The organism is Methylobacterium sp. AC690 (genome assembly GCF_979256535.1).
On record NZ_CEEDOX010000008.1, the window covers coordinates 143312 to 199850 of the forward strand.

Annotated in this window: 51 protein-coding genes, 2 tRNA genes and 2 pseudogenes (1 of these 55 only partly in view); 29 read left to right on the forward strand and 26 right to left on the reverse strand. The window is 63.3% G+C overall.

The features are described from left to right. Window positions 1-722, reverse strand: a 722-nt coding sequence (locus AC0IY1_RS11495; RefSeq protein WP_471769635.1) for a hypothetical protein, incomplete at its 3' end; no start/stop codon positions are given. 331 nt (window positions 723-1053) lie between these two features. Between AC0IY1_RS11495 and AC0IY1_RS11500 the strand changes: the two genes are divergently transcribed. Together AC0IY1_RS11500 and AC0IY1_RS11505 are read left to right on the forward strand one after the other, a co-directional pair. Beyond that, window positions 1054-2172: a hypothetical protein gene (locus AC0IY1_RS11500; RefSeq protein WP_471769637.1), complete on the forward strand. Its 1119-nt coding sequence runs from the start codon at window positions 1054-1056 to the stop codon at window positions 2170-2172. 483 nt (window positions 2173-2655) lie between these two features. After that, window positions 2656-2919: pseudogene (locus AC0IY1_RS11505) on the forward strand (response regulator); the annotation flags it as partial. 591 nt (window positions 2920-3510) lie between these two features. Here the strand turns inward: AC0IY1_RS11505 and AC0IY1_RS11510 are convergent. Continuing rightward, on the reverse strand, window positions 3511-3873 hold the full coding sequence (locus tag AC0IY1_RS11510; RefSeq protein WP_103712541.1) for a hypothetical protein: 363 nt from the start codon (window positions 3871-3873) through the stop codon (window positions 3511-3513). A 68-nt stretch (window positions 3874-3941) separates the two neighbouring features. Beyond that, window positions 3942-4016, reverse strand: a tRNA-Gly gene (locus AC0IY1_RS11515). Between the two features lie 259 nt (window positions 4017-4275). On the opposite strand from AC0IY1_RS11515, the gene AC0IY1_RS11520 reads away from it, so the two are divergent. The 3 genes from AC0IY1_RS11520 to AC0IY1_RS11530 all read left to right on the forward strand — a co-directional run bounded on the left by AC0IY1_RS11520 (window position 4276) and on the right by AC0IY1_RS11530 (window position 5337). Next, on the forward strand, window positions 4276-4920 hold the full coding sequence (locus AC0IY1_RS11520; protein WP_103712542.1) for a Maf-like protein: 645 nt from the start codon (window positions 4276-4278) through the stop codon (window positions 4918-4920). Continuing rightward, the gene (yacG, locus tag AC0IY1_RS11525; RefSeq protein WP_103712543.1) at window positions 4917-5141 is read left to right on the forward strand and encodes a DNA gyrase inhibitor YacG; all 225 of its coding nucleotides are present in this window, start codon (window positions 4917-4919) and stop codon (window positions 5139-5141) included. The genes AC0IY1_RS11520 and yacG overlap by 4 nt, the downstream gene beginning before the upstream one ends. A gap of 120 nt (window positions 5142-5261) precedes the next feature. After that, window positions 5262-5337, forward strand: a tRNA-Phe gene (locus AC0IY1_RS11530). A 22-nt stretch (window positions 5338-5359) separates the two neighbouring features. On the opposite strand, the gene AC0IY1_RS11535 is transcribed toward AC0IY1_RS11530, so the two are convergent. Beyond that, window positions 5360-6316: a tyrosine-type recombinase/integrase gene (locus AC0IY1_RS11535; protein WP_471769639.1), complete on the reverse strand. Its 957-nt coding sequence runs from the start codon at window positions 6314-6316 to the stop codon at window positions 5360-5362. A 242-nt stretch (window positions 6317-6558) separates the two neighbouring features. On the opposite strand from AC0IY1_RS11535, the gene AC0IY1_RS11540 reads away from it, so the two are divergent. Further along, window positions 6559-7401, forward strand: coding sequence for a DUF4145 domain-containing protein (locus AC0IY1_RS11540; RefSeq protein WP_471769640.1), 843 nt, complete (start codon window positions 6559-6561; stop codon window positions 7399-7401). A 44-nt stretch (window positions 7402-7445) separates the two neighbouring features. Continuing rightward, window positions 7446-7706 (forward strand): pyocin activator PrtN family protein, encoded by a 261-nt coding sequence (locus AC0IY1_RS11545; protein WP_471769642.1) that lies wholly within the window; start codon window positions 7446-7448, stop codon window positions 7704-7706. Between the two features lie 7 nt (window positions 7707-7713). Here the strand turns inward: AC0IY1_RS11545 and AC0IY1_RS11550 are convergent, their stop codons facing one another. The 4 genes from AC0IY1_RS11550 to AC0IY1_RS11565 all read right to left on the reverse strand — a co-directional run bounded on the left by AC0IY1_RS11550 (window position 7714) and on the right by AC0IY1_RS11565 (window position 10307). Further along, the gene (locus AC0IY1_RS11550) at window positions 7714-8148 is read right to left on the reverse strand and encodes a MerR family transcriptional regulator (RefSeq protein ID WP_471769644.1); all 435 of its coding nucleotides are present in this window, start codon (window positions 8146-8148) and stop codon (window positions 7714-7716) included. Window positions 8149-8152: 4 nt separating this feature from the next. Continuing rightward, window positions 8153-8545 (reverse strand): tail completion protein gp17, encoded by a 393-nt coding sequence (gp17, locus tag AC0IY1_RS11555; RefSeq protein ID WP_471769646.1) that lies wholly within the window; start codon window positions 8543-8545, stop codon window positions 8153-8155. 1 nt (window position 8546) lies between these two features. After that, window positions 8547-9164, reverse strand: a complete 618-nt coding sequence (locus AC0IY1_RS11560; protein WP_471769648.1) for a hypothetical protein — start codon at window positions 9162-9164, stop codon at window positions 8547-8549. A 114-nt stretch (window positions 9165-9278) separates the two neighbouring features. Beyond that, on the reverse strand, window positions 9279-10307 hold the full coding sequence (locus AC0IY1_RS11565) for a hypothetical protein (RefSeq protein WP_471769650.1): 1029 nt from the start codon (window positions 10305-10307) through the stop codon (window positions 9279-9281). 2209 nt (window positions 10308-12516) lie between these two features. Between AC0IY1_RS11565 and AC0IY1_RS11570 the strand changes: the two genes are divergently transcribed. The 5 genes from AC0IY1_RS11570 (at window position 12517) to AC0IY1_RS11590 (ending at window position 16955) form a co-directional block, all read left to right on the forward strand. Then, the gene (locus AC0IY1_RS11570; protein ID WP_471769652.1) at window positions 12517-12765 is read left to right on the forward strand and encodes a helix-turn-helix domain-containing protein; all 249 of its coding nucleotides are present in this window, start codon (window positions 12517-12519) and stop codon (window positions 12763-12765) included. Then, window positions 12766-13344, forward strand: a complete 579-nt coding sequence (locus tag AC0IY1_RS11575) for a hypothetical protein (RefSeq protein WP_471769654.1) — start codon at window positions 12766-12768, stop codon at window positions 13342-13344. A 645-nt stretch (window positions 13345-13989) separates the two neighbouring features. Continuing rightward, entirely contained in the window at window positions 13990-14358 is a 369-nt protein-coding gene (locus AC0IY1_RS11580; protein ID WP_471769655.1) for a DUF4440 domain-containing protein, read from the forward strand. Between the two features lie 578 nt (window positions 14359-14936). Continuing rightward, complete coding sequence (locus tag AC0IY1_RS11585; protein WP_471769657.1) at window positions 14937-15818, forward strand: transporter; 882 nt, start codon at window positions 14937-14939, stop codon at window positions 15816-15818. Between the two features lie 132 nt (window positions 15819-15950). Further along, complete coding sequence (locus AC0IY1_RS11590; protein ID WP_471769659.1) at window positions 15951-16955, forward strand: SDR family oxidoreductase; 1005 nt, start codon at window positions 15951-15953, stop codon at window positions 16953-16955. A gap of 21 nt (window positions 16956-16976) precedes the next feature. Here the strand turns inward: AC0IY1_RS11590 and AC0IY1_RS11595 are convergent, their stop codons facing one another. From AC0IY1_RS11595 to AC0IY1_RS11610, 4 genes are all read right to left on the reverse strand, one after another. After that, window positions 16977-17882 (reverse strand): 3'-5' exonuclease, encoded by a 906-nt coding sequence (locus tag AC0IY1_RS11595; RefSeq protein WP_471769660.1) that lies wholly within the window; start codon window positions 17880-17882, stop codon window positions 16977-16979. Between the two features lie 173 nt (window positions 17883-18055). After that, window positions 18056-18307, reverse strand: a complete 252-nt coding sequence (locus AC0IY1_RS11600) for a hypothetical protein (RefSeq protein ID WP_471769661.1) — start codon at window positions 18305-18307, stop codon at window positions 18056-18058. A 165-nt stretch (window positions 18308-18472) separates the two neighbouring features. Further along, window positions 18473-19732 (reverse strand): MFS transporter, encoded by a 1260-nt coding sequence (locus tag AC0IY1_RS11605; RefSeq protein ID WP_471769663.1) that lies wholly within the window; start codon window positions 19730-19732, stop codon window positions 18473-18475. A 138-nt stretch (window positions 19733-19870) separates the two neighbouring features. After that, the gene (locus AC0IY1_RS11610; RefSeq protein WP_471769665.1) at window positions 19871-21028 is read right to left on the reverse strand and encodes a Gfo/Idh/MocA family protein; all 1158 of its coding nucleotides are present in this window, start codon (window positions 21026-21028) and stop codon (window positions 19871-19873) included. 182 nt (window positions 21029-21210) lie between these two features. Here AC0IY1_RS11610 and AC0IY1_RS11615 point away from each other — a divergent pair, with 182 nt between their 5' ends. After that, window positions 21211-22203 (forward strand): LacI family DNA-binding transcriptional regulator, encoded by a 993-nt coding sequence (locus AC0IY1_RS11615; RefSeq protein WP_471769667.1) that lies wholly within the window; start codon window positions 21211-21213, stop codon window positions 22201-22203. 835 nt (window positions 22204-23038) lie between these two features. On the opposite strand, the pseudogene AC0IY1_RS11620 reads toward AC0IY1_RS11615, so the two are convergent. Next, window positions 23039-23851, reverse strand: a pseudogene (locus tag AC0IY1_RS11620) (IS5 family transposase). Between the two features lie 87 nt (window positions 23852-23938). Further along, on the reverse strand, window positions 23939-24391 hold the full coding sequence (locus AC0IY1_RS11625; RefSeq protein ID WP_103711741.1) for a cupredoxin domain-containing protein: 453 nt from the start codon (window positions 24389-24391) through the stop codon (window positions 23939-23941). A gap of 219 nt (window positions 24392-24610) precedes the next feature. Here AC0IY1_RS11625 and AC0IY1_RS11630 point away from each other — a divergent pair, with 219 nt between their 5' ends. Then, window positions 24611-25168: a metallophosphoesterase gene (locus AC0IY1_RS11630; RefSeq protein WP_471769747.1), complete on the forward strand. Its 558-nt coding sequence runs from the start codon at window positions 24611-24613 to the stop codon at window positions 25166-25168. A 372-nt stretch (window positions 25169-25540) separates the two neighbouring features. Here the strand turns inward: AC0IY1_RS11630 and AC0IY1_RS11635 are convergent, their stop codons facing one another. Further along, window positions 25541-26083: a hypothetical protein gene (locus tag AC0IY1_RS11635; RefSeq protein WP_146056456.1), complete on the reverse strand. Its 543-nt coding sequence runs from the start codon at window positions 26081-26083 to the stop codon at window positions 25541-25543. A 643-nt stretch (window positions 26084-26726) separates the two neighbouring features. On the opposite strand from AC0IY1_RS11635, the gene AC0IY1_RS11640 reads away from it, so the two are divergent. Next, window positions 26727-26969, forward strand: a complete 243-nt coding sequence (locus AC0IY1_RS11640) for a hypothetical protein (protein ID WP_103711742.1) — start codon at window positions 26727-26729, stop codon at window positions 26967-26969. Window positions 26970-27487: 518 nt separating this feature from the next. Then, window positions 27488-28443, forward strand: a protein-coding gene (locus tag AC0IY1_RS11645; RefSeq protein WP_471769668.1) for an IS630 family transposase whose coding sequence is annotated in 2 segments (ribosomal slippage) — window positions 27488-27827 and window positions 27827-28443 — 957 coding nt in all. Because the reading frame shifts where the segments join, the coding sequence is not laid out codon by codon here. Between the two features lie 218 nt (window positions 28444-28661). Here AC0IY1_RS11645 and AC0IY1_RS11650 read toward each other — a convergent pair. From AC0IY1_RS11650 to AC0IY1_RS11665, 4 genes are all read right to left on the reverse strand, one after another. Further along, a complete protein-coding gene (locus tag AC0IY1_RS11650) occupies window positions 28662-29030 on the reverse strand; it encodes a hypothetical protein (protein WP_103711744.1) in 369 nt (122 codons plus the stop codon). 398 nt (window positions 29031-29428) lie between these two features. Further along, window positions 29429-30112 (reverse strand): alpha/beta hydrolase, encoded by a 684-nt coding sequence (locus AC0IY1_RS11655; protein WP_471769670.1) that lies wholly within the window; start codon window positions 30110-30112, stop codon window positions 29429-29431. Between the two features lie 43 nt (window positions 30113-30155). Beyond that, the gene (locus AC0IY1_RS11660; RefSeq protein ID WP_471757208.1) at window positions 30156-30551 is read right to left on the reverse strand and encodes a YybH family protein; all 396 of its coding nucleotides are present in this window, start codon (window positions 30549-30551) and stop codon (window positions 30156-30158) included. A 31-nt stretch (window positions 30552-30582) separates the two neighbouring features. After that, complete coding sequence (locus tag AC0IY1_RS11665) at window positions 30583-31026, reverse strand: OsmC family protein (protein WP_471769748.1); 444 nt, start codon at window positions 31024-31026, stop codon at window positions 30583-30585. A gap of 334 nt (window positions 31027-31360) precedes the next feature. On the opposite strand from AC0IY1_RS11665, the gene AC0IY1_RS11670 reads away from it, so the two are divergent. Beyond that, window positions 31361-31789, forward strand: a complete 429-nt coding sequence (locus AC0IY1_RS11670; protein WP_471769672.1) for a PAS domain-containing protein — start codon at window positions 31361-31363, stop codon at window positions 31787-31789. Between the two features lie 122 nt (window positions 31790-31911). Next, the gene (frc, locus tag AC0IY1_RS11675; RefSeq protein ID WP_103711749.1) at window positions 31912-33162 is read left to right on the forward strand and encodes a formyl-CoA transferase; all 1251 of its coding nucleotides are present in this window, start codon (window positions 31912-31914) and stop codon (window positions 33160-33162) included. Window positions 33163-33416: 254 nt separating this feature from the next. Here frc (AC0IY1_RS11675) and AC0IY1_RS11680 read toward each other — a convergent pair whose 3' ends face one another. Both AC0IY1_RS11680 and oxlT read right to left on the reverse strand, forming a co-directional pair. Beyond that, window positions 33417-33587 (reverse strand): hypothetical protein, encoded by a 171-nt coding sequence (locus tag AC0IY1_RS11680; RefSeq protein WP_471769674.1) that lies wholly within the window; start codon window positions 33585-33587, stop codon window positions 33417-33419. Window positions 33588-34403: 816 nt separating this feature from the next. Beyond that, window positions 34404-35720, reverse strand: a complete 1317-nt coding sequence (oxlT, locus tag AC0IY1_RS11685; protein WP_471769676.1) for an oxalate/formate MFS antiporter — start codon at window positions 35718-35720, stop codon at window positions 34404-34406. Window positions 35721-36454: 734 nt separating this feature from the next. Here oxlT and AC0IY1_RS11690 point away from each other — a divergent pair. The 4 genes from AC0IY1_RS11690 (at window position 36455) to AC0IY1_RS11705 (ending at window position 39599) form a co-directional block, all read left to right on the forward strand. After that, a complete protein-coding gene (locus AC0IY1_RS11690; protein WP_103711751.1) occupies window positions 36455-36853 on the forward strand; it encodes a CBS domain-containing protein in 399 nt (132 codons plus the stop codon). Window positions 36854-37147: 294 nt separating this feature from the next. Next, entirely contained in the window at window positions 37148-37429 is a 282-nt protein-coding gene (locus AC0IY1_RS11695; RefSeq protein WP_471769678.1) for a hypothetical protein, read from the forward strand. A 74-nt stretch (window positions 37430-37503) separates the two neighbouring features. After that, window positions 37504-39330 (forward strand): DEAD/DEAH box helicase family protein, encoded by a 1827-nt coding sequence (locus AC0IY1_RS11700; RefSeq protein WP_471769680.1) that lies wholly within the window; start codon window positions 37504-37506, stop codon window positions 39328-39330. Between the two features lie 59 nt (window positions 39331-39389). After that, window positions 39390-39599 carry a hypothetical protein gene (locus AC0IY1_RS11705; protein ID WP_471769682.1) on the forward strand — a complete coding sequence of 70 codons (210 nt, stop codon included), beginning with the start codon at window positions 39390-39392 and terminating at the stop codon, window positions 39597-39599. Between the two features lie 103 nt (window positions 39600-39702). Here AC0IY1_RS11705 and frc (AC0IY1_RS11710) read toward each other — a convergent pair whose 3' ends face one another. Continuing rightward, the gene (frc, locus tag AC0IY1_RS11710) at window positions 39703-40977 is read right to left on the reverse strand and encodes a formyl-CoA transferase (RefSeq protein ID WP_471769684.1); all 1275 of its coding nucleotides are present in this window, start codon (window positions 40975-40977) and stop codon (window positions 39703-39705) included. A gap of 186 nt (window positions 40978-41163) precedes the next feature. Next, the gene (oxc, locus tag AC0IY1_RS11715; protein ID WP_471769686.1) at window positions 41164-42945 is read right to left on the reverse strand and encodes an oxalyl-CoA decarboxylase; all 1782 of its coding nucleotides are present in this window, start codon (window positions 42943-42945) and stop codon (window positions 41164-41166) included. Between the two features lie 619 nt (window positions 42946-43564). Between oxc and AC0IY1_RS11720 the strand changes: the two genes are divergently transcribed. Then, window positions 43565-44257: a GntR family transcriptional regulator gene (locus AC0IY1_RS11720; protein ID WP_055957088.1), complete on the forward strand. Its 693-nt coding sequence runs from the start codon at window positions 43565-43567 to the stop codon at window positions 44255-44257. 36 nt (window positions 44258-44293) lie between these two features. On the opposite strand, the gene AC0IY1_RS11725 is transcribed toward AC0IY1_RS11720, so the two are convergent. Continuing rightward, entirely contained in the window at window positions 44294-45334 is a 1041-nt protein-coding gene (locus AC0IY1_RS11725; RefSeq protein WP_471769688.1) for a sensor histidine kinase, read from the reverse strand. Further along, window positions 45321-46868 (reverse strand): ATPase domain-containing protein, encoded by a 1548-nt coding sequence (locus AC0IY1_RS11730; protein ID WP_471769690.1) that lies wholly within the window; start codon window positions 46866-46868, stop codon window positions 45321-45323. The genes AC0IY1_RS11725 and AC0IY1_RS11730 overlap by 14 nt, the downstream gene beginning before the upstream one ends. Window positions 46869-47139: 271 nt before the next feature. Here AC0IY1_RS11730 and AC0IY1_RS11735 point away from each other — a divergent pair, with 271 nt between their 5' ends. From AC0IY1_RS11735 to AC0IY1_RS11755, 5 genes are all read left to right on the forward strand, one after another. Further along, complete coding sequence (locus AC0IY1_RS11735) at window positions 47140-48234, forward strand: OpgC family protein (protein WP_471769692.1); 1095 nt, start codon at window positions 47140-47142, stop codon at window positions 48232-48234. Continuing rightward, window positions 48198-49157, forward strand: a complete 960-nt coding sequence (locus AC0IY1_RS11740) for an SGNH/GDSL hydrolase family protein (RefSeq protein WP_471769693.1) — start codon at window positions 48198-48200, stop codon at window positions 49155-49157. Before AC0IY1_RS11735 ends, AC0IY1_RS11740 begins: the two co-directional genes overlap by 37 nt. Window positions 49158-49238: 81 nt before the next feature. Next, the gene (locus tag AC0IY1_RS11745; protein ID WP_471769695.1) at window positions 49239-50597 is read left to right on the forward strand and encodes a lipopolysaccharide biosynthesis protein; all 1359 of its coding nucleotides are present in this window, start codon (window positions 49239-49241) and stop codon (window positions 50595-50597) included. After that, window positions 50594-51745 (forward strand): GNAT family N-acetyltransferase, encoded by a 1152-nt coding sequence (locus AC0IY1_RS11750; protein WP_471769697.1) that lies wholly within the window; start codon window positions 50594-50596, stop codon window positions 51743-51745. Before AC0IY1_RS11745 ends, AC0IY1_RS11750 begins: the two co-directional genes overlap by 4 nt. Before the next feature lie 80 nt (window positions 51746-51825). Continuing rightward, window positions 51826-52245 (forward strand): FKBP-type peptidyl-prolyl cis-trans isomerase, encoded by a 420-nt coding sequence (locus AC0IY1_RS11755; protein ID WP_055957076.1) that lies wholly within the window; start codon window positions 51826-51828, stop codon window positions 52243-52245. 50 nt (window positions 52246-52295) lie between these two features. Here the strand turns inward: AC0IY1_RS11755 and AC0IY1_RS11760 are convergent, their stop codons facing one another. Next, window positions 52296-53372, reverse strand: a complete 1077-nt coding sequence (locus AC0IY1_RS11760) for a PAS domain-containing protein (RefSeq protein WP_471769699.1) — start codon at window positions 53370-53372, stop codon at window positions 52296-52298. Window positions 53373-54546: 1174 nt separating this feature from the next. On the opposite strand from AC0IY1_RS11760, the gene AC0IY1_RS11765 reads away from it, so the two are divergent. Next, a protein-coding gene (locus AC0IY1_RS11765) for an NAD-glutamate dehydrogenase (RefSeq protein ID WP_471769701.1) crosses the window boundary here: on the forward strand, window positions 54547-56539 show its beginning. It continues 2873 nt past the right edge of the window; the window shows 1993 of its 4866 coding nt (coding positions 1-1993); its start codon is at window positions 54547-54549; its stop codon lies off the right edge, out of view.

Sequence of the window (56539 nt, forward strand, 5' to 3'; positions counted from 1 at the left end):
AGGACCGTCTCGCCCAGGACCGTCTCGCCCAGGACCGTCTCGCCCAGGACCGTCTCGCCCAGGACCGTCTCGCCCAGGACCGTCTCGCCCAGTGAGGGTTCGTTCGACGGGATCTCGGTCAGGGCGGCTTCGGCCGTCTGATCGGCGGCGGTGTCCACACCGGCGGTCTCGGGTGCCGGCGGCAGGGTGATCTCGATCACGGTCTCACTGCTGCTCCTGGCGGATGCCGTCGTCTCCTTGAGCGCGCGGGCCAGCGTGAAACGGCGGGGCGTGGAAGCCGCCTTCTCCCGGTGGTTCGGATGGAACGCGCGTAGAGCATGGAAACCGGAGTCCCGCGGCACCAGGATGGCTACAATCTGGGGGTGTTCTCCTGTGAGATGGAGGACGGCAGCCTCGACCTGCTCGGCGTACTTTGCAATCAGGGCATCCACGGTGACATCGGTCCAGGCCGACAGGGTCATCGGGCTCAACGGCTTCGTCGTTTCAGCAATCGTGCTGACGTTCTGGGTCACGGCAATCCGGCGGTGATCGCCTTTGCATGTGGTGAGCCGCGCCTGTTCGAGGCGTTGTAACAGGTTCTCCGTGAAGATTTCGGGATCGCCCAGGAGGATGCGCGAGGCCGTCGCATCCGTCCCACGCGGGGCCAGTACCTCGGGCACTGCGCTCCCCACCTGTCTGCGGGTCAGCATACGAAACGTAAATTTGAGATCCTCAGCACCCATGGCTCGCTCCCTCGTCGACGCTTCATTTCGCGACGCGATCGACGAAAAAGAGAAGAGCCTTGGGATGATCTGATCCCTCGGGAGGAAAGCCCGAGTCTCAGCCTCGTAGTGAGTCATGCAGGCTCGGGGTCAGACCCCGAAAAAAAGTTTTGCGCGCCCTTCGCAGCACCTCGGAAGCGCGCCTCAAATGCTCGAGAACCCACCAGAAATTTTCATCCGACGCACTCCGTTCGTGACCTCGACGGAGGAGCAGCACGAGAGCCGAACTGGGCACCCGTGCGATTTTCAAGCGATTTGGCCAGGCTCCATGGGTCGACCCCTGGAGCCCTCCATGAGCCTCTTTGCATTCGTCCGCGCTGAAAAAATTTCTGACCTCCCCGAACTCGGGCGCATCGCCTCGCACGGACGCAGGCTCGATCCGACCGGGAAACGCCGGTCCGACCCCGCCCGGACGCCCTTCACTCCAGCGGGCTCGCGATACCACCCCGAGGACCCATTGAACTTGGTCGCGGCCTTTCATGCGGCTCGGGCAGCAACGGGGGCGGTGCCGTATGGCAACGCCGCCATCGGATTGCATCTTCTGGTTGGAGTCAGTCCCGATATCATTCGCGAGGCTGGGGATCTGCACGACCCGGCCAATCCGATGAATAAGGCGCTGATCGAGCAGGCCATTGCCTGGACCGACGACGTTTTCGGCGCCAGCTCACTGCTCGCCTGGCGCCTGGATCTAGACGAGACCGGAGGAGGCGTCATTGATCTGATCCTGATGCCCACTCGCGTCGCTCGTATGAATGCGTCGACCGAAAAAACCATCATTTCCGTCCACCACGCTCTCGAGGCCGTGCGCATCACTCATGACACTCGGACGAGTTTTGCTGCTCTCCAAACTTCATGGGCTCAGCACGCAAAGATCCACCTTGATGCTCGGCTGCGCCGCGGTGAGCCCAAAACTGAGACGCGCCGCGAGCACATCCCGCCCGACATTTACCGGAAGATGTGCGAACTGACGGCGGCCCAGGTGGAGAGCGATATGTCGGCGCGTGAGGACGATCTCGCCGAGTTGGAAGCGCTCGCGGAGGAAGCCATCGTGGCGGCCGAGCGGGCCCGGGCGACTGCCGAGAACCGGTCCGCGGCGTTGCGAACCGCAATGCTCCAGCAGAGCGCCCGTGTGCAGGCGCAGGTCGCCGCGACGGTGCAGGCGCTGGCCCTGGGCGTCCGGGCGGTGCTCGACGGCGACATCGTCGATGTGCACTACAATCCGGTCGATCGCCGCCCGAGCCTGATCCCCCGTCACGACCTCGATGAGAACGCCTGGAACGAACTCCTGACTGCCCTCGCGCCGGGTTGGGATGCCGAGCTCCTCGCCGTCCTCGAAGATCTCCTCAATGGGCGCGCGCGGACGGAAACACACGACGAGGCATACAGGACGTCGGCCCCTTTCTATCGCTAGGCAAAAGGAAGGCGTCCGGGTTTGGACTTCCCATCGTCACGTCGTCGAACGCAAGTGGATCGCCTCGACGTGCGTGGCCAGAGCTGGATGCGCGTCACCGACGTCTCGGTCCCACATCAGCAAGCTCGGCAACGACCGGCTATAAGCCTTCGCGTAACCGAAGGCCTGCATCCTGACGGCGAGCCACGTTGCGTACCGGCTCGTCTGTGAGATGGACGAACCGCCCCGCCAGCCCGTGAGCAGATCGGGCGGCGGGACAGCTTCATAGAACGTTAACCATAGCGACCCCATCTCAGGGCCATACCGATCACGGCTCTACGGCCCGATCGGATGCGGCCACGATGTCGGGATAGGGTGACGCCGGATGTACGCGCACCCCGTCTCAGCGTCCGTGGCCGTTGCTATGTCCGGCATCAGCGCAACCTTAACGGTTTGTTGCCGATGCTCGTTCAGGATCCCTCAACTTCTCGAGGATCCTGACCCATGCGCGTGCTGCTGATTGAGGACGACGCCTCTGTCGCGCGGAGCATCGAGCTGATGCTCAAGTCCGAGAGCTTCAACACCTACACAACGGATCTCGGTGAGGAGGGGATCGATCTCGGCAAGCTGTACGACTACGACATCATCCTGCTCGACCTGACGCTGCCCGACATCTCAGGCTACGAGGTCCTGCGGTCCTTGCGGGCGTCAAAGATCAAGACGCCCATCCTGATCCTGTCCGGCATGGCCGGCATTGAGGACAAGGTGATCCGCGGCTGCCCCTGCAAGCTGCCATCGCGCTTAATGCTGAACAGGACCGTGACCTCAGAGCCCGCTGACTCTGCGGGCCCGCCAACCGATTGAGAACAGGAGCCGAGCAGATGCCACAGTTCATTGAGGGTCGACGCGGGCTCAGCATGGGTGTTTGGCGCAGCTGCAAACACGAGCAGCATTGCGAGCAGTAGAGGGCGCATAGGGATCTGCCGCCGATCAACGAGCCTGAGGCCTCGAGGGCTGAACCTCACGAAGAGCTTCGCCGAGATCGTCGTCCTCATCGTCACCGGGCTCCTCTGTCGAGTACCCGTCCCTGTCGGGAGCCGACAGCTCTCTTTGACCTCGCGGCTTACCATCCAGACCCAGATCACGCTCACGCTGCGTACGAGGAGCTTCTCTCATACTCGTATCGTCGGAAGGGGGCTGAAGGCCTTGCGCTCCAGCCTGGGCGGCCATGAGCAAGCTGAGGCCTGCCAGTGATAGGACGGCGAGTTTCATGAGTGTGCCTCGGGGCGATCGAATGACGCCTGTCGGACCGTTACTCTGGATGAGGCTCTCGCGTCCCTACTCATCCTGGCTCGGTCGCTACGCGAGCAGCTCGTCCAGAACGGCTGCGAGGATCGCCCAACCGAACTCATCCGCCCGATGGATAGCGTGTGATCGATCAGCGCCAGCACCATGGGCCAGGTTCGCAGTCCCAATCACAATCGAGAAGATGCCGCCATAGGCCATGACGGACAGACGGCCTTCCGGCAAGACTAAGCGTGCCAACAGGAGGGCTGCATCAATCCAAGCCTTCGCATCAAGGAGGATCGCGAAGCGGGCTTTCGTATCAGGCGATTGCTTGCCGGTGCAGGCAAACCACCCCTGGGCAAAGAGTGCGCGGTCTGGACCAGATGCATCCGCGACGCGCTCCCGTAAGCTACTGAGGAGGGCTGGGTCTCTCACGCTGAGCGCCGGTCTCGATCCGCTATGTGAGACGCCAGTCATCAAAGCAGCTAAGTGCATGAAATGATTGGAGCGGGCGATCGGGATCGAACCGACGACATTCAGCTTGGGAAGCTGACGTTCTACCACTGAACTACGCCCGCACGACGCGGAGTGGAGACCGCGGCGGTGGCCGCGACGACCACCAGCGGGACCATATCAGACCCGCGCTCGTTGTCCACGGGTCGACGGCCTCAAGGATGCCTCGGGACGCGTTCACAAAACTAGGGGTTTCCGCTAGGTTCCCGCCGCCTTCCCGGCCCCGCCAGCCCATTCGCCCGTCGAGGTGTAGCATCGGCCAGTCTTTCTCCATTCGCTCCCATACAGGATACCAACCCTGCGCATGACGGCCCGCACGTGACGATGATCGACGAAACTCCTGTCTCGAGCCGGAGCGCCCGCCTCATTCTGGCCTCGGCCTCACCCCGGCGCCTCGCGCTCTTGCAGCAGATCGGCATCGAGCCCGATGCCCTGCTGGCAGCCGATATTGATGAGACGCCACGGAAATCGGAGACTCCGCGCGAGCTCGCCCGCCGCCTTGCGCGTGAAAAGCTTGCCGCCGCCGGGGCAGCAGCGCGGCGGCGGGATGACATGCGCGAGGCCTTCCTCATCGCGGCGGATACAGTCGTAGCGGTAGGACGTCGGGTGCTTCCTAAGGCCGAGCTGCCGGATGAAGCGGCCGATTGCTTGCGGCTGCTCTCCGGGCGCCAGCATCGAGTCTACACGGCAGTCTGTCTCCTCACCCCCCAGGATGTCCGTCGTGAGCGGGTGGTCGAGACCCGGGTGCGCTTCAAGCGCCTGTCTTCGCGAGAGATCGACGCTTACCTCGCTTCCGACGAGTGGCGCGGCAAAGCCGGCGGCTACGCGATCCAGGGGCTCGCCGGAGCCTTCGTGGTCAAGCTCGTGGGATCTCACAGCGCCGTGGTCGGGTTGCCACTCTATGAGACTGTCAACCTCCTCGATGGGGAGGGCTTTCCGGTCCGCAGTGCCTGGGGAGGCCCCGCATGAGCGATCCGAACATCGGCCGCAGACGCGCTAGTCCCGTCAAGCCTGACCCGTGTCCGATCTGTAAGAAGCCGTCCGAGCCTGCCTTCGTGCCGTTCTGCTCAACCCGCTGTGCCGACATCGATCTCGGACGTTGGCTGACCGACCGCTACGCGATCCCCACCGCAGAGGATGAGGACGAGGACGCCGATGGCGTCGATCCGCGCTCGGACCGGACTGTCTGAAGGTCGTCGCTCCGGCGCGGAAAGCGACCAGCAAAATCTCTTCCGATCGAGGCTGGACAGGCCGCAATCCACCCCCTATACCCCCGCTCCAGCCGGTGCCGCTCACGCGAACCGGCCGAGGCCCAGGTAGCTCAGTTGGTAGAGCATGCGACTGAAAATCGCAGTGTCGGCGGTTCGATTCCGTCCCTGGGCACCATCTAATTTCTAAGCCAAGGCAATCACTTAGCTTTCCGGTATTCCTCCCGCACCTGGGTCGATGGTGCGGGATAAATCGGGGCTTGCCGGGCCAAGCGAGCGTTGTCTGCGGTCCGTGTGTAGACCGCGCTTTCCCGGCTCCCGGGTGTCCATCCGTAAAGCGCATTTAGCTGCGCCTCTGTGGCTCCTGCTTCCGCGTATCGGCGTGCACCAGCCTTGCGAAGGCCGTGGGCGGATCCTGGCACCCCGGCATCGCGACAGACTGTCCTGAACCAATTTCCGAACGATTCTTTTGTAAAGGCTCGTCCGTGCTCGCTGATGATGAAGGCGAGATCGCCCGTTGGTGTCACTGCGATCGAATCAGCGAGGGCCTGCCGAATCGGCAAGGTCACCACGGCGCCGGTCTTTTCCGTTCGGATCGAGATTTCGCCATTCCGCACGTGCTGCCGTCCGAGCCTCGCAGCGTCCCCCCGCCTTAGGCCAGTGTAGAGCAGGATGTCGAAGGCGAGCCGTTGCCGGGTGCCGAGCGGCCATCGAGCCTCGAACCGGGCGAGTTCGTCCTCTGTCCAGCTATGGAAGCCGATGTCGTCGTTCTCGCCCGTCAGGAGCTTCACGCCTTCGGTCGGATTTACCTTCACGTGATCTCGGTCGATCGCCCACCCAAAGATGCCGCGCATGGCCTTCAGGAAGGTATTGGCGGCGTGAGGCTTGTCCCGGCGGCGATCCCTGCCGGCCAGAATGGTTTGTCGATCGATCGCCTTCAGCGGCTTTGCGCCTGCGATCTCCTCCACAGCACGATACACCGCATGGCGCTGTTTGCGCGTGGCGGTGCTGAGGTCGGACCATTCCGCGCTCGCTACGTATTTTGCGATGATCCAGGAGAGGGAGCCTGTCTCAGGCCCCTTCGTCTCGACAGGCGCACCCTCTACTGCCAAGCGGTAATCGCGCCAAAAGCCCTCTGAGCCGTAGGGCTCATTCATCCGGACTCGTTTGCCTTGTCCCTTCCGGACGTACCAAACAACGCGATCATGGCGCGTGGTTTCACGGACGAGATGAGGTGGGCGAGGGCATGGCATGTCGGGGATCATAGGAACGGCACCCGATCCTCGTTGGCAACCTCTGAGATTTCCGCTGGCTGATTTGACTGCCCTTGTTGGGAAGTCGTCTCCACAACAACGCCATCCGAGCGGACGACGATTCGGGTGACCGGTAGTCCAGCGGCGTGCGCAGCCCGAATCGCTCGAGCGATGTCGGCCTGAGTCACCGTTGCAGCCCGACGCGGCATACGGGGTTCCTTGAGTTTAAAAATGGGGAAAAGGCAGCATCAGTTGGCTTGCCCAAAGGGCCGTATTTGCTGCACTTACAGCCGGTGTCGCGCTTTTGTATCCCTGTCGTGGTTTCGTCCAAGAAAGCACCTGAGCAAATGAAGTGTCTGCATTGCGGGATTGCCTTTCATAATAATTGGCAGGAAGGAGCTATATTCAGAAATGGAACTTCTATAGGATGGCAGTACAACAGCGCTGATTGCCCCGACTGCAAAGAAATTACCATCGCTTTGCGTAGAGCAGTAAAGGGGACCTGGGCGCCGTGGAAAATAGTCCATCCTGTTGGGACCAATAGGGGGCCTGTTCCTGGCAGTGTTCCCGCCGCAATTTCTTCTGATTACATTGAGGCATGCGCGGTTTTGCCAATAAGTCCAAAGGCTTCGGCAGCCTTATCGCGACGGTGCTTGCAAAATATTTTGCGCGCCAATGGATATAAAGCTAAGGATCTTTCCAAGGAGATTGACGCTCTGCTGGCCGAGACAGATGCATCGAAAGCTGTCCCACAAGGTCTTAGAGATACTGTTGATAGTATTAGAAATTTTGGTAACTTTTCAGCTCATCCGGTAAACGACGTTACCTCGCTTCAGGTCATTGATGTCGAACCGGAGGAAGCTGAGTGGTGTCTAGAAATTCTTGAGGAGATGTTCCAGCACTTCTATGAGCGCCCCGCTCAAGCGGCTGCTCGTAAAGCTGCTTTGAATGCAAAGCTTAGCGCCGCGGGAAAGCCAGCCGCTAAATAACCGTCGGGATAGATGTAGATAGAGCGCATATGAAAGGGGTGCGGATGAAGACGGCGTTTTTGCTTATGGCTCAGTATGACTGCGCTGCGGTGATACCAATTTCGTTCGTCTGCCGAGATTACTTCTCACACCTCAGCCCGGAAAACCTGACCCGGAAGATTTCGGCGGGCGATTTAGATCTTCCGTTGGTCAGGATGGACGATGGACACAAGACCGCTAAAGGTGTCGCCTTGATGGATCTCGCTGCGTATTTAGATCAACGCATCGAAGCAGCGCGGAAAGAGTGCAAGCAACTTTGTGGCTGAGGCGCCCTCAGACGGTGCTGTACCTCCGAAGAACGCCCTCCACGATCGGGCTCAGACCTAGGACAATGCACGTCCTGCCAAGGGCCTGATCGAGCCGCGGCTCTATCTTCCAATCGTCCTCGCCGCGTATGGGGATGAGTGCCAGCGTGCCGAGGGAGTCGAGACCACCACCCTCGCGGAAGTGCAATTCTACATATCCTACAATGGCGCCAGACAGCATTGCACCATTGCCAGTGATGGTCAGGCCGACGGTCGCCATCTCGGTAATCACGGCGACGTGCAGAGCGTCCGACAGGCCGTATGTCCGAACCTTGCCACGTCCGACCGCGCGAACCTTGAGTGCCTCTCGGTGCTGCCAGCGTTGAATGCTAGCTACGCTGGCCCCAGAGATTTTGGCCAGTTCCTGGAGGCCGAAACGCTTCCGACCGATAGGCCAATGCATCGTCTCACCCTGTGATGGTCGCTCTGTAGCCAATGATGCGGAGGAAGGCTTCGCTGTCCGGATCCCGGGTACCGGTGTCCGCACCATCCTGGAGGAGGGTAATTCGCTCATCGCCAGTGCCAGCATGTCGAACGCCCTTTAGTGCGGAGATGACGGTATCGGCGAGCCGGTCGGCCTCCAGGTACGAGGCGGCAGCGCACAGAATGTTGAGGGTGGCATACCGCGCCGGCAGAGGTCCGCCCGCGCCATAGTGCTGCCGACCGGTTGCCTGACGGACCACGATCCGGGGAAGCTCGCTGTCCGGCGTCAACTCAGGCTCGATGCGGTCGCCCACGATCGCGCCAACGGCTGGAGATGCCAGGAGCGCGCGGACAGTGAGGACAGTGGCAGAGCTCACGTCAGCGCCCCTGGTGCTGTTCGAGCACTCGGCTCATCGCGATTGTTTGCGAATCCATCCTGAACACGTGGTCCCCCACATGGGAAACGCGCACGTCGAAATGGCAATGGATCTCGATCCCGGCCTGCTGGAGGTTATTGCAGAACGTGTAATCCTCGCCGAGCACCATATCGGTTTTAGGGTCCACCGACATCGCGCAGAACTGGAAGTAGCTCATCCCAGCGAGGAGATTGACCGGCCGGCGCCCTGCGCGCTGAAAACTCTCCTCCAGCCGGGAAATGGCAGCGCGTTTCATCAGGAGGAAGCCGCCCGGGACGTAGCTGCATTTCGTCAGCCCTTGACCGTTCTCCGGGCGCGTCAATTGCCGGATGGGGAAACTCCGGGTCGGATAATTCGCCGAGACGACATCGACATCTGATTCGAGCAACCGCTCTACGTCGGCGAACTCGAACCCCATATCCGAGTCCAGGATCAGGATGTAATCGGCGTCCGTGTGCAGCATGAAATTGCCCAGGAGCACGGATTTCCCGAGATCCACATAGGGGCAATCGCTGTAGAGGAACGTCTCGAGTTCGATGCCTCTCTCCGCGCACCCCTTCATGAGCGAGAGCAAGCCCATGCAGGTGTCGGATCGCATCTCGTGCCGATAACAGCACATACCAACGTAGAGCGTTATTCCAGCAAGGTTCACGGGCATACCTCCTTGGGGGATTTGGTAGTTCAGGCGGTGAGATCAGGCGCCTCTCAGGCGACCACGCGCACTGACGCCTTCTGCGAGGGCTCCGCGATCTCTCGCGACACGGCCGCCCATTCGGCGTTCGATCATGTCGGCGATCACCTCCATGCTCCCGTCCGGTCGGCGCTCCTGGCGGACGTTGCCCACCTTGTCGCCGCCGGGGGCCTCGTTGATCGTAATCCCGAGGGGCGGCATCGAGGCTGCACTACCGGCGGCCGTGGCCTGCATGGAAGCCGTCGAGGCGGCCATCATCGCCGGCATCGAGACGTCCGAGCCCGCTGCCGCGATCCCGCCCCGCGCAAAGGCCGGCAAGCGATCGGCGTTCATGGCTTCGATCAAGGGGCGGTGCCGGGCGGTGGCGCTCGCCTTCACAATCGACTCGCCCTTTGAGACACGAGCCAAGATGCTGTCCGATGTTCCGGTGCCCGGCCCATCGATGATCCCGAGCGCCGAGACGCCGGATGCGAATGTCGGCAGGGTGGTGAGGCCGAACAGGCTTCCGACGTTCAGGCCCTTCATGGCCTCGCCGATTCCGCCACCGCCACCGAATAGGCTGGAGAGGGCGCCGGTCCCGCCGCTCTTTCCAAAGAGGCTGTCCACCAGGGCGTTGATGGAATTATCCGCCAGCCTGTCGAGCACGCGGCCCAGCGCGTTGTTCAGGATGTCTAGGGCCGAGGCTCCATTCTTGATGTCGTTGTAGAAACCGCCGAATACCTCCCGGGCGCCGGAGCGCAGGTTCTCCTGGCCCTCGCGGAGATCGTCAAGCTTCTCGCGCTGCTCTGCCAAGGCGGTTGACGCCTCCCTGATGCGCTTGGTCTGCTCATCGGTGAGTTTCGTGCCGTTCTGTTTGGCGATCTCCTCCGCCTTGGCGAGCTCGATGGAAATCCGGCGTTCGACAGCGCTCTTGCCGTAGGCGTCAGCCTCCGCCTTCAGCGCGGCCGCGGACTGTGGCTTTCGACAAGGCGCAACCGGATTTCGGAATTGCGGTCCCGTTGCAGGGAGGCGAGATCGGCCACGTGGGCCCATTCCGGCGTCATGGCGTGCTCCAGGCGTGCAGAGGCGCCGTGCGGCATGACCGAACGGTGCGAGAAGATCGGGCGAAGGGGGTGGTGTCAGTGGCGAGCAGGCGCCGCGGAATCACAGCGTCGTTTTGAGCGCCGTCCGCAGGTCAACCGCGTCCGCATCCTGAGCGAGGCAGGATTCAGCGTAGGCGCGCCACCTGGACGTATCCCACTTGTTCGGGAATGGCTTGGCTGGCGGTAGGAAACCCACGACCCTCGCACGAGCACCGCATCCACAGGCGCAGCGCTGATTCAGACCACGGGCAAGGAATGCGTGGATCGACCGATCGGCACGAGATCCACTCCTGCGTGAAGGTGCCGGCTTGGCAATCGCGATGGGCATTGGCGATCTCCAGACATGCAGAAGCACCACGCGGCGAGGCCGGGCGGTGCTGATGGTGCGATGATGTTAAGGAGCCGCGGTGCCTCAGGCGGAATTCGCGGTGTGCTTAAACCGTGCCTTGAATCGCCTGGAGGGTCAAAATCCAAAATGCGCTTTGTGATCATCCATTTGCAAAACGTTCAAGCGGAAGTCATTGCGGCGCCGATGTGAACGCCGCTACCTGTGGCGCAGGCGCACACCCCAATTATCTTACTGGAGGTACGAGGATGAGGTGAAACGCCTTAGAGGTACGGCCTTCCGGTAGCCCCTTCCTACGCCTCCAACGGAACTGCGCTTAGAGGAGCGCAATCTGCGCAGAGCAATCGTCGTGATGTCTGATCCTGATATTCTGCGATCTCTCCACACTCGCAGAACCTAAGTCTAAATTGCCTACGTGACGGATCCTCACCGGGGCCGTCTGCTACACCCTCGACCGTTCCAGGATTTTTCCAGGATTCTTCAAGGATACATGGGGCCTCATCCTCAGACCCCTCGGGGGTTAGAGTGACTGACCCCTTAGGGGTCTCATCCTCAGGCCACCATCCCTCGATATCGGACTGAGCTTCAGACCCCTTGCCGCCCCGACGCCTCCGCGGTGCCTGTTCAAGCACGAAGCTGTTCACACACGGCCGAATTACCCGCATCCGCTTGCCCAGCACAATTTCAGAGACCCTAATTATGTGGCCAGTACGCTCGAGGTTGATGAGCCCACTCTTGATGCTCGAGACGCTCATCCCGGTTCGCCGTGCGAGTTTCTCTTTCGTCTCCCAGGCGCGCGCATCTTTGCTGTGAAATGAGAAAACCAAGGTCCACGCAATGCGAAGAGCGGCTTTGGTGAGCCGCACATCCGCCATCACGTTTAGAGACCAAGCTTCCATGTGTTCGAGCTTCTCACCGGCCGGCCATCGAAGTAGCTCAGGCGATTGTATCGCATCCATCCTGGATGTCCCCGGCAGGGGCGACGCGAGCCCCCGGAGCGTCAGCAATCCCGTCGCGGCGGGTCAAGCCTTCGGCGGCCTCAAGAGCCGCTTGCAAGCTACGGATGAGTAGGCGAGTTTGGTTCGGGGTGAATTCTAGAAAGCGCTCTGGCAGACCGCGTGTGTGAATCCGGAATTCTACGCGGGGCTGTTCACCAACCGCTATGCCCGCGACGATCGCGGAATAGCCCGAACACCCATTGATTTTGGTCTTGGCAGCTCTCTCACGGGGCAGCGTCATGTTTCCACCATCCTCGTACGTGCTTCCCCTTTCACATGCGATGCAGCCAGATCCGTCGTCGTGACAGATCTGACTGCATCGAAACTCAGAGGTCTGATAGTGCCTCGAAACCTAATGGAGTGACGCTACAAACGGTGCGAGCAATGCGAAGGACGATATAAACCCGTCTGCATAATCACCGCTCACTCCGCCCGAGTTAGCGCCGAACATGAGGGTCTCAAACTTATCTAGCGGCATCGTACAGACCCCGCCGCGAGCCACAAATTGAGCCGATCGGAGCTCAATCAGGAACGCTGCCCTGTTGCGATCCAAGGCCGCCAGCAGGCGTAGCATTTCTGGGCGATCGCGAATGTCCCAGAAGGCGACACGGGTACCATCGCAGTGCCCGCACGCTCGTTCCTCACGGGGCGAGGTTTCCCAAAATACAGAGACCTCTTCGATGTGGGCAGTCTCAAACGGGCGCATCATCTCAAATCCACGTTCAGCGTTGACACCTAACGCTAGACGCTGAATTAAGCCGTTGTCAACGGTCACCGTCTATGGTGAATGGTGACCGTGTTTCTGAGGTGGGTCTATGACGCTGACAGCCGAGCAATGCAGGGCGGCCCGCGCCATGCTCGACGTGAAACAAATCGAGATTGCTAAGGAGGCTGATCTGAGCGAAAGCACAATTCGCGACTTTGAGAAAGGCCGGCGCATTCCGAACATCAATAACTTGAAAGCAATAAGACTTGCGTTCGAGCAAAGAGGCGTTGTTTTTCTTTCTGATGGAGAAGTAACAGAAGGAGGGCCAGGTCTGCGGTTCAAAAATGCTATGGGATGATTGTTTCAAATCATCAAAGAATTAGATCATAATCATAAGTCTGAACGGGGTTGGATTTTGAGCATCGATGTGAGTTTTATGGCGAAGGGGATAGTGCGCTCGTTCGCGAAAATCCTGTTCTCCTCTTTTCGAATTTATTTCGTGGCCGTTGACGAGATAGCTCGAGCATTAATTCCAAATTATCGACGTGGTAGATTATTTACGGAATTACTAGAGGGGGAATTTCCAAAGGGTGGGGATCTCGATGAACGCATCAAAAAGATTGATGTCGCTCGCGACAACCTGCGGGATGCAATAAATGCGATAGACGAGTTACGTTCTCAGGCAGACGAAAATAAGCGAGAACTGGCGGATGCAATTGATAGGATCCAAAAGGCGGAAATAGAGAAGCAGCAAATAGGAACGCAGCTTGAGACATTGAAAAAAGTTGCGGAAGCTGACACCAATGCTTTCAGAAACATTGTTGGACTACCTACACGTGGCGACGTTTGGCGTGAAAGACTGTTAGGCTTCGGCAGCGGTATTTTAGCCTCTGTTATTGCGTCGGCGATATTTATATTTCTTCAGAAATTATTCTGAACGACCGAATTATGCTCCTGAAACTGATTGCATTCCTACGTCGGTGAGATTGACTGGAGATACCGTCGAAGCGAGGGGAGTGCTTGCTTTTGAGGTGAGGGGGAGTGCGAAAATAACTGATCTGATTCAAAGGCACTTAAACTCCCGCACCCACGTGTTCGGCCCTTGAAAAGGCTCAGGTATTTCAAATCGTCCCTGGGCACCATCGTCTTCCTGAATTGTAGCAGCTGCCGCATATTCCTACGTCAACCTCTCGTGGATGTGGTTGGCTGGAACTGGGTGGCGGTTAATAGGCCGGTCGAGTATTCTGTGCGGGCCGTATAGAAATTGCATTTTTCCGGATTGGCCGTTGGGCACGATCCGCTGCCCTGCTGACGGTTCCTGCTTTGAGCTGGCGCTGAGCGCCGACCCCCCCCCGGCGCGGGGCGGGGCGGGTGCATACTCAGGCATGTCACCACCTCGCTCTGAGCCTTCGCCGACCCGCTTGGCTCCTGCCTTGGCCGGCATCACCGTTCTGATTGGGTAATCCATCGCGAGGAGGGCGGCTTTGGCGTCTCTGACGCGGGTCCCGCCCTGCCTGACAAGGGAACGAACGGCGCGTAAGGGGCGTCATCCTTCGACTCTACCGAAGTCGAGGAGACTGATATGGACGATGATCGCGTTTGGTCGTTCGAGAAGAGCTTATGGACCGGCGACGCGGACCATTACCGCGAATTGGTCGATGATGAGTGCCTGATGGTCTTACCGACGCCGCCTTTCGTGCTCAGTGGCGCACAGGCGGTCGAGGCCGTTGCCGCGACACCGCGTTGGTCCAGCATCGAGATCACGAACTGCCAGATCTCCCGTCCCCAAGAAGGTCTCATCATCATCGCCTACCATGCCAAGGCATCGCGCGACGATGAATCGTACGAAGCCAATTGCACGTCGACCTATCGGCGGATGTCTCATGAGGTCTGGCGGGTCGTTCAACACCAGCAGACGCCGCCCCTCTCCATTCCCGCGGTCAACGACTGATCTTCACACGCACCGGCTCCCCGTTTGATTGGGACAAGTTAAGGGACCGAAGGCGATGATGCTGCGCGAGGCATCGCGTGAATGCACGATGCCCCGTCGACTGTCTTCAGCCGGCACCGTACCCACCCTCCTTGTTCGTTTGATGCCGATTGGGCGAGTGGTCGTCGTATCCGCCCGTTTCCGGGCCCTGATCACGAGAGGGCTCGACGCGGCCGGGTGAGGTCGGGCCGGCCTCAGCGGGATCATCGCTGGTCCGAGGCTCGACTAGGGATTTGCCTCTCGACGGGATCGCGTGCGCATCCGTTGATGCCTTGTCCGAACTCATGGTGCCCTCGCAGGTTCGTGCCACATACGGGGAAGAGGCCGCCGCGGATCGAGTTCCGTCCACCGCGGAGGCGCAAGACGTCGACTCGGCTGAGACAAGGCATGGACGCGGCGATGGTCAGTGGCTAGCGACAGCGGCAGGTGTTGCGCGTTGGCGACGGCATCGCTGCAACTGTGCGCATTGTGCATAGGAGGTCACCATCATCGCGATCGACATGTCATGAAGCCCAGCCGATGACGGGCTGGTTTGGACCATGGACATGAAGAGCGCTGGGTTTCATCGGGCAGCACAGGGCGCTGCGACTGCCGTCCTTCTGGTCCTGGCGTTGGGCAGCCCTTTCGCAAGGGCTGGTTCGGCGGCGCAACCGGGACAGACGGTGGGCCAGCTGCCTGGTGCGCCGTTGCTGGTGGGCCTGTATTTCATCAACACGTCAAGCTTCGGCTCGCGCGGCACGACTCCACGCTCCACCGACTCGAACATTAACCTACCGTCGTTCATCTGGGCGACCCCAGCAGAGGTGGTCGGAGGACGACTACAATTCGTTGTCCTGCAGCCGATCGTGGCGTCGAGCACTCGGGGTGCTGCCTATCAGAGCGGCTTCGGCCAGACGCTATTGGCTGCGCAGGTAGCCTGGAAGCTCGGGCATGATGTGAACTTCAGTTATCTCCTAGGCGCCTATCTTCCGAGCGACACCAAGATCGTCATCCAAAATCCGGTCCTGCATCAGCGCTTTGCCATCACTTACAACGGCGATGGATGGAACCTGACGGGAAACTTCCTCTATGGCACCTTCTTCGACACGCGCTCGTCGAGCGGGACATTCTACCCGGACTTCCTCAACCTTGATCTCACGGCCACGAAACATTTCGGCAAGTGGGAAGTCGGGCCAGTCGCCTTCGGATCGACCGATCTACCGACAAACAATTCAAGTTACGCGCGCCAGGGCCAAGTCGCCGTGGGCGCGCTTGTCGGCTACAATTTCGGCTCCGTGAACCTACAAGCCTACGTCACGCGCGACATCGTTCAGCACAACTATGCAGGCTTCGAGACCCGCGGGTGGCTGCGTGCCACGGTGCCGATTTACCAGGACAAGGAGCAGCCTGAGGGAGCTCGTCCCATCCTGCGCAAGTTCTAGGACGAGCCCGGTACGGGGCGCGCCGTCCTGCGCGAAATGCACGCAAGCCGACCCTCCTCGCGCAACGGCCGGCTCCTTTGCGCGTATTTTCCTCAGCGGGCAGATCGCCCGGTTCGACCAGGAGTCGGGTGTATGAGACACAAAGCTCTGCGGGATCAGGTCATCGTCATCACCGGGGCCTCCAGCGGTATTGGATTGACGACCGCACGAATGGCGGCCCAGCGGGGTGCCCGAGTTGTGTTGGCGGCACGCAGCACCGATGTCCTCGCGCGGGTGGTCAGCGAGATCGAGGCGGAGGGCGGTCACGCTGTCGCCGTGACAGCAGATGTCGGTCGGCGCGACGACGTACTGGCGATCGCCGACGAGGCACGAGCGAGCTTCGGCGGCTTCGATACCTGGGTCAACGTTGCCGGCCTGACGATCTACGGCCCGCTGAGCGCGATCGATTACGCCGATCACGAACGTCTGATTCAAACCAATCTCTGGGGCACGGTGCATGGCTCTCTCGTCGCAGTCGAGCACCTGCGCCGGCACGGTGGCGCCCTGATCAATGTCGGAAGCGTGGCCTCCGACCTCGCGTTCCCGTTCCAGGGCCTCTACGCGACCTCAAAGCACGCTGTGAAGGGATTTACCGACACCCTGCGCATGGAACTGATCGCCGAAGGCGCGCCGGTCTCGGTCACCTTGGTCAAGCCCGCCTCTGTCGACACGCCTCTGCCGAACCGTGCGCGCAACTACATGGACCGAGAGCCGACGCTACCCCCGCCGATCTATCCACCGTCCGAGGTTGCCAACGCCATCCTCCATGCGGCCGTACATCCGCAGCGGGACATCTTCGTTGGCGGCGGCGGCAAGATGTTCGTCATGGGCAAGGAGTTCGTGCCTGGCGCCTATGACGAACTCGCACCCGCGATCATTGCCTTGCAGAAGCGCTCCGAAACGCCACGGAACTCGACCGGCGCCCTGCACGCCCCTGTCAACGCTGGCGCGGAACGTGGCGATCCGCCGATCTACGTGATGCGCACCAGCGCGTACACACGCGCCACGCTGCATCCGCTGACGACGCTGTCGATCGCCGCCGGTCTCGCGATGGCGACAGCCCTGCTTCTCGGACGGCGTGTTCGACATCCACTGTGAGGCGGTCGACCTGAGCCCAGCTCAGGCTTCCGGATTGGTTCTAATAGAGAAGCGATCGCGGGCGGTGATCCGATCCGCCACGAGATCGTGGACTTCGCGCTGGTAGACCTCCCGGCAGAGGAAAGCGCGCTCGAGGTCGAGACGCTCTTCCTCAATGTCGATGTACCAGCAGCGTCGCCGCCCGCTCCAGCGGTAACTTCTCCCCTTCAAGACGTCTTTCGTGGAGATCGGAGAACCAGCGGCCCAAACCCGCACCGTCGGCTTGCGCGCGATCTCGAGCAAGCACGCAAGGACGAGGCGCCCAGAGGTTCTCAGAGGCGCTGCGAGGAGTGTCAGCAGTGCGTAGCAATCGTCAATGGCGCGGTGGCCCTTGTGGAAGTAGCCGTGATCGGTAAGCAGGTAGCCAAGCTTAAACCCCTCGTGGCCTTCTGCACGCCAGGGCACTTGATGGCAGGAGCAGGCCCAGTTTTTTTCCGCGAAGACCGGCCAGCGGGTCTCGCACATCTGTCGGTCGAAGCTGGCGTTGTGGGCGATTACCACGGCAGCGTCGGCCACCATCGCCGTTACAGCCTCGTCATCAATGCGCTGCCCGGCCAAATCGGTGTCACCGATGCCGGTCAGGCGGGTGATCTCGGGCGGGATAGGCCGGCCGGGGTCGTGGAGTTGGTTGAGCGAATCGAGCACGCGGTAGACTCGACCGCTCGCGCCGTACTCGAACTTGATCATGCCGAGTTCGATCACCGTATCGCGGGTGTGATCGACCCCAGTGGTCTCCGTATCGACGATCAGGCCGATAAAAGTTGGTTCAGTGGGAGGCTCGTCGGCATCCACGAAAGGCTTGAGCTGCCGAAGGACGCGGTAGGCACCTGTCGCCTCGAGGGTATCTGCAATCACATCTAGGGCGTGCGTCGGTGCCACGTTGTCCAAGCCCGGCTGGTCTCCGGTCGCGCGAACCGTGCCCGGGCGATCCAACGGAGAGCCTAGGCGCAGAACTGATCGGACTGAAAGTCATACCAACTTCGTATCCCCAGAAGATTGCCAGTGCTGCGACGCACACCCCGTTGCACAGTTGAGCATTGGCATGCCGTGGCTTCACCCTGCTAGCGCTCGGGCTTGTTAAGCCCAAGGTGTCCATGCGCTTCGACCGGCGTCATGCGCCGAATGGCATGCTCCGAAAACCCGAGGGTATGGAGATCGCCTCTCTGACGATTGGTGATCATCAGGGAGATTGCATGTGGGGCTGTGGAAACCTTCTTGTCGACCGACATCGCATTAGCGACGCGCTCGCTGAAGGCCACGCCCGCCGCGTCGCGATCGAGGAATCTCAGGAGATCGTCGTCGCCTTCTAACATCGTTCGATCCACTCATTCTGCATGTCGAAATTCAATATCTGCCACCGTGTCCCGTCAGTCGACGTCGACGTAAACCCGGGAAGAGCCAGCGCAATCCCGTCTCGCGCACTGTGACAACCGCGGCAACGTCGCAGTCCTCGCGAAGATCTCAGGCCTTCCCTGTCTTCACGGCCCCACGATGCCAAACCGCTGGTCGACGCGCTGCTCGATGAAATACGACGTCGCCCAGATCGCGAGACCGCCCAGCGCCAGCGCGACGCCGACCCAGCCGGTTGAGGGAAGGCCGTATCCGGACACGAGCGCGAACCCTGCCAGCCAGGGTCCGAGGGCATTGGCGACGTTGAAGGCGGAGTGGTTCAGTGCGGCAGCAAGAGTCTGCGCGTCCTCCGCGACATCCATCAGGCGGGTCTGCAGAATGGTGGCGAGTCCGCCTCCACAGCCGATGAGGAAGACGACGGGCCCGAGGGTCCAAAGGCTTCCTGCGGCGTATGGGTAGAGAGCAAGTGCGCAGGCGCTCCAGACCAGGGTCACCCCGGCCGACGGCATCAGCGTCCGATCGGCTGCCCACGCACAGACGAGGTTGCCGAAGGTGAGGCCTAGGCCGAACAGTGCAAGCATCGGCGGGATGGCACTCGGCGATGCATGGGTGACCTCCAGCATCGTCGAAGCCAGATAGGTGTAGACGGAGAACAGGCCACCGAAGCCGATCGCGCCGGTGGCGAGTGTCAGCCAGACCTGACCGCGCCGCAGAGCCCCAAGTTCCTTCAAGGCGCTCGCTCCCTGAGCCGGTGCGCCGAGAGGCGCATAGATCAGCACCAGGATTGCGGTCGCCGTGGCAAGGAGGGCTACGAGGGCGAAGCTCCAGCGCCAGCCGGCGAACTGGCCGATGCCGTTGGCCAGCGGCACCCCAACTACCGTCGCGACGGTCAAGCCAGCGATGATCCGCGACACAGCCTGCGAGCGCCGCTCCCGCGGGACAAGTGAGGCGGCGACCAAGGCAGCGACGCCGAAGTAGGCGCCGTGCGGCAGGCCGGCGAGGAATCGGAAGACCAACATCCAGGAATAACTCGGCGCCAACGCCGACAACCCGTTACCAAGAGCGAACAACACCATCAGGGTGACCAAGAGGGTCCGTCGTGCGACGCGGGCTGCCAGCACGGCGATGACGGGCGCGCCTACCACGACACCCAGGGCGTAGGCGCTAATTACATGGCCAGCCGTGGGGGCATCAATTCCAAGATCGGGAGCAAAGGCCGGTAGCAGGCTCATGGCGGCGAATTCGGTCGTGCCGATTGCGAAGCCCCCGGTCGCCAGCGCTACGAGGATAAGGGTCGGGTGCGACGCAGGCGCTGGGATGCTGGGCGCGTGATCCGCTACGGCCGCGGATTCCAGGGGAGATGTCTGTGGGAGATCGACGACGCTCATCGCAGGCCTATCTTGGACAGCTTTGGGTCAAGGCTAAACATGATGGTCCGACCTCGGATCGGGGCCCGCTGCGGCCTCGCATATGCGATCATAGTTTTGGGGTCCGGTATGGGAGGTATTCTCGCAATGGAGCCGCGATCAGTTCTTCGGCACCTTGTCCTTGCCCTTACCCGGGTTTGATGTGTTGACGAGTTCGGGCGATGCCTTGGCGCGGAGAGACTGGCGCTGGGCCTCCGGATCGATCCGCCGGACGCGAGTCAATGGTTCGAGGCGGACTGGACTACCAGTCTTCAGCGCCTCGACGATGCCTTCCAAAACGCGCACGTCTGCATAACCCTCTTCGCCATCAGGTTCGGGGTCGCGGTCGATCAGGATGCAGTCGGAGAAGTAGCGCAGTTCGCCGCCGAAATGGTCTGTGTTCTTGAAGGTCTCGTGCGTCTTGCTTTCACCGATGGTGACGGTGTGCGCCAAAGACTTGCCGTACATGTATCCGGGGTTCACCTCTATGCTGCCCTTCGTACCCACCACCGTGTAGGTGTCGAGCGTGTTGCCCACATAGGACAGCACGAACTGCGCCAGGCGGTCGCCCGGGAAGCGCAATGTCACCGCGACTGTGTCATCAAAGTCGCCGAGACCTGCTTCAGGGTGCCGTACGCCGACGGCGGAGACCACCTCTGTCGGCTCCGAGCCGAAAACGTAGCGGGCTGCGTTCACCGGGTAAGGACCCATGTCAAAGATTGGTCCGGCCTCAATACCACTGCGAGCCCGGTGGTTCTCGGGCGAGACCATTTGGGTGAAGGTCGAGGCAAAGGTCAGCAAGGTACCAAGCTTGCCCGAACGGATCAGGTCGATGGTCGCGAGGGTCGCGGGCTCGAAATGCAGCCGGTAGGCCACCATCAGCTTGGCCGGCGAGCGCTCCGCGACGTCCAAGATCTCACGGCACTTCGCTGCCGAGACCTCCAGCGGTTTCTCCACCAGCACATGGATCCCGGCTTCCAGGGCGGGAATCGCGAACTCCGCGTGGCGCCAGTTCGGGGTGGCGATGTAGATCGCATCGATCTTGCCCGAAGCGATGAGTTCGCCGAACTGCTCGTAGCCGTAGGATTCCGTGACGCCGTACTGCCTGCCGACACCCTGGGACTTTTCCGGATCACCTGTGACGAAAGCTACCACCTCGGAGTTTCCGGTGTGGGCCACACCCGGCAGCATCGCCTCCTGCGTGATATCGCCGAGTGCGACGAAAGCGTAGCGAACCTTCCGGGCTGCGGTGAAGCCGAGGGCGGATGCGAGGCTCATGCGGGTCTCCGGGTGGGAAAGCGAAGCGTGTCGGGCGTTGCGAACTCGGCCGGAGCCTCGTCGCGTTTTAGGACGGTGGTGTGCAATCAACTGCGCCCTGCGGCCAATGTTGCATACGGATGCAGTCAGTGGCACATGGATGCCTTGCGCTGGGTGCAGGTGGTTCACTCGGAGTTCGTCAGATGAGCAGGACGCGTCCGCCCTCGTCGATTGCTGTCGCCCGGTTGGCCGGCGTCTCCCAATCGGCCGTATCGCGGACCTTCACTCCCGGGGGCGTCGTCTCGCCGGCGACCCGCGCCAAGGTGCTGGCGGCCGCTTCGACGTTGGGCTACCGGCCAAACCTCCTGTCACGCTCCCTCACGACCGGGCGCTCCGGCATCGTCGCCGTAGCTGTCGGCGGCCTCTCCAACCCTTTCCACGCGATGGCGCTGGAGTGCTTCGCGACCGGCCTGCAACGGAGGGGACAGCAAGTCATGCTCGTCGTGGTCGAGGACGAGTGGGCGCTCGGCTCTGCCGTGGAACTCCTTTCAGGTTATCAAGTGGACGCGGTGCTCAGTTCGCTCTCGGTGAACGCTCGGGATGTCGCCGAGGCCCTGACACGTTTCAGCGTTCCCATCGTCACGATGAACTCCTCGGTGACCAACCGCTGGGTTCGGACGGTGGCGGCCGACGACCATGAAGCCGGCGCCGCAATCGCGAAGCATCTGTACGGGCAGGGCGCCCGTCGCTTCGGCTACATCGCGGGCCGCTCGGGTACGCTTGCCCAGGAGCGCCGCGAGGCCGGCTTTCGGCAGGGCTTGGCTGAGTTCGGTATCACGGACTGCGAACGGGCGCAGGGCAACCACCATCATAGCGGCGGGGCAGCGTCGGTCCGGACGCTCTATGCGTCTGGCACCGGGCCGGACGGCCTGTTCTGCTTGAACGACCTGACCGCAATGGGCGCCATCGACGCGTTGCGGGTAGAGTTCGGTTTGCGCTGTCCGGACGATGTATTAGTCGCCGGTTACGACAACATCGACGGATCAGCGTGGCCTCCCTACCGCTTGACCACGGTCGATGTGGGCATGGACCGTGTCGCTGCCGAAGCCTTCGCGCTGATCGAAGGGGAGGATAGCGGTCCACCAGAAGTCTTGGTGCAGCCCCGCCTTGTCCTGCGCGCCAGCACCCGCAGTTGAGCAGGCAAAGGCCGCTTTCTTGCTGATCAAGCGTTCTGCTCGCTGACGCCCAAGGTTTCGAATTGTAACATCTGCGTAGTTTGTCGGAGTCTTGCAACTTCGGCGGCTAAGTCCTGGAAGATGTCACCCCACCGCCCACGCGCCGAGTTGGCTCAGCACTGCCTTCGAGTGTGTTCAGTCAACCAACTTGGGAAGGGTGTCGTCTGCTCTCAGCGAGACACTGTGCGCCGCACCGGCCACGAAGTTGATCGTATCATTGGGAGTCGCGGGCTGCCGTATTCGCCTTCAGAATAGCTCGAATTGTCCAATCGTCGACCTCTGGCATCATTATGCCGAGCAGAACGATGCACGGCAACAGAGTGCACGCCATGTCGAATCCATCTCGACCATCGCCTGCCGTCCGCACCGGGAACCATTCCGGATTATGAAGCAGGCCATGAGGTTCTGCTTGTTCGCCTCACCGTTGTTGACGAGCACAAGCCCGCCGCCTGCCGATCTCGTACTTGGATCGGTCGTGGAACTCCGAAATGTTCGAATCCCCGACGGTTGGATGAACGGCCCCCACGGGCAGGATGAAGATCATGTCTCGCTCTTCTATACTTTCCGGACAGGGCCATATCAGTGAAGAAGGGCAGGCTTGAAATAGCAGATGCGCACAAAGTTGCGGAAGGCGGACGCGTGTCACGGTCGTCCAGCTTTCACTAAGAACAGAACTGTTTGACGCAACTGTCGCCGTGATGACCAAGTAGGATTTGATCACTCTTCCTCTGGTGGTGAGTTGGAGGTATTCCTCAGGCGAGCGATGTAGAAGAGGAGTTAGAGTCCGTCCGATAAGTCATGACGCTCGGCCGAGTCTTCGGACGAGGATCATGGCGGCGGCGGCCTGGAGGAAGGCCTGGGCCGAGGCGAGGGTCGCCTCCGGGGCTTTCCAAAGGCGGCGGTTGCGGTTGATCCAGCCAAAGAAGCGTTCGACCACCCATCGGCGCGGATGCACGGCGAAGCCAACCTAATCCTTGGGTTTTCGCACGATATCGACGGTCATGATGGTTGCGGTCGCGGGCCTGTCGCCCGCATAGCCTGCATCGGCAAAGGCCTTGGCGATGAACGGGAAAGTCCGCCGCGATAGGCGCAGCACCGGTCCGGCCCCATCGCGATCCTGCACGTCGGCGGACTGTGGGTCGAGGACGAGAGCGCGTCCGTCCGTGTCAACCAGGGCCTGACGCTTGCGGCCCTTGATCTTCTTTCCAGCGTCGTAGCCGCGCGGCCCTCCGCTCTCGGTGGTCTTCACGCTCTGGCCGTCGAGCACTGCAGCAGTAGGCGAGGCGCTTCGACCGACCCGATCGCGGTCCACCATGACAAGGTGATGATTGATCCGGCCGAACAGGCCGTCGTCGCACCAGCGGGCGAAGTCGCCGAACGTCGTGCTGCGCGGAGGCAGATCCTTCGGGATCATCCGCCACGCGATGCCGCCCCGCAGGACTGGGAAGATCGCGTTCAGGATCTTTCGCGTCGTCCAGACGGGCGGACGACCGCACGAAGCCGGCTCCGGCATCAGCGGCGCGATGACCGCCCATTCCGCATCCGTCAGGTCGGTTTCGTAGCGCAGGTTGGCACGGCTATGCTGCTGGCGAGTGGTCGGGGTCCACATGGCACTTCCAGGTCAGGCTTCAGCACCCTTCTGGAATCACCGCCATCCCGGCCACTCAACCCCTGCCAGACGTTATCGGACGGGCTCTTAGCCAGCAGGAGAAGTAAGCACCAATTTTCCTTCGAAGGGCGCCTTCTGATTGCGATTGCTGGTGCAGGCGTAGGTTTCCTGGCCTGGCTTCAGCGTCCGAATTCGCAGGACACCCTTCCCGTGCTGTTTCACGAGATAACCCTTTTCGCTCGCGACATGAATGAGGTCGCCGTCAGCATGTAAAACGTTGGCGTTCTCGAACTGACCCGGCGCAGTGATCGTGACGGGTTCGGCGGCCTGGCTCACGATGCGAAGTTCCACGTTCGTGTTGGCGGGCAACTTCAATTCGGCAGGGGCACAGATAGGCTTGTCCCCGTCCATCGTGATCGTCAGTTCGACGGGCGGCATCGCATCGCTCGAAGCCGGGGGCAACGGTTTGCTTTGAGCAAGGGCTCCGCCTGCGCATGTGCTGGCCGCCAGAGCACCAAGTCCGAGCAGTGCGTATCGCATCAGGAAAACCTCGACTGAATAGGGTTCTGTCGGGGAATGGATGGCAGCGAGTTAGAGTTCCTTCACGCGGCGGCGCGCCGCAAGGCCGGTTGCACCAAGATCGTAGTTCGGAGGCAAGCGACATTGCGCCAGCTTGAGCGCTATAGAGATTGCACCATCTCGCGGAATGGCAGTGCGCCCGCTCTTATCTCTCCATGGCGCGACTATTTCTCAGGTTGCATGGCAATATTCTTCACCGCTGACACCCATTTCGGTGACGCACCTCTGGTTCAGCGTCGACGCCAGACCTTCGGGTCGGTGGAGGCCCATGACGAGGCTCTGATCGTCCGTTGGAATTCGGTTGTGGGAGTGACCGACGAGGTCTGGCACCTCGGTGACTTCGCCGCCGGTGCCAGCCGCGCGCATTGTGCCGCCGTCTTTGCTCGTCTCAATGGTATCAAGCGCTTGGTGCGCGGCAATCACGATACGAACCGGGTGCTCGAACTACCCTGGACAGAGCCGCCGGTAGAGAATGCCCGTATCACCGTTGGAGATTCCAACGGCTTGGCTTGGCGGCTCTTTCTCTCGCATTACCCGCATCGGTCCTGGCCGGGCTTCTGGCGGGAGACGCGCCACCTGTATGGGCATACCCATGCGTGCCTGCCGGATACGAGCCGCTCCTGTGACGTCGGGGCCGATGCCTGCGATTACCGTCCGATCGAACTGACAACGCTGATCGCGCGTCAGGACGCAGCGCTGCAGGCTCCCGAGGAAATGGCGGCACGTGGCCTACGTTGAGCCCTTCCGAGGATACAACGATCCCATGATGTCTTGGCCATCGTCGGTCCGCCATGGTGCTGTCGATTCTGCGTCTCATCCCTAATCTGGTGAAGCTCCGCGGGTCCTTCCCGGAAACGCGCCTTCCGGGTTCGGCTCCCTCCGTATAGTAAAAAATGAATTCAGAGTAATATTGATTGTATAGTAGGTCTCGTGATGCGTAGTCCTCAAGCATAGAATGCTGCTCAGATCAAGGATACATCAGGGAAATCGCAGACACCTTCAGGCCAGCCTTCCGATGGTCGTTGGACAGGCAAGACGGGGCGTCGTTGCGCCCGCGGGTACCCCTGGGAGCTTAACACTCGCCCGCAACATCATTTTTTGAAATCAAGATCATACCGGGCGATCCCGGTCTTTGGTTCGGCCCCAGTCTCTGAGAGGCGATGATGTTCCAAGCCGCTCCGATTGGCGCGGCGCTTTATTGAACGCGCCAGGACGCGGAGTATTCGCGTTGCCGCGAACGACATCACCCTGAACGATCGCATGCCCAGAGGCGACTGCCAGGATCAACTGCGTCGCGTAGGCGCGAGGTCCACTCCCCTTCAGGGACATCCCCGGGCCGCCGGGGCGGAGCTTGTTGCCGATTAAGCCCCAGGGCGGTGGAATGGGAAGTCGCCTGATGCCTAGGCCTCGATCAAGCAGCGCTGCGGCGTCTTCGATCTGGCCGGCAAGCAGGAGAAGGCCAGGGCGCGTGATCCGAAACGCGTAGTTGCTTTCATCATCCACCTCCACGAGCGAGACGAGCTTCAAGGACAAAGCCTGACAGGCGATATCAACGTTGTCGCGTGTGAACTCGGCCTCAAGCGCGAGAGGTTGTGCAGAGGTCCGGCAGGATACCCGTTCGAGAAACAGGCGGCGTCTGAACGTTTGTGCCATATCCCTCGCACACGGATCGGTCACCCCGGATCGATCTTTCGGGGGGGGGGGCAGCATGCCGTCGGGGAAGTTTCGGACTGGTTGCGATCAACGCGTCGCTAGACCACCAAACGGCATGCGGCCGGCTTTCGTCCCCAGCTTCGCTTGAATGGTGAGAGCCGGAAATTCCGGGGTCGGGCCAGAATCGACCATGCCACGCACCTGACAAAATTCCGTGAACCTTTCGCTATCAATCCCCTCAATTTACAGCAGGAAACGATCATAGACCTGCAAACTGCTGACATCCCTTGCCTGTGCTCCAATCAATGACTGATCAACAAGGGCGCAACTCGCAGCCTTCGCAAACCTGATGAGGATGCACGCATTTCCAAATTGCGGCGTGTGCCGCTGAGGTCGCCCATCGTCCTCAGGGGGATGTCCAATCGGCCACCAGATCAACGGGTGTGTATCTCCCTTCTACGCCGCAGCCTAAAGGTGCATTTGCTGACTGCGATGTGTGTCACGACGCCCTCGATTCTCGTTCCAGGCCCGCGCTGAATCCCACTAGACGTGAGCGGCGAGCTTGGATGGTGAAGCGGAAATCTCTTGTTGTTCTCCGGCGCTGCCCTCTCTGAAGGGATGGGACCGTTCCAGAAGGCTGCTCATGATGAAGTTGTTTATTGCCAAGATCCGATCCGCCGTCGGGACAAAGCCCTTGGTGACGGTGCGGGCCGCCGCGGAAGGGGAGGCAAGGCTGTTCCTGGAAGCCGCCTATCCGGAGGACGAGATCGTAGATGTTGCCGAACCCAGCGGCTGGGCGAGCGATGCCGATACCGGAAGTTCAGCGGGCGATATTCGCGAGCATGCCGGCGTGGAGTGGCAGGCGCCTTCGAGCCACGCAGATTAACGGATCGATGCGCTCGATCGCTGCGCCCCCGCCAGAGATGGATTGACCCAAGATCGGGCACTTTTCAATGCCCCGGTCTGTGTGGCCTCCCGCGGACCAAGCAGATCCGCTGGGAAGACTGCGCCTTTTCCCTAATCGACTGGCTGGAGGTCTTGTCCGTGATTCGCTATGACTTCTCGTTGTCGCTGTAAGGAGGACGATCGCCCAGGGGAGGAGGAGTGTCTTCCAGCGTTCCAATGGCCGCTGGTGAGATGACACGATAGGTGACTTTCGGGATGCCGCCGACCAGTCGATTACCGTTTCTGTCAGGACTGATGAAGCGCTCGAGTGGGTGCGATTAATGCACGTGGTTCTGGTAACAGCGCGTTGCGATCACGACACCGCTGACCATGCTGGCACGAACCTCGCCGCATTATGTCGGCGCTGCTAGAGCGGTGTCCCATCGGCTTGAATCGTTTGTGGTTTTGAGAGCGGGGTAGATGTGATTCGATACCCGGCCTTCCGTGGAGGAGAGCCGGATGCCCTCAGCCCTGTCAGCGGATCTGCGTGAGCGCGTCGTAATAGCGATCGAGGCAGGAACCTCACGCCGGGAAGCCGCCAGACGGTTCGAGGTCAGTCCCGCCAGCGCCGTGCGCTGGCACAAGGCCTTCGTGCGGGAGGGGCGCACACGGGCAAAGCCGATGGGCGGCGATCAGCGCTCGCACGCCATCGAGGCGCAGGCCGACCTGATCCGGCAGACCTACGAGGCGAAGCCCGAACTGTTCCTGCACGAGTTGCGCGACCGTTTGGCCGAACAGGGTCTGCGGGTCGGGGTCAGCAGCCTGTCCCGCTTCTTCAAGCGCCACGGCATCACGCGCAAAAAAACACTAGTCACGCCGCCGAGCAGGAGCGGGAGGACGTGAAGACCGCGCGCCTGTGCTGGTTCGAGCGCCAGCTCGATCTCGACCCGGACAAGCTCGTGTTCCTCGACGAGACCGCCACCAACACGAAGATGGTCCGCCGCTATGGGCGAGCCCCGCGCGGCGAACGCTGCCGGGTTGCGGTGCCGTTCGGCCACTGGAAAACCATCACGGTCACCGCCGGTCTGGGCATCAGCGGCCTGATGGCCACCGCCCTCTTCGATGGACCGATGACCGGCGCTCGCTTCCGCGGCTATGTCGAAGAAACTCTTGTCCCAGCCCTCAGGCCCGGCGACACGGTCGTGCTCGACAATCTGCCAGCCCACAAGCTCAGCGGCATCCGCGAACGCATCGAGGCGGCCGGGGCGAGGCTACTCTACCTGCCGGCCTATTCCCCCGACTTCAACCCGATCGAACTCGCCTTCGCCAAGCTCAAGGCCATTCTTCGAGCCGAGGCCGCTCGAACGATCAGCGACCTCTGGGACACAATCCGACAAGCCTTCAGACGCTTCACGCCAGCCGAATGCCGCCGGTATCTCGCCGGAGCAGGCTACTACGCATATGATCCAACATGATAGGATGCCGCTCTAGATCAAACACGATCGCTCCGAGCATCCACACCGACGCTGGGAGGGCTCGTTTCAGCGCGGGGCCTGAGGCAATCTCGTTGGTGACTCTCCACTACGGCGGCGGAGCGCTAACGTCCACGCGACGTCGTTTCCGGCCCCACAGCAACCAGGGCTCGAAGCGCCGCGATGCTTCACAAACGATGATCCTAGCTGGAGTTGGCACCCTATGCCGATGGGGTAGGCATACCCTTCAGGACGGCTTCATGAAGAAGGCGGAGCCAATGGATTGCCTCCCGGGCTTTGGCTTCGGCGATTTCAGCCCGCCGCTCCGCATCCGCCACCGAACTCTTGCTGGTGTTACTAGCCTCGACGATCGCTTCGACGTTCGCGAGCGTGATCGACCAGTCGAATTCGTCGGTCTCCGCCTTCGGCGCGGGCTCAACCCTGCGGGACAGCGTATCGGTAAAGTTCTCCGGAATTAGTCGGTTCAGGTCGTCGTTCGAATGCGGGAACGAAGTGCTGAAGATGTTCCGAATCCGCTCGGCCTCTTGGTCGAGCGAGTCCACGAGAACCGGCTTCTCAGCTGCTTCCATCACGTATGCATCCTCGTCCAGAATACCTTCACCTATTCCAACAGAAACCTAATCTTGTAAAAATCCGATTAAAAGAACGGAGATCCTGCGATCCGGAAGGGCTGCCATGTGAATTATGGGAGTATCTCGATGTAGAGGAACGACGCGGCAAACACGCAAGATCGCACGCATCGGGTCTGCCGAGGGACTTCGCAAAATTCGTTTGGTATGCTAGTACTCTGCGGCTCATTCAGTACAGATACGTCCGTGAAAGCGGGAGGGCGGCAGTCGGGTCAAGTCACGATTGCACAAGGCCCGGATAAGATTACCGCTCTGAAAGACGATGCACAGATATAGTAGAAAGGCGCAGTGCCGGCCCCAGCCAGATGGATCTCCGCATAACCTGCGGTTTCTCGCAGTTATGTTGCGGCGAGAACGAAATCGACGCCTTGTGCGATGATGGCTGGGCTGTACGCGTGTGGGCCGTCGTACTCGACTGCCGTGACCGCGTATCCCGCCTCGCACAATTGAGCGACGTGGACCATTGCGCTGCGGTCGATTGGGATCTGCTCGTCGTGGGTTCCGTGGGAGAGGAAGATGCGCGGCGCGCCCGATTGCAGATGAACGGACAGGAATCCGGCCGAGGAGACGAGGAGATGGGTGACCACGTGTCCGTTGGCGAGGCCGAGGGAGAGCGTGTAGCTGCCGCCATCGGAATGGCCCGCGAAGACCAGCCGCGTCGGATCGAGGAGGTAGCGGGTGCTGACCTCGGCCAGCGCCTCGTCGACACGCTCCCGATCGGGCCCGTGCCCGCCGATAACGAGGTCCCAGGTCGGAAACAACGATTGGGGTGCAAGCAGCAGGAATCCCCGCGCCCGGGCATGCGCCTCCAGCATCGGCAGGATCTTCTCCGCGCTACCGCCTCCGCCGTGAAACAGAACCACGAGGGGTGTCGGTCGGCGCGGCTCGATCCCCTCCGGCACCACGAGGATCGCGTCGCGCTGAGCGAACAGGCCGAGGGCGTGTCGGCCTGGCGGCAGGGCTTCCCGGGTGGGGAGCCGGTGCGCGAAGGCGAGCCTGCCGGCGAGTCGGGGATCGATCATGCGGAATTCTGCTTATGGGGAATTTTCAAGGGGTGGCCGGCCGTCAGTCGGCCTTGTCCGCCTGAAGCGGCTTGATCTTCAACTGGTCGATCAGCCAGCGCCATCCGCCGTCGGCTTGGCGCCGTGCGGTCTCCGCCGAGATCGTCCCGTTCGGCAATCGTGCGAAGGTCATGGCGAGATCGCCGCTCCGGATCGCCGGAAGGGTCTCGGCGGCCGGAAAATCGGATTTGCGCGCCAGGAGATCCGCATAGAATTGCCGGATCTCGGCGTGCCCCGTGGCCACGACCTTGCCGGCGGCCAACACCGCGTCACGTTCGTAAAGGGCAACCAACCCCTCCACATCCCCTGCGTTAGCGCGTTCGTTAAAGAGACGGGCAAGGTCTTCCGGCTCGTGGGCGAGGGGTGCGTGGTGGCCGGACGCTTCGGGCGTTGTCGTCATCGCAGATCCTTCCTTGAACGAGATGGGAGGCTCAGGTCAGCAGCGTGCCGGCGCCGTCGCGGACCGAGACCGCGATGGGAATGCCGGCCTGCACACTCTCGGAGACGGTACAGAAGCGCTGGAACTGCTCCAGCACCCGGTCGATGCGTGGCACGGCGTCGGCGGTCGCCCCGAGGCTGATGGAGATTGCGATGCCCGTGATGCGCAGCCGGTTCTCGGCGTTGCGCGTGACCTCGCAATGCGCCTCGGCCCCGATGCCGCCGGCTTCCTGCTTGTACTTGCCGAGAGCGAAGACGAGACTGGCGCACAGGCAGTTCGTTACCGCCGAGACGAGAAGCTGTTCGGGAAACGGGCCTTCGCCTTTGCCGATCGGAACGGCCTCGTCAACGACCAGATGAGGGAGGACCCCGCCAAAATCGATCGCGAACTTGTAGCCTTCGATCTGCGTGATCGTGATGCTCGGGCCTGGTTCCATTGTGCCTCCCCCTGCCGGTTCTCGTTTATCCGCAACGTGCCGGTCTGGTTCGAGAACGTCGTCACCCCGGCTCAAGCTCCCTTCGCCGCTTGATGATGGCGCTGCGAGTTGACACCTCAGCGACGTTGGCATACCAAATACCAACGATTGTTACACCGAAAAAAGCAAGTCCTCGCGACGCCACTGACTAGGCTCCAGCCTGACCGACAAGGAGAGGAATGTTCCATGCCGGTGGATAAGCAACATCCTACTCCAGCTTCGAGCCCGCACGGTCGATGAAGCGGGCAGCGGAGACGACATCCGCGGCACGGGCAGGGAGATTAAGGGTCAGCGCATGACGAGCCCAATCGATTTTGCCGCACTTGTGGCGGCGGCCGGCGATGCCGTTGTGGTGTCGGACCCGAGCGGTGCGATCATCGTGTGGAATCCTGCCGCGACGCGGATCTTCGGCTACACGGCAGCGGAGGCGATCGGCCAGTCTCTTGACCTCATCACGCCGGAGCGGCAGCGCCGGCGCCACTGGGATGGTTATGCCAAGACCATGCAGACGGGAGTGACCAAATATGGCGCCGACGTCCTGCGGGTGCCGGCTATCCACAAGGACGGCCACACGCTCTCCATCGCTTTCACGGTTGGGTTGATCCACGGCCCCGACAACGCCGTCAGGGGCATCGCCGCGGTCATCCGCGACGAAACCCAGCGCTGGAACGACGAGCGCGACATGCGCCGCCGTCTGGCGGACCTCGAATCCCGCGTCGCCTGAGGGTGACGCGCGACACGCCGCTGGATTCTCGCTCGACGGGACCTTGGCCAACCCAGAACCCGCACCGACCGGGCAAGTCTCGAACTTCGACAATCGTCTAAGCCAACAGGGAGAACGCCACGATGAGCAAGCCGCTCGAGGGTATCAAGATCATCGATTTCACCCACGTCCAGGCTGGCCCAGCCTGTACGCAGCTCCTGGCCTGGTTCGGCGCTGACGTGATCAAGGTGGAGCGGCCTGGGGCCGGCGACGTGACGCGTACGCAGCTCCGCCACGTCGAGGGCGCCGACGCGCTCTACTTCACCATGCTCAATTCCAATAAGCGCTCCCTGACGCTCGACACCAAGACCCCCGAGGGCAAGGAAGTCCTTGAGAACTTGATCAAGCAGTCCGACGTCATGGTCGAGAATTTCGGCCCCGGCGCCCTCGACCGTATGGGCTTCTCCTGGTCGCGCATCCAGGAACTCAATCCGGGCATGATCCTCGCCTCGGTGAAGGGCTTCTCGGACGGTCACCACTACGAGGACCTGAAGGTCTACGAGAACGTCGCGCAGTGCGCGGGCGGTGCGGCCTCGACCACCGGCTTCTGGGACGGCCCGCCCACCGTCAGCGCCGCCGCGCTCGGCGACTCAAACACCGGCATGCATCTCGCCATCGGCATCCTCACGGCGCTTCACCAGAAGAACAAGACCGGCAAGGGCCAGAAGGTTGCCGTCTCGATGCAGGATTCGGTACTCAACCTCTGCCGCGTCAAGCTCCGGGATCAGCAGCGCCTCGATGCTCTCGGCTACCTCGAGGAATACCCGCAGTATCCGCACGGGGAGTTCTCGGACGTGGTGCCGCGCGGCGGCAACGCGGGAGGCGGCGGCCAGCCGGGCTGGGTGCTGAAGTGCAAGGGTTGGGAGACCGACCCGAACGCCTACATCTACTTCACGATCCAGGGCCATGCCTGGGCTCCGATCTGTAAGGCGATCGGCAAGCCGGAATGGGAGAACGATCCGGCCTACAGCACCGCCCGTGCGCGCCAGGACAAGATCATGGACATCTTCGGCACGATCGAGGCTTGGCTCGCCGACAAGACCAAGTTCGAGGCCGTGGACATCCTGCGCAAGTTCGACATCCCGTGCTCGCCGGTGCTGTCGATGAAGGAGATCGCCAACGACCCGTCGCTGCGCGCCAGCGGCACCGTGGTCGAGGTGCCGCACCCGAAGCTCGGCTCGTACCTGACCGTCGGAAGCCCGATCAAGTTCTCCGACATGCAGGTCGAGGTGAAGGCCTCGCCGCTGCTCGGTGAGCACACCGACGAAGTGCTGCTCGACCTCGGCTACACCCAGCAGCAGATCGAGCAATTGCACCAGGCCCGCGCCGTCTGAGGTGCCACACGAGGCAGTCCGTCCTCGGACGGGCCGCGACGAAAACCATGACGGCGCGCCGCGAGGCGCGCCGTTTCTTGTTGGATCAGGCCTGCATCTTCGGTCGGATCAAGATTCACGCCCGAACGCGGGGCTGGCCGTACGCTGACCTGGGACAACGGGCCACCGGCGTAAGAGTCTCAATCGGCGAACTGCCCCATGCCATTACGCTCGCTCGGTGGCAGGCGCCTTTCAAATTGTGCCCCGGTGATGGGCTACCCACTGGAACGAGCCCCGCCCGGCTCGAGAGACATCCTTAAACGCCGCAAATCTGTGTCGATGATCAGGCAATGGATCAGCCCGACCGGCGCCAGATAGGCTATCATGATGTCGAGGCGGCGATCCCACTCAGTCAGGACCAGCATGTCCAGAGCGCTGAGTTCCACGAGGAAGAATCCAGCGGGTCTCCGTCCTGGACATAGGCCCGCTGTTTCCCGGAGTAGCCGCTGATGGCCTTCACGACAAACCGCGTCGCGATTGCATCCGTGACGCGAAAAGCGAAATTCAGGAGCGGTCACAACTCTGCGGTGATGTAATCCCAGGCCTGAATTGACTAATCGCCGATGCAAGTGCGATCGACCGTGTTTCGCAATGATCGAGCTACTCGCGCGGGCGCAGAATGCGAACGGATAGGGTAGCGACCAAGCACTTTGTCTGCTCTAAATCGGCGGCTCCGCACGAGTATGATTCTGGTGTGATGCCTCGGTTTCGCTCCTGCGTCGAGCGCTGATCGGCTCAGCCCTCGCTACGCTGATGGCGGAAAATCATCTGATTTAGTCGTTCTATCCCACGAGGGACGGCCCGGAATTGCGGCCCTGCAACGTGCAAAAATTCGGGAAGGCTGCAAAGCGAATCGTCCATCGGCGCCGTGCCTGTCTCCTTCACCGCGAGCGCTTCGTAGGGCAACCAACCGCTGAAGGGCTCCAGGGCGTCTGGCTCGGCCGGACGGTACCAGCGCCAGACTTGGCGCGCCGCGCTCGGGGCGTACCAGCGGCCGGGTCGGCCCTCCACTAGGATCGGTCCAAGGGTCATGTGGTTGATGCAGACTCGAGCGACGGATCGCGGGGCCGTGTGCATCGGGCGCCAGGTCGGTGGCATCGGAGATCTCCTGCGAGGCGATCGGGCGAGGCTGAAACGGGCGCGGGGGCCAGGACTTGGCGTCCGGCCCCCGCGGGTCTTCTTCGATCGCTTCGGTTAGGCCGTCAGGCCGCGACGATGCGGGGGGCCGACTTGGTCTCGTCGGAGACGGCAAGCGCCTGCGCCACGACGCGCTTGCGCCAGGGCTTCAGCACCGCAATGGCGAGGAGCGAAGCGAGGATGTTGGCGCCGGCGGCCACCAGGAAGACGCCATCCCAACTGTTGGTCGCCTGCTGCAGATAGTTCGCGACCGGGACAAGAAGCGCGGCGGTGCCCTTCGCAGTGTAGAGCAAGCCTGCATTGGTGGCGGCGAACTTGGTGCCGAAGGTATCCGTGCAGGTCGAGGGAAAGAGAGAGTATATCTCGCCCCACGCAAAGAACACGAAGCCCGAGAGCAGCACGAACCACAGAGGGTCATGGCCCCAGAGGTAGAGCATGTAGATGCCGAAGCCTTCCATCGCGAAGGCGACGAACATGGTGTTCTCACGACCGATCTTGTCCGAGACCCAGCCGAAGAACGGGCGGGTCAGGCCGTTCAGCACGCGGTCGATGGTGGCCGCGAAGGTGATGGCGACCATGGTGATGCCCATGATCGTGACAGGCACCTTGTCGACACCGATATCGGCAGCGATGGGCTTCAGGTTTGCGGTGATCATCAGGCCGCCGGCGCCCACGATGACGAACATGAAGTACATCAGCCAGAAGATCGGCTGCCGGGCAACCTCACCGGGGGTGTAGTTGCGCCGGGTCTGGATGACGTTCGTGTTGGCGGCAGCCTCCGGAACCTGCCCCTTCTTCGGCGAGGTGAAGAAGAACGCCAGTGCGCAGACAACGAGACCCTGACCGATGCCGAAGTTGAAGAACGCGGCCTGGAAGCCGTGATCGGCGATCATCCATTGGATCGGAGCGACGGTGAGGGCCGAGCCGGCACCGAAGCCGGCAGCGATGATGCCGGCCGCCAGCCCGCGCTTGTCCGGAAACCATTTCAGGGCGCTGCCGACACAAGTGCCGTAGACCGCGCCCGCACCGATACCGGCGATGACCTGGCCGAGATAGAACATGTTCAACGAGGTGGCGTAGGAGTTGACCACCCAGCCGATGCCGCACAGCAGGCCGCCGAACAGCACCACCACCCGCGGGCCGTACTTGTCGACGAACCAGCCCTCGACGGGAACGAGCCAGGTCTCGAACAGAACGAACAGGGTGAAGGCCCATTGAATCGCCGCGCGATCGAAGCCGAATTTCTTTTGGATGTCAGGGACGAAGAACGTCCATCCGTACTGCAGATTCGCGATCATCACCATGCAGATGACGCCGATGACGAGCTGTCCCCATCGATAACTGTCAGATACGCGCTCGGTTGTGGTTTCCACCCTCGACATGGCTCTTCCTCCGGTAGGCTCTTGCTGAAACGAGTACGCGATCGGATCTGCGGCCGATGCTGCGCACGGGGGCCGTTAGCCGCCGGGCTTGTCGCCGGCTTGGTATGTGGAATACCAGCCTCTCTCGCGTCGAACCAATCGTCAAGAGTTGGTTTCCAAGAAATCGATCTCGCAATGCAGCGTGTTCACCAGATTTCGATGCACTTTCGAGCCCTTACCGGCTGTTCTTCAGCTATCCAGGAAGTCGTCCAGCCCGATTGCAGTGCCACGTCCCGATGAGGTGCGGACGATCGCCGAGCCGTTGACCAAGCTGCGCAGGCCGGCGATTTGGCCCATTTATCTATTGACCTGGGAGAGAGGCGCGCGTGAATTTCCGCTTGTCTGCCATGATTTGAACACGCCTGCGCATCGGGGAGATGCGCGATACTGCCGATCGGCAAAGCTGGTGTACCGCACAAGCTTGGTGCGTTGTTAAGGTGGACGAACGTTGGGGCTACGCGTCCAACGGTGTCGATTATAGAATTTTTGCTGCGACGCAGCATAGCCGCCGATGAAATATGTGGCTGGCCCGCGTCGATCGTCTTCCCTGAGCCGCTTTGAAGTGGGGGCGTGAACGACAAATCAGCGGATCTGTCGCGTGTTTATGCACAATATTTCAAGGGGCGCGTTGACAACTGAAATTCTGTATACCAAGTTTTCTTCACAAAACGTCACGAGTCCGGAGTATCGGCGCCATGAGCGCGAGCCAGAAGCCTGGCAGTCAAGCCTCGCGCGTGCGCCACATCCGTATGGACCGATCCGTGCGCGAAGCGATGCGCCTCCTCTCGACACCGGACGTCGATGCTTTGATCGTCGTGGACGGAGCCTGCGACGAGACTGGCTGCTTCATCGGAATACTCACGGAGCGGGACATCTTCCGCTCCATGTCCGACAAGGGCCTGGAGACGCTTGACAGTCTGGTCTGGATGCTGACCACGCCGGAATTCGTCACTGCTGACGTGCGAACCCCACCGGCGGACCGGCTGCAACTTTTCTGCGCACACAAGATCAACCATATCGCCATTATGGACGGCCTCTGCCTTCACTCGGTCCAGAGTATCTGGGATTGTGTTGCCGAAGCTCCACACGCTTAGACTGCCCTACGACAGACCTCGGCTGAGATCGGAATCGTCATCGATCGGCGAAGTTCGTGTAGAAACGTTCGACGTTCGGATCCTGCACTGCAAAGGAATTCCGCGGTTTTCAGCCAGAATCTTTTGCAGTGCCCAAATCTTGACCCGGAATGCGTTTGAACTCAGATTCTTTAGCCTCGCTCGACATTGGGCGGGGCAAGGCAAAGTTGGCTCAAGAGAGCTGGCACCCATCATCGTTCGAGGCTTCGGCAAGGTGCCGTTATCCGCGATGAGGGAGTTGAAGGAGTGATCTCCATGCGTTTCCTGGCAATCCTCGACTGCCCGGTGATCTTCAGCGGCGAGAATAGCTATGGGATGACCAGCATCGATATGTGCCCGTCGACCGGGATCACGAGCGGGCTGATCAGTCGGCACGTGAAAGTGGTCGACGGTCGCCTGATCGCGGTCTGCATCTGGACCAGCGAGTTCTGCTGCCGCAAGTACTTCGATGGGGCTTGGTACGGCAAGGCAGCCGACCTATGGGGCGACCAGTATCAACTTCGTCTCGAGGCGATCGAGGAACCCCAGGCCGCCTGAGCATACGCGCCTGAGAGGCATCCGGGCGCGGATTTCAGGCAGTCCGGCCCACGCGAACAGCGGAGTGCTTCGGCATGACCAGCCATGCCCTGGCCAACTCGCCGCGGGTCGTCGATGCCGACGTCCACGGCCCCTGGAATCCCGGCATAGAATCGAGCTTGCCGCGCTCGATCCTTCCGCTGGCCACCGTCTTCCGCGCCGAGAACGTCGAGACTCCTCTCGCTGACGCTTATGAGATGAGCGATGTCAGCGGGCTGCCGCTGACCCAGGTCGTCCGTTTCCGGCCCGAGCGACTGGTGGTCCACGAGGTTCTGATCCGCGTAATGGCGGATCTCTCCGTACCGATGGGACAGACCTACGGCGATCTCGGCGTGAACTTCCGCGCGATCGTCTCGATCATCCTGTGCGAGGGCATCGCGGATCACGCCCGGGAGATCGCCGCCCGCCATGCGGAGATTTGCTCCATCGCCGCCGCGCTCTTGGATAGCGAGATTGCCGCGATGCTGGACGAGCGTCATCCGTGTGCCGAGGTCACAGAGCCGGCGTCGTGGCTTCGCTTCTGGCGCCTGCGCGATCGGAGGACGAGCCCTCACGTGCAGGAGAGGTGGGACCCGGCGAGCCGAGCCGAGCACCATCTCGAGGCTTGGCAGGTTCGGACGATCGCGACCGACGATCCCCTCTCAGCAGCGGCCTGTGCAGCGCTTCGCTGCGTGGTCGCAAGTCTCATCGGCCGCCGTGGCTTCCTGATTCGCGACCGGGTGCTCCTTGGCAGGCTGGCCGGCACCCTCGTGTCGAACGGCTATGGTAGCCGCGTCCTAGGTGAGATGATCGAGCCCTGGATCCAGGAGATCGTGGCGCGCCATGGCTACGTCCGCCTGGAAGCACAGCCAGCCCCTGTGATCCTCAACGTCAAGGGCTCCTCCGCATCTGGCAAGAGCACGATCCGGCCCTACCAACGGGCACTGGTCGAGGCCCTGGGGCTCGACTGGCTGGACTTCGCGCTGATCACACCCGATGTCTGGCGCAAGTTCCTGCTCGACTACGACAGTCTGGGGCCAGCACGACGCTACGCCGGACCGCTCACCGGCCACGAGGTCGAGATCGTCGACCGCAAGCTCGACGGCTACATGGCGCGCAAGGCGGATGCCGGACGCATCTCCCACCTCCTCATCGACCGCTTCCGCTTCGACAGCTTCGCGGTCAATCCCGGCACCGAGATGGGGAGCCAACTGCTCACCCGCTTCGGGCATCAGGTTTACATGCAATTCATGATCACGCCGCCGGATGCCACGGTGGAGCGAGCCTGGAAGCGCGGCGAGCAGTTCGGCCGCTACAAGGCGGTGGAGGACCTGCTGGCGCACAATGTCGAGGCCTATACGGGCATGCCGTGGCTCTTCTTCACCTGGGTGCTGCGGCCCGACAAGGAGGTCCATTTCGAGTTTCTCGACAACAGTGTGCCGGAGGGTCAGCGGCCCCGCACTGTCGCGTTTGGGTCGAATGGGGTCATAAATATTCTCGACGTTCAGGTTCTGCTCGACATCGATCGCTATCAAGCGATCAACATCCAAGCCCGCGATCCGGAGGCGGTCTATGTCGGCGTTCCTCCCCCAGAAACGCTTGGGGCGATGCGCTTCCTGCGGGATTGCCTGCGCCGGATGACCATCATCCGCTTCGCCGATCACGCTACCGGGCGGGTGCTCGCGCATCTCGAGAACGGGCGCCTCGCCAGTCTAGCGCCGATGCTTGCCGAGGCGGCCCCGATGGTGCATCGGGTACTGACCGCCCTGGATGTGCTCTCGTCGGCGGAGGCGACCGTGGACACCGGCGAGGCCCTCCGGATTAAGGGAGCGTGCACCCTCGGTGCCTGGGGCGAGGACGCAGCGCCTGAACCACCGACCTAACGGCGTTCACAAAGGTGCGGCGTCAAGGAAAATTATCGGCTGCGACCTGTTCATTTGCAATGCAGCATGAGAAAACCGCACTGCAATATGCCGTCAGGAGGCCGGCCGTACTCGCATCCATCCTCGTAACGATCTTCACCCTCATCGCCCTGCAGGTCGTGCTGGTGATCAAGCTCGCCGATTGGCTGTCGCAGTACAGCGGGTCCGTCGAGGGCCACAACGAGATCATTGCCGGTGCCGGCCACGGCCGCTTCGCCGGCATCGCCTGAGTCGTTCGACCGTTCCGAGGAGCAGTCTTCCTAAAAGGGGAGGGCGGCATCGAGGGATCGAGGCCGCGCGAGTTGGGAGGAGAAACCGGGTTGAGGGACGGGATTACTCGGCGGCGATCTTCCGGACTGAGCCGATGGCGCCGGATTCGGCGATCTTAAGGCGCTCGGCTTCGGAGTAGCCGAGGAACTTGGAAAGGATCTCCTCGGTGTGCTCGCCGAGCAGGGGCGACCGGGTGATCTCAGTCTCGCTCGCCGAGAGCCGGATGGGATTGCCCACCGTCAAGTACTTGCCGCGGGTGGGGTGATCGACTTCCACCACGGTGCCGGACTTGCGCAGGGATTGGTCCTCCGCGATCTCCTTCATGGAGAGGATCGGGCCGCACGGCACGTGCAGAGCGTTGAGGATCTCCATCGCCTCGAACTTGGTCTTCGACATCGTCCAGGATTCGATGCGGGTGAAGATCTCGTTCAGATGCGGCAGGCGAGCCTTCGGCGTGGCGTAGTCGGGATGGGTCGCCCAGGCGGGTTCGCCGATGACATCGCAGATCTGCGGCCACACAGCTCCCTGCGTGATGAAGTAGATGTAGGCGTTCGGGTCGGTCTCCCAGCCCTTACACTTGAGGATACGGCCCGGCTGGCCACCCCCGGAATCATTGCCGGCGCGCGGCACCGAATCGCCGAACGGGATACCCTCGCCGAACTGGCTGTATTCCGGCAAGGGGCCCCGCTCGAGGCGCTGCTGGTCGCGCAGTTTTACGCGGCACAGGTTCAGCACCCCGTCCTGCATGGCACAGTCGACCCGCTGGCCAAGGCCGTTCTGGGTCCGGTGGTACAGGGCTGTGACGATGCCCAGTGCCAGATGGAGGCCAGTTCCCGAGTCGCCGATCTGGGCCCCCGTCACCATCGGGATATCGGTGCGGAACCCCGTGGTGGAGGCAGCACCGCCGACGCATTGCGCCACATTCTCGTAGACCTTGCAGTTCTCGTAGGCGCCCGGGCCGAATCCCTTCACCGAGGCGAGGATCATGCGCGGGTTGGCGACGTGGATCGCCTCCCAGGTCAGGCCCATCCGAGCGAGGGCACCGGGGGCGAAGTTCTCGACGAGAACGTCGCACTCGCCGATCAGACGCCACAGCACCTCGATGCCCTTCGGATTCTTGGTGTCGAGGGTGATTGAGCGCTTGTTGTGGTTCAGCATCGTGAAATACAGGCTGTCCACATCGGGGATGTCCTGCAACTGCTGGCGCGTGGCATCGCCCACGCCCGGCCGCTCGACCTTGATCACGTCCGCGCCGAACCAGGCCAGCAGCTGCGTGCAGGTCGGGCCCGACTGGACGTGCGTGAAGTCGAGGATCTTGACGCCTTCGAGGGCTTTCATGGCACAGGCTCACCTATCCGGGAGACTTCAGCGCGGGCATTCGGCGAAACGACGATCGCGGGAGGAGGCCCTCCCGCGCGGCGTTGACGGCGCCGCCCTGGCCGGAGGGTACGGAGCCCCCCAGGAGAGGCCGCGCCGTGCCTCCGGAGACGAAGCCGATCTCCGGAGGTGCTGCCGTCCATCAGCTCAGGCGGTCTTCTTACGGACCACAGTGCTTGTCGGGTTCAGGCTGCCGATGTTGCCACTCTCAGTGCCGGCGGCGGGGTCGATAACGGCGTTGATCAGGGTGGGCTTGCCCGAATCCATCGCCGCGTTGACCGCCTGTGAGAGCTCGTCCGGCGTCGTGACGTGGACGCCGACGCCGCCGAAGGCCTCCATCATCTTGTCGTAGCGCGAATCTTTCACGAACACCGTGGTGCCGGGATCGCGGCCGGTGGGATCGGTGTCGGTGCCGCGATAGATGCCGTTGTTGTTGAAGACCACGATGCAGACCGGCAGATCGTACCGGCAGATCGTCTCGACCTCCATACCGGAGAAGCCGAAGGCCGAGTCGCCCTCCACTGCGAGGACCGGCTTACCGGTCTCGACGGCGGCCGCCACCGCGAAGCCCATGCCGATGCCCATGATGCCCCAGGTGCCGACATCCAGGCGCTTGCGCGGCTGGTACATGTCGATGATGCCGCGGGCGAGGTCGAGGGTATTGGCGCCCTCATTGACGAGGATCGCGTCGGGCCGCTCCTTGATGATGGTCCGGAGTGCGCCCAGCGCTCCGTGGAAATCCATCGGAGCCGAATTCTTCTTCAGCTTCGAGGCCATCTTGGCGAGGTTCTCCTCCTTCTTATTCCGGATCGCATCAGTCCAGGCCGTGGGGGGCGCCTGCCAGTTCTGGCCCATGCCGTCGAGGAGAGCGGTGACGCAGGAGCCGATGTCGCCAACCACCGGAGCGACGATCTCGACGTTCGAGTCCATTTCCTTCGGCTCGATGTCGATCTGGATGAACTTTTTCGAGCCGGGGGCGCCCCAGGTCTTGCCCTTGCCATGTGAGAGCAGCCAGTTCAGGCGCGCACCCACCAGAAGGACGACGTCCGCCTCCTTCAGGACGAGGGAGCGGGCCGCGCCGGCCGATTGCGGATGGGTGTCGGGGAGGAGGCCCTTGGCCATGCTCATCGGCACGTAGGGAATACCGCTGCGCTCGACGAGGTTGCGGACCTCCTCGTCGGCCTGGGCGTAGGCGGCGCCCTTGCCGAGAACGATCAGCGGACGCTTGGCGCCCTTCAGCACGTCGAGCGCACGGGTGATGGCACTCGGGGCCGGCAGTTGCGCTGGAGCGGCGTCGATCACCTTAACCAGGGACTTGGCGCCGGCCTCGGCGTCCATGACCTGGGAGAACAGCTTGGCGGGCAGGTCGAGATAGACGCCGCCTGGGCGGCCTGAGACGGCGGCGCGGATGGCGCGGGCAACGGCGATGCCGATGTCAGCGGCGTGCAGCACGCGGAAGGCGGCCTTGCACAGGGGCTTGGCGATGGCGAGCTGATCCATCTCCTCGTAGTCGCCCTGCTGCAGATCGACGATCTCGCGCTCGGAGGAACCCGAGATCAGGATCATCGGGAAGCAGTTGGTGGTGGCGTTGGCCAGCGCCGTCAGACCGTTGAGGAAGCCGGGCGCGGAGACGGTTAGGCAGATGCCGGGCTTCTTGGTGAGGAAGCCCGCGATCGCGGCGGCGTTGCCGGCGTGCTGCTCGTGGCGGAAGGAGATGACGCGCATGCCGGCGGCCTGCGCGAGGCGGCCGAGATCGGTGATCGGAATGCCGGGCACGCCGTAGATGTTGTCGATACCGTTGAGCTTCAGCGCGTCGATGACGAGGTGGAAGCCGTCGATCTGCTCGCCCGCGTGATCGGACGTGACACCAACGCCGGTGGCGACGTCGTGGACGGCCTGCGTGGATTCTGAGCCAGCGGTTCTATCCATGGTGTTTCCTCCATTTGGGGCGCTTCTTGTTGGATGGCGCGCCGTTCTTGGTCGTGTTCGAACGTATGAGGCCGTCGTTTGACTGAACTCGTTCCGAGTGGCTCAAGTTTTCAGCGTAAGGTAACGACCAACCTGTCAGCATCCCTGCGGCTGATATTCGAGATATCTCGAGATTCGCTCAGACGTAGGCTGTTATGAAAATATTATATCAATTCGTGCTGATCGATCGCTTGGGGATCGGTCTGCGTTACGCGAGGATCTGATCGAAGGATTGTGTTGAATGCAGTGCTGCCAATCCCAATCATCCAGTTGTCAGTCCAAGAATGGTGGCATACCAAATACCACGTGTCAAACTGGATCTGGGTGAATGGTTTGGGCTTGGGATCGCTCTCTGGCGCCCTGCACCGGAACGGAAAACCAATGCTCCGTTCGATACGGGCAGCCGTTCGTCGTCACAGCTTGGTGAGTCGACGTAGCTATGTTGTTGTTGCAGGGGGGATATTCAAATCTTGTCCCGGGTCAAACGCTCAGGTTTCCTTGTGTTCCGAGAGCGGGTTCGGCATGTTCCGGACCAAATTGACGGTGCCTCAGCGTCCTACCGATCGTTCCAGGTGTAAGCATGGTTGAGTCCACGACCTTTCAGATCAAGCCGCTCGCCGCCACGTCGAGCTTGCGTGCGCTTGCCTACGATGCGCTGAAGGAAGCCATTACCAACATGAACATCTACAGCCAGCGCGACGAGGTCAGGCTCGACGAGCGCAAGCTGTCCCAGGATCTCGGTGTCAGCCGCACTCCAGTCCGCGAAGCCCTCACGGTTTTGGAGCAGGAAGGTTTCGTTCGGTTCGAAGCCCGTCGCGGCGTCTTCGTGATCAAGAAGTCGAAGAAGGAGATCGTTGCGATGATCCAGGCTTGGTCAGCCCTGGAGAGCATGGCCGCACGACTCGCTTGCGAGCACGCTACCGACGAGCAACTCGGCTGCCTGCGTATCCATTTCCCCGAATTCTACGAGGGGCGCCCAACCGATCACATGGATGAGTACTCGGATGCAAACATCCGGTTTCATCAGAAGATCATCTCGCTCGGCGGCTGCGATGTGATCAAGGACATCACCAGCAACCTGCTGATGCATGTCCGCGGCATCCGAAACACCGCCCTGCGCCAGGGCGACCGGGCAGCGAACTCAATCAAGGAGCATGTTGAGATCATCCAGGCCCTTGAGGCACGAGATGCTGAGCGCGCCGAACGCCTCGTGCGCGAGCACGGCCTGGGCCTCGCCCGCCACGTCGAGAAGTACGGCGACTACCTCGACTGAGGAGGTGAGGACGCTGGTCTCTGCGATTGCGGTTTCTCAGTAGCTCGGGACCAGCCGTTCCTCCGGCAGCGGCGCTTCCATATGGAAGTGCAGTCCGCTCGCTGCATAGTTGATAGCCACGGTAGCGTTACACTGCTGTGCCAGGACCCGCTGAAGCAGAGTCGAGCCGAAGCCCTTGCGCTGCGGCGGCGTCACCGCCGGCCCACCCGACTCCGTCCAGTCGAGGGTCAGGCGCCGTCCGGTGTCACCTGCCAGGACATCCCATACGATCGTGATCCGGCCGCCCGGTTCAGAGAGCGCTCCGTGCTTCGCCGCGTTCGTGGTCAGTTCATGGAACGCCATTCCGGTTGGGACGGCGAGGTCCGCTGCCAGCTCGATCACTGGCCCCTGGAGGTGGATACGTTGGCTCTCTGCATCGTTGTATGGGCTGAGCTCGTTCTCTAGTAGCTCGTGCAGGGGAGCCGTCTGCCAATAATCCTCAGTGAGGAGTGTGTGGGTTTTGCCCAGCGAGACGATCCGGTTGGAGAAGGACTGGTAGAACGTTTCGACATCATGGGTGGACCGTGCTGTGGCGCCGAGCAGGCCCTGCACCGTGGCGAGCGTGTTCTTGACACGATGATGAAGCTCTCGAATCAGCAGTGCTTGACGTTCATGAGTCTTCTGGCGCTCGTCCAGGTGGGCGGCCACCTCCCACTGGCGGCGACGGGCGCGCAGGGCTGAACGTACCGCATTGGCGAGCACTGCCGGATGGAACGGCCGCTCCAGCAGGGTCACGTTGCCGAGTAGGCCGTTAAGGCGTTCGTCGGGTGAGGCGCCACGATGGCTAAGCAGGAGGAAGGGAAAGTCGGACCAGGGGGGTTGTTGCTCGGACCATTCGGCGATCGCCCGTCGGTCCGAGTGCAGGAGAGCCTCTTCGGTGATCACCGCGCAGGCCGCAACATCCAGGTCCGCCACCAGGTCCGCCAGGTTCGCCTTGATCCGCGAATTGATGCCGACCTCAGCCAGGATCGCGGCAGCGATGCGCGCGTCGCGTCCGCCCGGTGCCAGGATCAGCGCGATGGGATCAGGCTGCGCCATGGGAGCCGGTCTGACTACCGGTGATCAGCGCCGATGAAGTGGGTCGGTCATCGAGAAGATCGGCGCGGTCGCCCTCGAAGGTCGGCACGCCGGTGAGCACGCCACGAAAATCCTTGAGCACCTCTCCCACCCGGAGGCCCTGGGAGTCGATCCGGAACTCTCGGATCGTGTCCTCGTGCGGACCGGTGCGCTTCTTCAGGACCGAGAGGGCGCGGCGCACATGGCCGCCCGCCTCGAAGAAGCGGAGCATCACCACTGTGTCGCTGACATAGGTGAGATCGACCGGCGCCTCCATCCGCCCCACCATCCCGTGCTGGGCGAGGACTAGGATCGTCACCACACCCTGCTGGTTCAGATAAGTTGTCATCTCGTGCATCTGCAGCACCAAGTGCGGCTGCCCACTCATGGCGCTCATGTAGCCAGTGAGGCTGTCGATCACCACGACCCGCGCACGATCGGTCTCGACCGCGTCGCGGATCCGTCCGGCGAAATCGCCCGCCGAGACGTCGGCCGGGTCCATCTGTTCGATCCGTAGGCGGCCGGATTCAATGTGGTGGCCGACCGCGAAACCGATCCCGGAGGCCCGTCGCTGAAGGATGCCGGCGGTCTCATCGAAACTGATGATGAGACCGTGCTCGCCTCGATCGAGGGCGGCCATCAGGTAACCGAGGGCGAGGGTCGACTTACCGGCGCCCGAAGGGCCGATGATGAGGCTTGTGGTGCCCCGGTCCAAGCCCCCGCCGAGGACCGCGTCGAGTTCCGGAACCCCGCAGGCAACAGTCTCGGGCTCGAATTGAGCATGGTGATCCGCTGCTACGAGGCGGGGGAAGATGCGAACCCCGCCACGTCTCAGCACGAAATCGTGGAAGCCGCTCTCATAGGAAGTGCCGCGCATCTTGATAATGTGCAGCCGACGACGTCCGGCGCCGTAGGTCGGTGTCACCTGTTCGAGGCGAAGAACCGCGTGGCTGATGGAATGCAGATTAAGATCGTCGTCTTCAGAGCTGAGATCGTCGAGCATCAGCACGGTGGCGTTGTTGAGCAGGAAATAGCTCTTCAGCGCCAGCACCTGCCGCCGATATCGCAGTGAGCCCTGCGACAGCAGGCGGATTTCCGACAAGCTGTCAAATACCACCCGGACTGGATTGACGCGCTCGATCTCGGCGAGTGCCATCCGGACCGTTTCTCCCAGTTCCAAGTCGGATGAGTGGATAAGGCTTTGCTGCTGCTCCGAATCCAGGCTGAGCTCCGGCGGAACCAACTCGTAGATTTCGACCCCGTCCAGGGACCAGCCGTGGCGCTCAGCGACCGACAGAAGTTCGCGCCGGCTCTCCGAGAGGGTGATGTAAAGGCCGCGCTCACCCCGCTTCAAGCCATCGAGAAGAAATTGCAGCCCGAGGGTCGTCTTGCCACTGCCCGGCCGCCCCTCGATGAGATGAGCTCGCTGCGCCGCGTAGCCGCCGTGAAGGATCTCGTCGAGGCCCGGCACTCCGGTCGGGATCGGCGCGGCGTCGCCGGCGACGGGGGTCTGCATGGATAGATCCGCAACGTGAGAACCGCGTCCATCATAGGTGGGGCGCCCCTCGGCGTCGCCGGTATTTATGCCACACCGCCGGGGTATGAACCCCGCTGTACGTCCAAGATGCCCGCAGCGGTTTGCAAGATCGACCTTCGTCCATCTCCGCCGAAGGTTGCCCTTTGCAGAACCGCGAGGGCACCGTATCAGGGCCGGCTCTTGCCGCGCGGCCGCGAGATACAGCCCGCCTCGCATCTTTCCTTTCGAGCTACCGGAGTGCGGAGCCCCGATGCGCGAACCGAACGCGGTGGATTTCTGGCGGGGCCTGGCCCTCGTCACGATCTTCGTGAATCACATTCCCGGCAACACCTTCGAGCGCTACACGTATTCGCAGTACGGCATCTCCGATGCCGCCGAGCTGTTCGTCTTCCTCGCCGGCTGGTCGATCGGGATCGCCACGCGCAATCGCGACGGAAGCCCCGAGCCGCGGCTGAAGACCGTGCTGCGGCTGATGTCGCGCACCATCGAGGTCTACCGCGCGCAGATCACCACGATGGCGCTCGCCCTCGGCATGATCGCCGGCACCGCCCTGGTGCTCGACAACCCGTTGCTGCTCGAATGGCACAATGCCGGAAGCTTCTTCGCGGATCCGATCCAGACCATGGTCGGGTTCGTGCTGCTCACTCACCAGCTCGGCTTCTTCAACATCCTGCCGCTCTACGTCGTGCTCCTCGGCATCGCACCCGTCTTCGTGCTGATCGGGCGGGTGAGCCGTCTCGCCGCCCTGTTCCTGTCTTTCTTGCTCTATGCCTCGAGCCTGGTGTTCGAGTGGAACGTGCCATCCTGGCCGGGGGAGGGCGACTGGTTCTTCGATCCGCTGTGCTGGCAGCTTCTGCTGGTTCTCGGCTTCACCATGCAGGACTGGAGCCGGACTTCGCCTTGGCTGAAGCGCTGGTCGCGTCGGCTCCTACCGGTGGGAGTGGTCATCGTTCTGACCGGCATCGCCCTCTCGGTGCTCGAACTACGGCCTGATCCGCTCCTCGTACCCGATCCGCGCCTCGTCTTCACCTTCGACAAGACCTACCTGTCCCCGGCGCGGGTCATCCACTTTCTCGGCGTACTCCTCGCTTTCCAGACGCTCTACGGGTTTCTCGCCCCGCGGCTCGGATGGATCACGGCTTTCCTCGCCAGTCTGGGACGAAATTCGCTTGCGGTCTTTTCCATCGGCTCACTGCTCAGCCTGGCCGCGCAACTCGTTCGCTTCTGGACTGGCGGCGGTGTCGTTGTTGACGTTTTCGTCGTAGGGTCCGGCCTGTTCGCACTGGGTTTCACCGCATGGTTCGTCGAATGGCGCTCCCGAAAGCCGCGGGTCTCCTCGCCCTGAGCCTGGCTCTCCTCTGCCCGTTCGGCGGAGACAGAGCCTGGGCGCAGGAGCCGGCGGCCCATCAGGACCCCGCGAAGGTGGGAGCTCCGCCCCCGACTGTGGTCTCGCCTCCGAGCGTCGCTGCCGGTCAGGGGCTGGACGCAGAGGCGGTCGACGTGACCCTGTCGCCGGAATGTCGGGTGCCGGGCTCGAAGCTCTACACTCTGGCCCGCCTCGGCGCGGTCAAGGCTGCTCTGAAGGAAAAACGCCCGGTCCGCGTGCTCGCCATCGGTGCGTCGACCATGGGGCTTGGATCCTCCGCCACCTACCCGGTCAAGCTGGAGACCGCCCTCGAGCGCTCCCTGCCGGATGTCGACGTGGTGGTAGAGAGCCGGGGCTTGCAAGGCGAGATCGCGTCGGGGGCGGGCGAGCGCCTGCGCAGCATGGTTGCGGAAGTCGAGCCCGACCTCGTCATTTGGCAGGTCGGCTCCCACGATGCTCTTGCCCGGGTCGATCTCGATGCCTTCGGCACGGCCCTCGACGAGACCGTGCAATGGATCAAGGGGCATGAAATCGACGTCGTGCTGGTCAGTCCGGTCTACACCGCGAGCCTTGCCTCGGACGATTATTACACCAGCCTCGTGCGCAAGGTGCAGGAGGTCGGCTTGCGCGAGGGTGTACCGCTGGTGCAGCGCTACGAGGCCATGCGCTATCTCGCGCGCCGCAACGACAAGGGCGAGGGGCATCTCCTTGGCAGCCAGTTCCGGCTGAACGATCTTGGGCTGCGCTGCATGGCCGAACACGTCACCCGCGCCATTACCCTGTCGCTGCTGCAGCCGGATCCAGCCTCGACGGGCAGCGCCGGGCGACCCGCCCTGACGTTGGCGCCGCCGAAGGAATCTGCCGGGACCAAGCCACCTGCGACTGCGCCCGCCGGGCCCTGAACCAAAGCCTTAACCGCTCGGCTTAACCGCGCCGCAATGGCGAAGGCCCTACACCGGCCTGGATCGGGCGGGGGCCATTCGGTGAGTATAGCGACGGACAGGATCGGAGCCACCGGTGCATGGAGCGCGCTGACGCGTCTGCGTGGCGGTGCCGCCGGTGCGGCGATCCATGTCTTCGCGATTCGCATCGGCGCCGCCGGCTTCGCCTATGTCGGACAGGTTCTGATGGTGCGCCTGATGGGCGGCACCGAGTACGGGATCTTTGCAGCGATCTGGGTCTGGATCGCGATCCTCGGTCATTCAGCCACCCTCGGCCTGTCGCAGGGCGCCTGCCGGTTCATTCCAGCGGATCAGGCCCGGGGTGACCTCGCTGCCGTCCGGGCCTACCTCATCGGCGGTGCGACCGTCACACTCGGCAGTGCTCTGGCCGTCGCCCTCGGCGGTCTCGCCCTGGTCTGGGTGGAGGGCTCCCTGCTGGAGGGGCCCTATGCCGCCCCGCTTATCGTGGCAGCGCTGGTGCTGCCGCTCTTCGCCCTCCAGGATTACTGCGAGGGCGTGGCCCGCGGTCAGAACTGGGCCGTGCTCGCCATCGCGCCGCCGTACCTGCTGCGGCAGGGCCTGATCATGGCCGCCATGCTCGCGGCTGTCGGGTTCGGGGCCCCGGCGGAGGCGCGCGTCGCCGTCCTGTGCACCCTCGTGGCGACTGGAATCGCCGTGTCGATCCAGGCGGCCCTGCTACTGCGGCGCCTCCAGGCGATCCTGCCCACCGGACCGCGCCGCTATGCCTGGCGGCGCTGGTTGCGCGCCTGCCTGCCCATCGCGGGAAGCGATCTCGCCACGTCTGCGGCCAGCTTCATCGACGTCGTCGTGCTGAGCCTTCTCGTTCCACCCGCCACGGTGGGATTGTACTTCGCCGCGACCCGGATCCAGCAATTCGTGGTCTTCGTTCATTTCGCCGCCACGGCCGCCACGGCGCAGCGCTTCACCGCGGCCCATGCGGCCGGGGACCGGGCTCGGCTCGCCGATCTGATCGCGCTGCAGGCGCGTCTTACCCTGGCAGCCACCGTCGTGATCGGAATCGCCGTCCTCGCGGCCGCGCCCCTCCTGCTGGGCCTGTTCGGCCCCGAATTCCGGGACAGCCTGCCCCTCCTCGCTGTCCTCGTTGCCGGCAGTGTCGCCGCCAGCGCCTTCGGTCCGGGCGAGGACCTGCTTAATATGCTGGGCGGTGAGCGCCTCGCCGCCGGGGTCGCCGTCGGCATGTTGGGTCTGGCCGGTGGCCTCTGCTTCATCCTGGTCCCGATGCTCGGGGTAATTGGAGCCGCCGTCGCCATGGCTCTCGCGACCGTGGTGCGAGCCGCTGCCATGGCCTGGGCGGCGCACGCGGTGCATGGTCTGGTCACGCCGGTCCGGATCGGTCTGTTCGGGAGATGGGGTCGATGAGCGCCGCTCACGCCCGGCGGATCGCGCCGGCCTATACACATGCGATCACGACGCTCGCGTCTCTCGGGCGCGAAGCGGCGGCCTGGGACGACCTCTCGGCGCGTGCGGGAGACGCCCATCCCTTCTTCGGTCGACACGTGATGCAGGCCCATCTGGCGAGCGGCCTGGCGTCGTCGGACCTGCGGGTCGTCGTCGTGCGTGGGCCGGAGCGCCTCGAGGCGGTGCTGCCGTTTCGCCGCTCCTACGATATCTGCGGACTCGGACGATCCGTGCTGTTGCCGTTCGTGTCGCCCTTCATCACCGCGTCCGCCCCGCTGGTGGCCGAGGGCCCGGACAGGCCCGCGATTCTGGCCGCCCTGGTGGGGGGCCTTGCCGCCGCTTCCGGCGGGCGGGCATGGCGCTGGCCGCTGCTCTCGGTCGAGGCGGCGCCGGGCCAGGACCTGCTCGCCGCGATGGCGGAGGCCGGGTGGGATCTCGGCGAGGTGGCGCGTTTCGCCCGTCCGGTCCTCGATAGGCGCGCCGATCATGCCGCTTTCCTGGCTGGGCATCCGCATCCCTCGCGGCTCAAGGATCTGCGTCGCCGGCACCGCCGCCTCGCCGAGGGCGGTGTGGTGAGCCTTGAGACCGTGACGCAGGGACCGGCTCTCGCCCGCGCGGTGGAAATTTTCCTCGACGTCGAGGCCGCCGGATGGAAGGGGACCGCCGGCAGCGCCATGGCCTGCCGCACGGCGCATGCGGCCTTCGCCCGCGCGGTCTTCTGGGCTGAGGGAGGTCCCGTCGGCGTCCGGGCCGACATCCTGAGCCGCGATGGAACGACCCTCGCCGTCAGCCTCGCCCTGGTGGCGGGGGGAACCGCCTATCTCCTGAAGACTGCCTATGACGAGACCGCCCGGGCCTTCGCGCCGGGCCTCGTCCTCGAGGCGGAGATCGTGCGGGCGCTGCATGCCGACGGTTTCGCCGACCGCCTCGATTCCGCGACCCTGGCCGGTTCCGCCCTGGAAAGCCTGTACCGCGAGCGCGATACCGTCGCGGAGGTCATCGCGGTGCCGGACGGGGCACGAGGGCTGATCGGGCTGGAGCGGCGTCTCCGGCTCGCCCGCTTCGAGGAGACGGCCCGGGGCGAGGCGCGCCGGCTGCTGCGTCGCTGAGGGCGGGCGCCGAGCGGGATTGTGACGTCCTGGCGAGTCCGTGCTACTGCGCCGCCTCGGCATGCCAGACAGGACCTACCATGCGCCGTCCCCTCTATGCCCTCACCGGAGCCTTGATCCTCGCCATGACTGCATCCGCATCCGCCGAGACCATCACCACCCCCTCGGGCCTCCAGTACCGTGACGAGGTCGTGGGCACCGGCCCCGAGCCGAAGGCCGGCCAGAAGGTCAGCGTCCACTACACGGGCTGGCTCGACGACGGTGGCAAGCCGGGCAAGAAGTTCGATTCCTCGCGGGATCGCGGCACGCCCTTCACCTTCACCCTCGGCGCCGGGCAGGTCATCGCCGGCTGGGATACGGGCGTCGCCACGATGAAGGTCGGCGGCAAGCGCACGCTGATCATCCCGCCGGACCAGGGCTACGGCCCGCGCGGCGCCGGCGGCGTGATCCCGCCCAACGCGACCCTGATCTTCGACGTCGAGCTTCTCGGCGCCCGCTAGTATACCACGCCGGTCGCGTCGAGGTCGCGCGACCGGCGCCCCGTGCCGCCTCAGTCGGCGGTGTCGGGTCGGGACTCCCATTGCGCCTCGGGCGCAACCGGCCGGAAGACCAGGCCGACCTCGCCGGACAGGCGCGCGACGAACGTGATGCCGGCGGCTTCCAGCGCGTTCCGGATGGCGGCGCGCGTCCGCGGCCGCAACGCGGCACCGCCGCTTTCCTCGAATCGCTTGATGCTGGAGCCCGAGACCTCGGCGGCCGCCGCGAGGTCCGGGATCGACCAGTTGAGCATCGCCCGGGCGCTCCGGATCAGCGGCCCGGAAATGTCGAACAGCGCCAGGTCCCGGGGCTGGGTCATCACGCTGGCCGTGCTGGTCATGTCTATGACGAGGCCGATCCACTCCCGGACCGAGCGGTCGGGATTGAGCACCGGGACGGCCCGGCTGCTGACCCAGCGGTAATCCCCGTCGGCACGGCGCAGGCGGTAATTGGCTTCGTAGGGTTCCTGCCGGCGGAAGGCCGTCGCCCAGGCGCTCGCCGCGCGCTCCCGATCCTCGGGATGGATCGCCGAGGCCCAGCCGCCGGCATGCCACTCCTCCGGGGTCTGACCCGTCAGGGTGCACCAGCTCGGGGACGGTTGATGGACCCCGTCCGGGCTCATCAGCCAGACCACGGCCGCGATCGCCTGGACCAGGCCCTCGTAGCGCGCCTGGTTGCGCAGGACGGATTGCGTGGTCTCATGCCGGCTGGTCACGTCCACGATCAGGCCGTCGGCCCGGACCGGACGGGAATCCGCCCCCAGCACCACGTTCCCCTTGAACTCGACCCAGCGCACGGTCCGATCCGGCCGAACGATCCGGAATCCGCGATCGACCGGGATCCCGGTCCGCAGCGCGGCCGAGACCTCCTCGAAGATCGGGCTGTCCTCGGGATGGACGAGGGCGCGCAGCGCCTCCATCCGGGTGGTCTGCTGGGAGAGGCCGGTGAGCCGGGCGACGCCGTCCGATAGCGAGAGCACGCCCGACCGGAGGTCGATGGACCAGAGCCCGATCTGCGCCAGTTCCTCGACCAGCCGGAGAATCTGCGCGAGCGAGGCGGGAACGGGCTGACGCGGTTCCTCTCTTGGCACAGAAATTCCGGAACGGATCAGACTGGCGGAAAACAAGGAGTCATCTCTCATGACTACGTAAGTGCAGGCACACGTTGCCTGCACCTTGCTGGATTATGAGAGCCCATCGCGGCAAGTCCAGTTAAAAGCCGGGGCGCTACATTAAAAATCATTCACAATAGCTCTGATATGCTACAAGACCGAGGAGGTGTTGCCGCGCCGCAGAGGCGTTTCCCGGCCGCAGCATTGCCGCGGAGCGACGCGCTCGGCCTGAGCCGGAGGCGCAATGCTCTCGGATGTTTGTCTTCGATCGCAACGCGATACACCGCCGCGACGGCTGCCGGACCTGTCCCGGAGCCGCATCCGCCCGGTGGCTGGTCCTGAACCGGCTCCCTGGCGTGCAGAGCCGGACGTCTGCGCCCGCCCCTTGCCGGAGACCGGGCTGCGCGCTCGGCGCAGGGTCGAATCGTGTCGGAGACGGGCGGTGCATCGGGGGACGCGGTGTCCGCCCGATCGCGGTCGCAGGAATTCTCTCCTCGGGTGATCGCAAGCTCTTCGCGTCTCCCAACCTTCGCGGACGGACGAAGCCTTCGCAGACAGTGGGACACTGTAGTTGCGCGAAAATGACCATCTTCCAAGACTGAAAATGTCCTTTAAAACCCTGGGTTGTCTTCAAGAATTCGTGAGAATTCGAGAATAGAGGATGGGAATAGCACGCATGGATAGGGTCGTTCGTCGCGGGTCGACTTGCCGGACGAGCCCACGCGTCGAGCTGTGGGACCCGCCCCGGATGGCCCGGCTACGCTTCAGGCTTCGCGGGCGTGCTTCGGACCGCGTGCTCCAGACCGCTTGCTGCAGACCGCGTGCCGCGGCCTCGGCCGCTCTCGGGCCGCACCCGTGCCGCGCGCGGCCCACAAAGCCTGACATCGACCGCCGGTCGTAGCCACTCGGGCCCGATCCGGCCGTCCGGCCCTGGCAAGAGCCGGAGGCCGATGCTCAAGTGGGGCGCGGCGGCCACCGCTGGCGAATCGCGGGCCGGCAGAGAGATCGGCGACCCGACGATGCGATCCAGCCCCCGTCCCCCCGCCTCCCTCCGCCAGACAGGCCGGCCCCGCCCGAACGCCGCCGCGGCCTGCCGTGAGCGGGACCAGCCCCGCGCGAGCGCGCCGACGCCCGCCGCAAGGACACGATGACCATGGCCCTGGAACGGAACGCCGCCCTGTCCAGCCCCGAGGCCCGGGGTGCCCGCACGGACCTTCTCGGCGCCGCGGCCGACCGGGTCGTGGCGCAGGGCAGCCCCGGCGGCTTCGTCACCGACCTGTTCGGGCGCGTGCCCCCCGAGGACCTCGCGCCCTACACGGCGCAGGATCTCGCCGAACTCGCTCTGGCGGCCCGGGGGCACCTCGCCGCACCCCGGCATCCGGGCGCAGCCGCCAACCTGTCCGTCAGTGACCGCGCCGTCCTGCGCGAGGGACGGATGCGCGACCTGACCATCGTCGAAGTCGTCAACGACAACCGGCCGTTCCTGCTCGATTCCGCCCTGGCCGAGCTGACGGAGCAGGGGTTGGCGCCCCACCTCGTCGCACACCCGATCCTCGGCGTCGAGCGCGACGACGCGGGCGCCCTGGTCCGGGTGGTGGGGGAGACCACCGCCGACACGCAGGCGGGGTTCGCGCGGGAGAGCTTCATCCACATCCATCTCGACCGGCTCGATGCCGGCGAGGCCCGCACCCGCCTTGTCGAGGGCCTGGCCCGCGTGTTCCACGACGTCGCCCTGGCCACCGACGACCAGGACGCCATGGCCAGCCGGCTGGCCGGCCTCGCGGCGGCCTACGCCGCCGCCCCGCCGCCCCTGCCGTCGGAGGAGGTCGCGGAGGCGCGCGCTTTCCTGGCCTGGCTCGGCGCGGGGCACTTCACAGTGCTGGGCCTGCGCGAGCACAGCCTCTCCGGGGCGGAGCATGCCCTGGTGGAGGGCTCGGGCCTGGGGTTGCTGCGCGATCCGGCGGTGGCGGTGCTCCGGCGCGGCGGCGCCCTCGTGGACATGACGCCGGAGATCCGCGCCTTCCTCGAGGGCCCGCAGGCCCTCATCATCACCAAGGCCAGCGTGAAGTCCCGGGTCCACCGGGCCGCCCATCTCGACTACATCGCCTGCAAGCTGTTCGGCGCGGACGGCCGCCTGACCGGCGAGGTCGGCATCGTCGGCCTGTTCAACGCGAGCGCCTACACCCTGCCGACGCGGGAGATCCCGTACCTGCGCGAGAAGGTGGCGCAGGTGGCCCTGCGCGCGGGCCTCGATCCCACGAGCCATGCGGGGCGCGGCCTCCTCGACGTGCTGGAGACCTACCCGCGCGACGACCTGTTCCAGATCGACGCCGACCGGCTCTACCGCTTCAGCCTCGCCATCGCCCACCTCGCCGACCGGCCGCGCCTGCGGGTGCTGTCGCGGCCCGACCGCTTCGGCCGCTTCGTCTCGCTCCTCGTCTACGTGCCGAAGGACCGCTACGATTCCACCGTGCGGGCGCGGATCGGCGCCTACCTCGCCAGCGAATACGGCGGCCGGATCTCGGCGGCCTACCCGTACTTCCCGGACGGGCCGCTCGCCCGCACCCATGTCATCATCGGCCTGCCCGAATCCGGCGCGCCCGAGCGCGATCCCGCCGCCCTGGAGGCCGGCATCGCCGCCCTGGTCCGAACCTGGGGCGACGAATTGCGGGCGGCCCTCGCCGAGACCCTGGACGGCTCGGAGGCCCGGATCCTGGCCGCCCGCTACGGCGAGGCCTTCTCGGCGGCCTATCGCGAGAGCTTCGCTCCCGCGGTCGCCATCGCCGACATCATGACCCTGGAGCGCCTCAGCCCCGAGCGGCCCCGGGCGGCCGATATCGGCCGGCGCGCCGCCGACCCGGAGGCGCAGATCCGCCTGAAGGTGTTTTCGCGGGGCGCCTCGCTCTCCCTGTCCGAGCGGGTGCCGGTGCTGGAGAACCTCGGCTTCCGGGTCGTCAACGAGCGGACCTACCGCATCCTGCCCCCCGGGGCCGACGAGGCCGGCTGGGTCTGGCTGCACGACATGCTGCTGGAGCGCGCCACCGGCGCGGCCATCGATCTCGGCCGTCTCGAGACCCTGCTGGAGGAGGCGCTCCTGGCGCTCGGCACGGGGCTCGCCGAATCCGACGGCTACAACCGCCTCGTGC

Bases quoted from the DNA above. Each gene is read 5' to 3' on its own strand.
- AC0IY1_RS11500 (WP_471769637.1), top strand. From the start codon at position 1,054: ATGAGCCTCTTTGCATTCGTCCGCGCTGAAAAAATTTCTGACCTCCCC.
- AC0IY1_RS11520 (WP_103712542.1), top strand. From the start codon at position 4,276: ATGATCGACGAAACTCCTGTCTCGAGCCGGAGCGCCCGCCTCATTCTG.
- yacG (WP_103712543.1), top strand. From the start codon at position 4,917: ATGAGCGATCCGAACATCGGCCGCAGACGCGCTAGTCCCGTCAAGCCT.
- AC0IY1_RS11535 (WP_471769639.1), bottom strand. From the start codon at position 6,316: ATGAATGAGCCCTACGGCTCAGAGGGCTTTTGGCGCGATTACCGCTTG.
- AC0IY1_RS11545 (WP_471769642.1), top strand. From the start codon at position 7,446: ATGAAGACGGCGTTTTTGCTTATGGCTCAGTATGACTGCGCTGCGGTG.
- AC0IY1_RS11550 (WP_471769644.1), bottom strand. From the start codon at position 8,148: ATGCATTGGCCTATCGGTCGGAAGCGTTTCGGCCTCCAGGAACTGGCC.
- AC0IY1_RS11560 (WP_471769648.1), bottom strand. From the start codon at position 9,164: ATGGGCTTGCTCTCGCTCATGAAGGGGTGCGCGGAGAGAGGCATCGAA.
- AC0IY1_RS11565 (WP_471769650.1), bottom strand. From the start codon at position 10,307: ATGGGCCCACGTGGCCGATCTCGCCTCCCTGCAACGGGACCGCAATTC.
- AC0IY1_RS11570 (WP_471769652.1), top strand. From the start codon at position 12,517: ATGACGCTGACAGCCGAGCAATGCAGGGCGGCCCGCGCCATGCTCGAC.
- AC0IY1_RS11580 (WP_471769655.1), top strand. From the start codon at position 13,990: ATGGACGATGATCGCGTTTGGTCGTTCGAGAAGAGCTTATGGACCGGC.
- AC0IY1_RS11585 (WP_471769657.1), top strand. From the start codon at position 14,937: ATGGACATGAAGAGCGCTGGGTTTCATCGGGCAGCACAGGGCGCTGCG.
- AC0IY1_RS11590 (WP_471769659.1), top strand. From the start codon at position 15,951: ATGAGACACAAAGCTCTGCGGGATCAGGTCATCGTCATCACCGGGGCC.
- AC0IY1_RS11600 (WP_471769661.1), bottom strand. From the start codon at position 18,307: ATGTTAGAAGGCGACGACGATCTCCTGAGATTCCTCGATCGCGACGCG.
- AC0IY1_RS11605 (WP_471769663.1), bottom strand. From the start codon at position 19,732: ATGAGCGTCGTCGATCTCCCACAGACATCTCCCCTGGAATCCGCGGCC.
- AC0IY1_RS11610 (WP_471769665.1), bottom strand. From the start codon at position 21,028: ATGAGCCTCGCATCCGCCCTCGGCTTCACCGCAGCCCGGAAGGTTCGC.
- AC0IY1_RS11615 (WP_471769667.1), top strand. From the start codon at position 21,211: ATGAGCAGGACGCGTCCGCCCTCGTCGATTGCTGTCGCCCGGTTGGCC.
- AC0IY1_RS11625 (WP_103711741.1), bottom strand. From the start codon at position 24,391: ATGCGATACGCACTGCTCGGACTTGGTGCTCTGGCGGCCAGCACATGC.
- AC0IY1_RS11630 (WP_471769747.1), top strand. From the start codon at position 24,611: ATGGCAATATTCTTCACCGCTGACACCCATTTCGGTGACGCACCTCTG.
- AC0IY1_RS11635 (WP_146056456.1), bottom strand. From the start codon at position 26,083: ATGGCACAAACGTTCAGACGCCGCCTGTTTCTCGAACGGGTATCCTGC.
- AC0IY1_RS11640 (WP_103711742.1), top strand. From the start codon at position 26,727: ATGATGAAGTTGTTTATTGCCAAGATCCGATCCGCCGTCGGGACAAAG.
- AC0IY1_RS11650 (WP_103711744.1), bottom strand. From the start codon at position 29,030: ATGGAAGCAGCTGAGAAGCCGGTTCTCGTGGACTCGCTCGACCAAGAG.
- AC0IY1_RS11655 (WP_471769670.1), bottom strand. From the start codon at position 30,112: ATGATCGATCCCCGACTCGCCGGCAGGCTCGCCTTCGCGCACCGGCTC.
- AC0IY1_RS11660 (WP_471757208.1), bottom strand. From the start codon at position 30,551: ATGACGACAACGCCCGAAGCGTCCGGCCACCACGCACCCCTCGCCCAC.
- AC0IY1_RS11665 (WP_471769748.1), bottom strand. From the start codon at position 31,026: ATGGAACCAGGCCCGAGCATCACGATCACGCAGATCGAAGGCTACAAG.
- AC0IY1_RS11670 (WP_471769672.1), top strand. From the start codon at position 31,361: ATGACGAGCCCAATCGATTTTGCCGCACTTGTGGCGGCGGCCGGCGAT.
- frc (WP_103711749.1), top strand. From the start codon at position 31,912: ATGAGCAAGCCGCTCGAGGGTATCAAGATCATCGATTTCACCCACGTC.
- oxlT (WP_471769676.1), bottom strand. From the start codon at position 35,720: ATGTCGAGGGTGGAAACCACAACCGAGCGCGTATCTGACAGTTATCGA.
- AC0IY1_RS11690 (WP_103711751.1), top strand. From the start codon at position 36,455: ATGAGCGCGAGCCAGAAGCCTGGCAGTCAAGCCTCGCGCGTGCGCCAC.
- AC0IY1_RS11695 (WP_471769678.1), top strand. From the start codon at position 37,148: ATGCGTTTCCTGGCAATCCTCGACTGCCCGGTGATCTTCAGCGGCGAG.
- AC0IY1_RS11700 (WP_471769680.1), top strand. From the start codon at position 37,504: ATGACCAGCCATGCCCTGGCCAACTCGCCGCGGGTCGTCGATGCCGAC.
- AC0IY1_RS11705 (WP_471769682.1), top strand. From the start codon at position 39,390: ATGCAGCATGAGAAAACCGCACTGCAATATGCCGTCAGGAGGCCGGCC.
- frc (WP_471769684.1), bottom strand. From the start codon at position 40,977: ATGAAAGCCCTCGAAGGCGTCAAGATCCTCGACTTCACGCACGTCCAG.
- oxc (WP_471769686.1), bottom strand. From the start codon at position 42,945: ATGGATAGAACCGCTGGCTCAGAATCCACGCAGGCCGTCCACGACGTC.
- AC0IY1_RS11720 (WP_055957088.1), top strand. From the start codon at position 43,565: ATGGTTGAGTCCACGACCTTTCAGATCAAGCCGCTCGCCGCCACGTCG.
- AC0IY1_RS11725 (WP_471769688.1), bottom strand. From the start codon at position 45,334: ATGGCGCAGCCTGATCCCATCGCGCTGATCCTGGCACCGGGCGGACGC.
- AC0IY1_RS11730 (WP_471769690.1), bottom strand. From the start codon at position 46,868: ATGCAGACCCCCGTCGCCGGCGACGCCGCGCCGATCCCGACCGGAGTG.
- AC0IY1_RS11735 (WP_471769692.1), top strand. From the start codon at position 47,140: ATGCGCGAACCGAACGCGGTGGATTTCTGGCGGGGCCTGGCCCTCGTC.
- AC0IY1_RS11740 (WP_471769693.1), top strand. From the start codon at position 48,198: ATGGCGCTCCCGAAAGCCGCGGGTCTCCTCGCCCTGAGCCTGGCTCTC.
- AC0IY1_RS11750 (WP_471769697.1), top strand. From the start codon at position 50,594: ATGAGCGCCGCTCACGCCCGGCGGATCGCGCCGGCCTATACACATGCG.
- AC0IY1_RS11755 (WP_055957076.1), top strand. From the start codon at position 51,826: ATGCGCCGTCCCCTCTATGCCCTCACCGGAGCCTTGATCCTCGCCATG.